This window comes from Mycolicibacter nonchromogenicus, assembly GCF_002101775.1.
Lineage (GTDB): Bacteria > Actinomycetota > Actinomycetes > Mycobacteriales > Mycobacteriaceae > Mycobacterium > Mycobacterium nonchromogenicum.
The window spans coordinates 56,443-99,138 of record NZ_LQPI01000022.1 but is presented as its reverse complement, the minus strand read 5'-3'; the positions used below and the strand labels follow the sequence as shown (position 1 = coordinate 99,138).

At 68.2% G+C, this 42,696-nt stretch carries 40 protein-coding genes and 1 pseudogene (1 of these 41 only partly in view); 13 read left to right on the top strand and 28 right to left on the bottom strand.

What is annotated here, in order from left to right; translation table 11 throughout:
• Positions 1-129: 129 nt before the first annotated feature.
• The 3 genes from AWC18_RS02395 to AWC18_RS02385 all read right to left on the bottom strand — a co-directional run bounded on the left by AWC18_RS02395 (position 130) and on the right by AWC18_RS02385 (position 1,866).
• Positions 130-657, bottom strand: a complete 528-nt coding sequence (locus AWC18_RS02395) for a hypothetical protein (protein WP_133054968.1) — start codon at positions 655-657, stop codon at positions 130-132.
• A 142-nt stretch (positions 658-799) separates the two neighbouring features.
• Entirely contained in the window at positions 800-1,600 is an 801-nt protein-coding gene (locus tag AWC18_RS02390; RefSeq protein ID WP_234784510.1) for a DUF5642 family protein, read from the bottom strand.
• Positions 1,552-1,866 (bottom strand): hypothetical protein, encoded by a 315-nt coding sequence (locus AWC18_RS02385; RefSeq protein ID WP_133054967.1) that lies wholly within the window; start codon positions 1,864-1,866, stop codon positions 1,552-1,554. The genes AWC18_RS02390 and AWC18_RS02385 overlap by 49 nt, the downstream gene beginning before the upstream one ends.
• Positions 1,867-2,224: 358 nt before the next feature.
• Between AWC18_RS02385 and AWC18_RS02380 the strand changes: the two genes are divergently transcribed.
• Together AWC18_RS02380 and AWC18_RS02375 are read left to right on the top strand one after the other, a co-directional pair.
• Complete coding sequence (locus tag AWC18_RS02380) at positions 2,225-2,713, top strand: hypothetical protein (protein ID WP_131810669.1); 489 nt, start codon at positions 2,225-2,227, stop codon at positions 2,711-2,713.
• A 103-nt stretch (positions 2,714-2,816) separates the two neighbouring features.
• Positions 2,817-3,119: a hypothetical protein gene (locus tag AWC18_RS02375; RefSeq protein ID WP_085137402.1), complete on the top strand. Its 303-nt coding sequence runs from the start codon at positions 2,817-2,819 to the stop codon at positions 3,117-3,119.
• Positions 3,120-3,158: 39 nt separating this feature from the next.
• On the opposite strand, the gene AWC18_RS02370 is transcribed toward AWC18_RS02375, so the two are convergent.
• Complete coding sequence (locus AWC18_RS02370) at positions 3,159-4,430, bottom strand: lipase family protein (RefSeq protein ID WP_085137418.1); 1,272 nt, start codon at positions 4,428-4,430, stop codon at positions 3,159-3,161.
• A gap of 595 nt (positions 4,431-5,025) precedes the next feature.
• Between AWC18_RS02370 and AWC18_RS02365 the strand changes: the two genes are divergently transcribed.
• Genes AWC18_RS02365 through AWC18_RS02350 form a run of 4 tightly spaced genes read left to right on the top strand, consistent with a single transcriptional unit; the run spans position 5,026 to position 9,731 of the window.
• Positions 5,026-6,240, top strand: coding sequence for an acyl-CoA dehydrogenase family protein (locus AWC18_RS02365; RefSeq protein ID WP_064998669.1), 1,215 nt, complete (start codon positions 5,026-5,028; stop codon positions 6,238-6,240).
• The gene (locus AWC18_RS02360; RefSeq protein WP_085137399.1) at positions 6,240-7,385 is read left to right on the top strand and encodes an LLM class flavin-dependent oxidoreductase; all 1,146 of its coding nucleotides are present in this window, start codon (positions 6,240-6,242) and stop codon (positions 7,383-7,385) included. The genes AWC18_RS02365 and AWC18_RS02360 overlap by 1 nt, the downstream gene beginning before the upstream one ends.
• A gap of 13 nt (positions 7,386-7,398) precedes the next feature.
• Complete coding sequence (sfnG, locus tag AWC18_RS02355; protein ID WP_064999154.1) at positions 7,399-8,529, top strand: dimethylsulfone monooxygenase SfnG; 1,131 nt, start codon at positions 7,399-7,401, stop codon at positions 8,527-8,529.
• Positions 8,526-9,731, top strand: a complete 1,206-nt coding sequence (locus tag AWC18_RS02350) for an acyl-CoA dehydrogenase family protein (RefSeq protein WP_085137397.1) — start codon at positions 8,526-8,528, stop codon at positions 9,729-9,731. Before sfnG ends, AWC18_RS02350 begins: the two co-directional genes overlap by 4 nt.
• Before the next feature lie 13 nt (positions 9,732-9,744).
• On the opposite strand, the gene AWC18_RS02345 is transcribed toward AWC18_RS02350, so the two are convergent.
• The gene (locus tag AWC18_RS02345) at positions 9,745-10,296 is read right to left on the bottom strand and encodes a DUF1802 family protein (protein ID WP_085137395.1); all 552 of its coding nucleotides are present in this window, start codon (positions 10,294-10,296) and stop codon (positions 9,745-9,747) included.
• A 33-nt stretch (positions 10,297-10,329) separates the two neighbouring features.
• Here AWC18_RS02345 and AWC18_RS02340 point away from each other — a divergent pair, with 33 nt between their 5' ends.
• Both AWC18_RS02340 and AWC18_RS02335 read left to right on the top strand, forming a co-directional pair.
• Positions 10,330-11,085: an enoyl-CoA hydratase gene (locus tag AWC18_RS02340; RefSeq protein WP_064999157.1), complete on the top strand. Its 756-nt coding sequence runs from the start codon at positions 10,330-10,332 to the stop codon at positions 11,083-11,085.
• The gene (locus AWC18_RS02335; RefSeq protein WP_131810683.1) at positions 11,082-11,483 is read left to right on the top strand and encodes a hypothetical protein; all 402 of its coding nucleotides are present in this window, start codon (positions 11,082-11,084) and stop codon (positions 11,481-11,483) included. The genes AWC18_RS02340 and AWC18_RS02335 overlap by 4 nt, the downstream gene beginning before the upstream one ends.
• Here AWC18_RS02335 and AWC18_RS02330 read toward each other — a convergent pair.
• The 8 genes from AWC18_RS02330 to rimP form a co-directional block, all read right to left on the bottom strand.
• Positions 11,480-12,019 (bottom strand): sugar O-acetyltransferase, encoded by a 540-nt coding sequence (locus AWC18_RS02330; RefSeq protein WP_064999159.1) that lies wholly within the window; start codon positions 12,017-12,019, stop codon positions 11,480-11,482. The two genes, AWC18_RS02335 and AWC18_RS02330, sit on opposite strands and share 4 nt — an antisense overlap.
• 32 nt (positions 12,020-12,051) lie before the next feature.
• A complete protein-coding gene (locus AWC18_RS02325; protein ID WP_064999168.1) occupies positions 12,052-13,392 on the bottom strand; it encodes an MATE family efflux transporter in 1,341 nt (446 codons plus the stop codon).
• Positions 13,385-14,377 carry a DHH family phosphoesterase gene (locus AWC18_RS02320; protein ID WP_420093296.1) on the bottom strand — a complete coding sequence of 331 codons (993 nt, stop codon included), beginning with the start codon at positions 14,375-14,377 and terminating at the stop codon, positions 13,385-13,387. The genes AWC18_RS02325 and AWC18_RS02320 overlap by 8 nt, the downstream gene beginning before the upstream one ends.
• Positions 14,358-14,837 carry a 30S ribosome-binding factor RbfA gene (gene rbfA / locus AWC18_RS02315; RefSeq protein ID WP_064999161.1) on the bottom strand — a complete coding sequence of 160 codons (480 nt, stop codon included), beginning with the start codon at positions 14,835-14,837 and terminating at the stop codon, positions 14,358-14,360. Before rbfA ends, AWC18_RS02320 begins: the two co-directional genes overlap by 20 nt.
• Positions 14,838-14,839: 2 nt before the next feature.
• On the bottom strand, positions 14,840-17,617 hold the full coding sequence (gene infB / locus AWC18_RS02310; protein ID WP_064999162.1) for a translation initiation factor IF-2: 2,778 nt from the start codon (positions 17,615-17,617) through the stop codon (positions 14,840-14,842).
• Positions 17,618-17,683: 66 nt separating this feature from the next.
• Positions 17,684-17,944, bottom strand: coding sequence for a YlxR family protein (locus AWC18_RS02305; protein ID WP_234784539.1), 261 nt, complete (start codon positions 17,942-17,944; stop codon positions 17,684-17,686).
• A 237-nt stretch (positions 17,945-18,181) separates the two neighbouring features.
• Entirely contained in the window at positions 18,182-19,225 is a 1,044-nt protein-coding gene (gene nusA, locus AWC18_RS02300) for a transcription termination factor NusA (RefSeq protein ID WP_085137389.1), read from the bottom strand.
• Positions 19,226-19,274: 49 nt separating this feature from the next.
• Positions 19,275-19,811: a ribosome maturation factor RimP gene (rimP, locus tag AWC18_RS02295; protein WP_085137386.1), complete on the bottom strand. Its 537-nt coding sequence runs from the start codon at positions 19,809-19,811 to the stop codon at positions 19,275-19,277.
• A 247-nt stretch (positions 19,812-20,058) separates the two neighbouring features.
• On the opposite strand from rimP, the gene AWC18_RS02290 reads away from it, so the two are divergent.
• Positions 20,059-20,514: a hypothetical protein gene (locus tag AWC18_RS02290; RefSeq protein WP_234806405.1), complete on the top strand. Its 456-nt coding sequence runs from the start codon at positions 20,059-20,061 to the stop codon at positions 20,512-20,514.
• Positions 20,511-20,969: a ferritin-like domain-containing protein gene (locus AWC18_RS02285; protein WP_064999167.1), complete on the top strand. Its 459-nt coding sequence runs from the start codon at positions 20,511-20,513 to the stop codon at positions 20,967-20,969. Before AWC18_RS02290 ends, AWC18_RS02285 begins: the two co-directional genes overlap by 4 nt.
• Before the next feature lie 27 nt (positions 20,970-20,996).
• Here the strand turns inward: AWC18_RS02285 and AWC18_RS02280 are convergent, their stop codons facing one another.
• The 4 genes and pseudogenes from AWC18_RS02280 to mqo all read right to left on the bottom strand — a co-directional run bounded on the left by AWC18_RS02280 (position 20,997) and on the right by mqo (position 27,141).
• Positions 20,997-22,742 (bottom strand): proline--tRNA ligase, encoded by a 1,746-nt coding sequence (locus AWC18_RS02280; protein ID WP_085137381.1) that lies wholly within the window; start codon positions 22,740-22,742, stop codon positions 20,997-20,999.
• Positions 22,743-22,841: 99 nt separating this feature from the next.
• Positions 22,842-24,302: pseudogene (locus AWC18_RS02275) on the bottom strand (MFS transporter); the annotation flags it as partial.
• Between the two features lie 153 nt (positions 24,303-24,455).
• Positions 24,456-25,673: a uroporphyrinogen-III C-methyltransferase gene (gene cobA / locus AWC18_RS02270; RefSeq protein ID WP_085137376.1), complete on the bottom strand. Its 1,218-nt coding sequence runs from the start codon at positions 25,671-25,673 to the stop codon at positions 24,456-24,458.
• Positions 25,674-25,695: 22 nt separating this feature from the next.
• Positions 25,696-27,141: a malate dehydrogenase (quinone) gene (gene mqo / locus AWC18_RS02265; RefSeq protein ID WP_085137416.1), complete on the bottom strand. Its 1,446-nt coding sequence runs from the start codon at positions 27,139-27,141 to the stop codon at positions 25,696-25,698.
• Positions 27,142-27,232: 91 nt separating this feature from the next.
• Between mqo and mtr the strand changes: the two genes are divergently transcribed.
• The 3 genes from mtr to AWC18_RS02250 all read left to right on the top strand — a co-directional run bounded on the left by mtr (position 27,233) and on the right by AWC18_RS02250 (position 31,856).
• Complete coding sequence (mtr, locus tag AWC18_RS02260) at positions 27,233-28,612, top strand: mycothione reductase (protein WP_085137373.1); 1,380 nt, start codon at positions 27,233-27,235, stop codon at positions 28,610-28,612.
• A 12-nt stretch (positions 28,613-28,624) separates the two neighbouring features.
• The gene (locus AWC18_RS02255; protein ID WP_085137371.1) at positions 28,625-30,421 is read left to right on the top strand and encodes an acyl-CoA dehydrogenase; all 1,797 of its coding nucleotides are present in this window, start codon (positions 28,625-28,627) and stop codon (positions 30,419-30,421) included.
• A gap of 169 nt (positions 30,422-30,590) precedes the next feature.
• Positions 30,591-31,856: a cytochrome P450 gene (locus AWC18_RS02250; RefSeq protein ID WP_064998991.1), complete on the top strand. Its 1,266-nt coding sequence runs from the start codon at positions 30,591-30,593 to the stop codon at positions 31,854-31,856.
• A gap of 80 nt (positions 31,857-31,936) precedes the next feature.
• Here AWC18_RS02250 and AWC18_RS02245 read toward each other — a convergent pair whose 3' ends face one another.
• The 11 genes from AWC18_RS02245 to AWC18_RS02195 all read right to left on the bottom strand — a co-directional run.
• A complete protein-coding gene (locus AWC18_RS02245; protein ID WP_085137369.1) occupies positions 31,937-32,713 on the bottom strand; it encodes a 3-oxoacyl-ACP reductase in 777 nt (258 codons plus the stop codon).
• Complete coding sequence (locus AWC18_RS02240; protein WP_085137367.1) at positions 32,710-34,074, bottom strand: aldehyde dehydrogenase family protein; 1,365 nt, start codon at positions 34,072-34,074, stop codon at positions 32,710-32,712. The genes AWC18_RS02245 and AWC18_RS02240 overlap by 4 nt, the downstream gene beginning before the upstream one ends.
• Entirely contained in the window at positions 34,071-34,817 is a 747-nt protein-coding gene (locus AWC18_RS02235; protein ID WP_234806404.1) for a gamma-glutamyl-gamma-aminobutyrate hydrolase family protein, read from the bottom strand. The genes AWC18_RS02240 and AWC18_RS02235 overlap by 4 nt, the downstream gene beginning before the upstream one ends.
• Positions 34,804-36,168 carry a glutamine synthetase family protein gene (locus AWC18_RS02230; protein ID WP_085137364.1) on the bottom strand — a complete coding sequence of 455 codons (1,365 nt, stop codon included), beginning with the start codon at positions 36,166-36,168 and terminating at the stop codon, positions 34,804-34,806. Before AWC18_RS02230 ends, AWC18_RS02235 begins: the two co-directional genes overlap by 14 nt.
• Before the next feature lie 93 nt (positions 36,169-36,261).
• Positions 36,262-36,825, bottom strand: coding sequence for an alpha/beta fold hydrolase (locus AWC18_RS02225; protein ID WP_085137362.1), 564 nt, complete (start codon positions 36,823-36,825; stop codon positions 36,262-36,264).
• Between the two features lie 81 nt (positions 36,826-36,906).
• Positions 36,907-37,764, bottom strand: a complete 858-nt coding sequence (gene map, locus AWC18_RS02220; RefSeq protein ID WP_064998996.1) for a type I methionyl aminopeptidase — start codon at positions 37,762-37,764, stop codon at positions 36,907-36,909.
• 22 nt (positions 37,765-37,786) lie between these two features.
• Positions 37,787-38,350, bottom strand: a complete 564-nt coding sequence (locus AWC18_RS02215; protein WP_064999040.1) for a DUF1707 SHOCT-like domain-containing protein — start codon at positions 38,348-38,350, stop codon at positions 37,787-37,789.
• 66 nt (positions 38,351-38,416) lie between these two features.
• Positions 38,417-40,237, bottom strand: coding sequence for a penicillin-binding transpeptidase domain-containing protein (locus AWC18_RS02210; RefSeq protein WP_085137360.1), 1,821 nt, complete (start codon positions 40,235-40,237; stop codon positions 38,417-38,419).
• Positions 40,238-40,356: 119 nt separating this feature from the next.
• On the bottom strand, positions 40,357-41,208 hold the full coding sequence (locus tag AWC18_RS02205; protein ID WP_064998998.1) for a GNAT family N-acetyltransferase: 852 nt from the start codon (positions 41,206-41,208) through the stop codon (positions 40,357-40,359).
• 55 nt (positions 41,209-41,263) lie between these two features.
• A complete protein-coding gene (gene ispG, locus AWC18_RS02200) occupies positions 41,264-42,415 on the bottom strand; it encodes a flavodoxin-dependent (E)-4-hydroxy-3-methylbut-2-enyl-diphosphate synthase (RefSeq protein ID WP_064998999.1) in 1,152 nt (383 codons plus the stop codon).
• A gap of 13 nt (positions 42,416-42,428) precedes the next feature.
• Positions 42,429-42,696: the 3' end of a M50 family metallopeptidase gene (locus AWC18_RS02195; RefSeq protein WP_085137358.1), read on the bottom strand. It continues 950 nt past the right edge of the window; only the last 268 of its 1,218 coding nucleotides appear in the window; the start codon falls outside the window, past its right edge; its stop codon occupies positions 42,429-42,431.

Genomic DNA, 42,696 nt, shown 5'->3' with positions numbered 1-42,696 from the left:
CGGGCCACCACCACGTGGACGTGTTGAATCCATGTACGCATTCTCCCCGGCCACAGCCGGGCTGGAAATCGTCATCTCCGAGTTGATCCGTATCTCGCCCTGCAAGCGGGTTGCTATGAACCACTGGACTCAACTCACCCTGACACGCAGGGCGGCAGCAGCGGGAAAACCGGGATAGGGATCGAACCCGAATGTTGCGGCGATTGCCTCCCATGCCTGACCGATTAACCCCGTCGCCCAGTCGTATAACAACCCGACTGGAGAAAACAACACAGCCACAAAAAAACCGCCGAAAAGTTGCCATTCGCCTGGGAGCAACCGGACGAAAGCGCCGTACCACGAGCCCATCGTTTGCTGCCACAAATACTGCCAGAAAGTGGTGGTCTCCGCTGCGCCACCGGGCAGACCGTCGGCGAGTTCCCCGGGGACCTCGTCGAGGCCGAGCAGCCCCCCGGGGTAGTCGGCTGCGACGTCGGTCAAGCTCGCCAGGTCCAAGAGGTCCGCGGTGGCGGTCAGCGCGACCGTGGCACGTTCGATATCAGGTCTCGGTACGGGATCAGGTCTCGGTACGGGCGTGACGACGATCAGACCGGCGCACACCACGGCGATTCCGGCGATTGCTGTCGAGGTAGCCCGGGTACGGGTTGCAGCAGTCATTGCATTGAGCTCCCTATCTGTGTCCGCGCACCGTGCGCGACTGACGATGTCCGGATGCTTGGCCAGCAAAGAACATCCTCAGTCGCGCACGGTGCGGCGGACTCAGTAGTGCACTACTGCAATGTCGGCCCACTCGGCCGGCTCACGGCTGCTGCTGCCCCTGAATCGCTGAGACGGACTTCACCAGCAGGTCTGACATCAGCCGCTGCGGATCCAACTCCTCAGCCGCGCTGCCCATGACGACCACCGACGTTCGGTCGTCGAGCGCCGCCGTGTACAGATAGTCGGGATCGGCCTCCGGGTCGGCGACACTCAGCTTCACCCCGGTTGTGGTGACGCCGGCGATGGCGGGCGCCGCCACGCGCTCCACCGAGCCGCTGGCCTCCGGCGAACCGGACAGCGAGACCCGGTCGCAGCCGGCCGGATCGGGCGCGGGAGCGATGGGCTCCGGTGATCGCAGCGCGACGACATACATGTTGCCCTGGTCGCCCTGCCCGATCACTCCGGCAGCTTCGGTTCCGACCTTCGGGTCGACATACGGCGGGATGACCACCGACCGGCACTGCGGCGGATCGACCACGGCGTTGGTGAACGCGGCTACCGCAGACCCGTCGATGTCGGACTGCCCCAAGGTCTTTGCCGGGTGCGCCTGCGCGGTGAAGTCCGCCGGAAAGTCATCGACGACCGCACCGACCCGAGAGATGTCGTAGCTTGGCTGCGCGACCGGCTGGGCCTGTTCGGCGGCGGGCGAGGAGGGCGCGGCCGATCCCGCCGGAGTCACTTCGGCACTCGAACCGCACCCGGCGAGGGTTGCCCCGACGCCGAGTGCGGCCAGCAGTGCCAGCCCGGTGCCAGCTGTGCCACGGTCCCGCCGCGGCTTAGCCGACATCTCGATCACCACCACCACCACCAGCGGTGCCAGAAGTGGTGATGGTGATGCCACCAGTGGCGATGCTGGGCCCACGTGGTCTGCGGCATGGGCGCCGTGTGCCACGTCGCGGCGAACACCGTGTCGGCACGGTCCCCGAACGCGACGGGGAGGTCGGCCCGCGTGCCGGCCATCTGGACCGCCGCAGGCGGTGGTGTCAAGGCCTGCTCCGGGGCGGCCTGAGCCGGTCCGGCGGCACCGACCAGCAGTGCGCCCGCCACTGTGCCGGCACCGAGCGCTCCGGCGGCCATACGTCGGCACGAATTCCGTGAAATCAACATGATTTCCTCCCTCGTCAAGATTCCCGAAATTATCTTGATATTTCGAAGGCTAGCACCGGCAAGGCCGCTCAACAACTGTCGAATCAACAATTTTTCGGACTCCCAGAGTTTCGACAGCGGCCCGCGGATGGAAGCAAGTTAGACCATCATTTTCCCAGGTCACAGGCCATCTACTGATCTACTGATTCACTGATTCACGGATTTCCGTATTTAATGCAATCATGATCGATCGATCCGGTCTAACATTTCTTTAATCTTGCATAAACAATAGCTCGGATAATTAGTGTCCGCCGGGTCCGCGTGCCTGCACCCACCCAGCGCGTTCCACGCAGCACCCGAGCGTGCGACTATGCGGGACGTGAAGCAGCTATACGAGCGCCATAGCGCGGCGGTGCCCCCCGACCGCCTCGACACCACGCTGCTCGCCGCGATCGAGGCCCATGCCGAACAGCACCAGCTCGGCGACGTACTCGCGAAAGTCACGGCGGCCTGCGAAACCCACAGCGTGCGGCGCCACCGCAACGGACTCATCGCCACCATCACCGGCACCGGCGACCCGGACCGCGAGCACCGCACCCTGGCACTGCTGACCCCGCACCACCTGGTGATCGCCGTGACCGGCGAACGGCGGGGAATCCATGTGCGATCGGCACGACTCGAGACGATCACCGTGCGCACGGACGTCGTCGGGACAATCGACTCCGGCATCAGCCTCGCGGCGCGGTGGTCAGGCGCAACCGCTGATCAGGGCAATGCCGAGTTCTACCTCGGGCTCGGCGACGACCCGATCGGGCACACGTTCACCACGCGCCTCCTCGCCGCTGTCACCAGCGCAAAGGCGCACTGAGCCACCGAGGGGCGATCGATTGTCGGGTTCGAACCCCAAGGTTGACGGGCTACTCTGGCAGGAACACCAGGGTGAGGTTCCACCGCAACCGAAGGTCGACACGATGAGAGCTGCCAGCGATCCCCTCGACAACCGCGGTTTCGCGTCCAATGGCTGGGCGCCGGCGCGCGAGCCCGGCATGAAGCCGACTGAGCCGATCCCGCTTCGTCAGACCCGGACCCGGCGCACCGTTGATCTGTCGCCGGCCCAGCATCGCGGTCTCGACCTGTGGCAGCGGGAAGCCGCCGACCGGGTCGGATGTGCGCGTATCACCGGTCAGGAAGTGATGACCGCACTGATCGACCAGCTGCTCTCCGACCCGGAACTGTCGGCACAGATCATTCGGACCCTGAGGTCGCGGCGCTAGCAGCCACCGCGACCCCAGGGTCCAAACTGTGCCGATCCGTCACTCAGCCAGGATCGCGCTGCAGTTCGAGTGGGTCGGCAACCCGTTGAAGCGATCGCTGACCCAGGCCATACTGCGCTCGCCATCGACGAACTGCGGCAACAGGATGTTGATGTCCATCTTGTTGAACAGCGGCGGCTGCTCATTGGTCCACAGTTCGACATCGGCACCCTGCGTGCACCAGTCGCGGGCCGTGTCATGGGCAGCGCTGTACGGCGCCAACGGGTCCCAGCGGTTGTGCGAGATGTACACCGGCCCCTTCGGCTTGATGTTGCCGACCCGCTGCGAGGCGAAGATCGTCTTGATGGGCTCGGAGGAGGCGATGGCGTTCAGGTCTTCCTTGAACCAGAACTCCAGGTGGCGGAAGGCGTAGTCGACGCCGCCCTGCACCAGGCAGGTGTGCCCGCTCCAGTCCAGCATCTGGGCTCCGCGAGGGGTCAGCACATCCCAGATGGCTTGTTCGGTCTCGGGATAGGACGCCTGAATGCCGCGCAACAGGTAGCCGGCGAGCACGGCTAGGAAGTTGCCGTCGACGGACGGGATCGCCTCGACCACGTTGGTCAGCGGCGCGTTGGCGTACGTGCCCACGATGTTGAGCTCCGGCGCGTAGGTCGGTGCCAGCTCGGCGGCCGACAACGACGCCTGCCCGCCGGATGCCCAGCCCCAGAAGGCAACCGGACCGTGCGGATCCAGCGACGTGCCGGGCAGCTTCTGGGCTGCACGCGCCGCGTCGAGCAGCGCCGTTCCGGCAGCAACTCGATTCAGGAACTGGGGCGAGTGCGGGCCATGCGTGCCCATCCCGACCCCATCGGTCACCACGATGGCGAAGCCGCGCGCCAACAGCGTGGCGATGAAGCCCTCTTCGTAGTTGAAGGTCAGGTCGAAGCCCTGGGAAAAGTGGATGCCCTGGTCGAGCAGTCGCGACGGGGCGCACTGCTCACCGACCCCGTACGGACCGGTCGCGTAGGCGATCAGGGGACGCGGACCGTTACCCGGCCAAGGCACATCGGGCTCGATGTAGGCCCCGGTGACCGCGACCGGCTGCGCCTGAGCATCCGTGCTGCGGTACATGATTCGCGTGCCGGTTCCGACGAAGGCGCCCAGCTGACCCGACGGCTCCAGCACCAGCCGCAGCGGTTCGGTCCGGATCAGATCTCCCGGCTTCCCGTCCGGCAGCGGTGCCGGCGGTGTGTAGAACGCCTCATATTTGATGTCGTCGGCATTGGCCACCGGGTCGTCCACCAGGGTGAACGAACCGGCAGCCAGGACCATCGCCACCACGGCCGCCACCGCCCGGCGCGGCGACCGCGCGCTGCAGTCGGTGCGCGTCCGCCACCGATGGACCACCCTGGACAAGTCATCACGACTAATCGAAACCCTCATTAACTCTTCCTCTTTGGGGACGCTGGGGACCGGCCACAGATCAAGACGCGCAACATCGCCGTGCGTCAGACGGTGATTCAGGAAGGAATGAAATGTCAGTCCCCCACTGGCATGCAACAGGCTTCGCAGGAGTCAACACAGGTCACAAAGCTGTGAACAGCGGCTAAGCGTTTGATAACAATTAGCTCCACGGCGATCCAAAATTAATGCCCTCGTTAGTTTTCATCCCGGGCTTGCCCTCCCACCGCCCGGCCGCCCGTCGCGGAGCGCACCTCCGGCGGGCCGGTTCGGGTGCCCTACCAGGCGGATATTTCCGATCAACGTGCTTTTTTAACGGGACCGGAGCCATCGGCACTGCTCAGCGACCGGTTGGGCCGGTGCGTCCTAATTCCGACCGTGTTGTCCGCCGACGAGCCAGCCGCGTTGTATCCGTGACAGCGCCAGACATCCGGTGTGCCACTTACGTCTCTCCTAGGAGTCCCCCATGACCGTCGTCACCGAGCGGCCGGCCGCCAGCGGCCAGACCCTCGCTCACGTGCTCGCCACCGCCGACCGGGTTGCAGAGGAGCTGCGCCAGACCGCGGCCGAGCGCGACAAGGCGAACGCGACCCCGCGCGCCGAGATCGAACTGCTGCGCGCCAACGACCTGCTTCAGATCCAGGAGCCGGTCGAATACGGCGGATCCGGGCTGAACTTCGCCCAGGCCTCTCTGGTCACCCGGCGGATCGCCCGAGGCGACACCTCGATCGCCCACCTGCTCGGCTACCACTACGCCCAGACCCGCGTCGCCCAGCTGTTCGGCACCCCCGCCCAGGCGGACGCGCAGTCACGCCGCAACGCCGCCGAGAAGTTGTTCTGGGGCGGCATCCAAAATCCGCGCGGCAGTTCCGGATTGGTCTTGACGCGCGACGGTGACGGCTTCCGGCTCAACGGCAGCCGGACCTTCGCCAGCGGCGCCAGCACCGGCGACCAGCTCTCTGTCACCGCACTGCTGGACGGATCACAGGTCTTCCTGTCGCTGGACGCCCGCGGCGGACGACAGGGCTTCACCTTCCTCGACGACTGGGACAACATCGGTCAACGTCTGACGGACTCCGGCGGTGTCCGCGTCGTCGATGCCCGCATCGAGCACCATGAGGTACTCGGTGAGGAGCCGTTCATCGGTGGCACCCTCACTCCGTACCAGACCCTGATCACCCCGCACTGGCAGCTGGCGTTCGTCAACTTCTACGTCGGCACCGTCGAGGGCGCCCTCACCGAGGCGCTGGAGTGGACCCGGGAGAAGGCCACCCCGTGGGAGTCCTCGGGCGTCGAGCGCGCCACCGACGATCCCTACATCCTGCAGACCGTCGGGCAGTTGGTCAGTCAGATTCGCGCCGCAGCACTGTTGGCCGACCGCGCCGGTGACGCACTGCAAGAGGCCGTCAACATCGGTCCCGCACTGACCGAGGACCAGCGCGCCGAGGCCGCGATCGCCGTGTACGAAGCGAAGTACCTGTCCACCGAGGTCGGCCTGCAGGCCGCCAGCCGGCTGTTCGAGATCCAGGGCGCCCGCGCCACCACCAGTGCCTACGGTTTCGACCGGCACTGGCGCAACCTGCGTACGCACACCCTGCACGACCCGGTCGCATACAAGGCGCGCGAGGTCGGTGACTGGGTGCTCAACCACCGGCACCCCGAGTTCTCGCTCTACCGCTGATGGCTATCACACTGCACTGGTTCCTGCCCACCAACGGCGACTCCCGCAGCGACCTGAGTCTGGGGAACGCCGTCGGTGCCGCAGGCAGCCGCGTGAATCCCTATGGCGCCGACCGCGCCCCGGACCTGGACTACCTGCGTCTGGTCGCGGGGGCGGCGGAGCAGTTGGGGTTCACCGGGGCGCTGACCCCGACCAGCAGCTGGTGCGAGGACGCGTGGGTGTTCACCGCCGCGCTGAGCCAACTCACCAAGCGGTTCAAGTTCCTGGTGGCCTTCCGTCCGGGTCTGCAGGCGCCGACGCTGGTAGCCCAGGCGGCCGCGACCTTCCAGCGGGTGTCGGGAGGCCGGCTACTGCTCAACGTCGTCACCGGCGGCGACGACGCTGAGCAGCGGCGCTTCGGCGACGACTTGGACAAGGACGCGCGCTACGCCCGCGCCGCCGATTTCCTCACGATCTTCCGGCAGCTGTGGACTGGGGATCCGGTCACGTTCCACGGCGATCACCTCTTCGTCGAGGATGCGACCATCGTGCCCGCCGAGACCTGGCCGGAGATCTATCTCGGCGGGTCCTCGGCCGCGGCTATCGATGTGGCGGCCAAGCACTCCGATGTCTACCTGACCTGGGGCGAACCACCTGCCCAGGTCGCCGAGAAGCTCGACGCGGTGCGCCGGCGGGTCAAGGACCTGGGTTCGGCCCGAGTGGCCTCCGGTGAGCTGCGGTTCGGCATCCGGCTGCATGTGATCAGCCGACCCACCGCGGAAGAGGCGTGGGCCCAAGCCGACAAGCTGCTGGCCGGACTCAGCCCCGAGCAGATCCAGCGGGCCCAGCAGATCCAACAGAAGTCCGGGTCGGAGGGCCAGCGACGGATGACCGCGCTGCACGGCGGTCGCACCGACCAACTCGAGGTGTCACCGAACCTTTGGGCCGGTGTCGGTCTGGTCCGTGGCGGCGCCGGAACCGCGCTGGTGGGCAGCCACGAGGAGGTCGCCGACCGCATCGAGGAGTACTACCAGCTGGGATTGGACGAATTCGTCCTGTCCGGCTATCCGCACCTGGAAGAGGCGTTCTCGTTCGGCGAGGGTGTGGTGCCGATTCTGGCCGAGCGGGGACTGCTCGACCACCCCGTTACCTCACTGACAACGTAAGGAAGACAAGGCAATGCCGACCAATGCCCCCACGCCGCTGAGTTTCGCCTACTGGGTTCCCAACGTCAGCGGTGGACTGGTCACCTCAACGATTGAGCAACGCACCGACTGGAGCTACGACTACAACGTGGCCCTGGCCCGGATCGCCGAGGAAGCCGGCTTTGAGTACGCCCTGACTCAGGTCCGATACACGGCGAGCTACAGCGCCGAATACCAGCACGAGTCAACCAGTTTCAGTCTGGCCCTGCTGCTGGCCACGCAGCGGCTCAAGGTGATCGCCGCGGTGCACCCGGGCATGTGGCAGCCGGGAGTGCTGGCGAAATGGCTGGCGACCGCGGACCATCTGTCCAACGGGCGGGTGGCGGTCAACATCGTCAGCGGCTGGCTCAAGGACGAGTTCACCAAGCTCGGCGAACCGTGGCTCGAGCACGACGAACGCTACCGGCGCAGTGCGGAATTCATCCAGGCGCTGCGGGAGATCTGGACCAACGATCACGCCGAGCTGGCCGGTGACTTCTACCGCATCCGGGACTTCAATCTGCAGCCCAAGCCGCTCTCCTGGGAGGGGCGACCCCACCCGGAGATCTTCCAGGGTGGTAACTCCACGGCGGCGCGCAACAACGGCGGACGCTATTCGGACTGGTACTTCTCCAACGGCAACGACTTCGACGGGGTCACCGCGCAGTTGGCCGACCTGCGCCGGGTCGCGGCCGATGCCGGTCGCGCCGAGCCGCCCCGCTTCGGCCTCAACGGCTTCGTCATCGTGCGCGACACCGAAGCGGAGGCCAAAGAGGTGCTGCGCGAGATCATCGCCAAGGCCGATGTTCCCGCGGTTGAGGGGTTCGGCGCTGCGGTGCGCCAGGCCGGCGCCTCGACCGCAGACCGGCGGGGCATGTGGGCGAACTCCACCTTCGAAGACTTGGTGCAGTACAACGACGGCTTCCGCACCCAGTTGATCGGCACCGCCGAACAGGTCGCCGAGCGCATCGTCGCCTACCGGAAGCTGGGCGTGAACCTGATCCTGGCCGGGTTCCTGCACTTCCAGGAAGAGGTCGAGGCATTCGGCCGTAACGTGCTGCCCCTGGTGCGCGAACTGGAAGCACACGCCGGGCTGGCGCCCGTCCCTGAGCCGGCACTGCCGTGACGGCAGGCACCGCGGTGCGACTTGACAGTCACGCCGAAGCCGTCGCGGCCGCAAAGTCCTTCGCCGACGCGGTACGCCCCGGCGCGGCCGACCGGGATCGTGCAGGGCGCGTTCCGCACGCCGAGCTCGCCGAGTTCGACCGATCGGGCCTGCCGGCGATCACGGTCCCCGTCGCCGACGGCGGGTCGGGTCTGGGGCCGGTGACGCTGGCCGAGGTGATCACGACGATCGCCGCCGCGGATTCGGCACTGGCGCAGATCCCGCAGGGCCACTACCTGGCGATCGACATCCTGCGTCTGCTGGGTACCGCCGACCAGCGCGCGACGCTGCTGGGCGCGGTGACCGAGGGCGGCCGCATCGCGCCGGTGCTCGCCGAGCGCGGCGGCACCCACGCCCTGGACCTCAAGACCCGTCTGGTCGCCGACGGACCGGGCTGGCGCCTGGAGGGCGTCAAGTACTACAGCACCGGCGCCATCACCGCGCGCTGGCTGGCCGCCAGCGCGCTCGATCCCGACGGCCGGCTGGTACTCGCCCTGGTCGAGCGTGACCGGGCAGGGGTCAGCATCGACGAGGACTGGGCGGCGATGGGACAGCGTTCCACCGTCAGCGGCACAACAACATTCGACGGGGTACGCGTCGATGCGGGCTTCGTCGTGCCGTACGGGACGGCGTTCGACGGGCCGCAGCTGCTCGGGGCGCGCGCGCAGCTGGTGCACGCCGCCATCGAAGCCGGGATCGCCCAGGGAGCCCTCGCCGATGCCGGAGAGTTCGTCCGCACCCGCAGCCGGCCGTTCTTCGAGGCGTACCGGGCCGAACGTGCACCGACCGCCGCGGAGGATCCCAACATCCGGTTGCGGTTCGGCCGGTTGGCAACCCGCACCCGTGCCGCCGTGCAGCTGCTGCGCTGGGCAGCTGACGTCCTCGATGAGTTGGGCCTGGTCCCGGCCGGTCCCGACACCGCCGCACACGGGTCGATCGCGGTCGCCCAGGCCAAGGCGTTCGCCAGCGACGTGGCCGTGGACGTGACCAACGAGCTGTTCGCGTTGACCGGGGCCAGCGGAACCGACCTCAAGCACGGATTGGACCGGCACTGGCGCAACGCGCGCACCCACAGCGTGCATGATCCGGTCGATTGGAAGTACCACCACATCGGAGCTTGGGAACTCGCCGCTGTTCGGCCGCCCAATCACGCGCAGATCTGAGCCGGCGGGCCGCTCAGCCGACGGTGTCGCGGACCCGGGCGGTCACCGCCTCGAGATCGTCGTCGGTGAATACCGGGGCGCCCAGTTCGGGGTCGGCGATCGGTAGCTGCACCCAGCTGGCACAGCCGGCGTAGTCGGGGCTGCGGGGCAGCCGCACCGGCGTCGACAGTGGGAACACCTGGATCACCAGCGCTGTCAGCCGGTGTTTGGGCCGGAAATCCAGCCGATCGGCGCGCACCGATTCAGTGGTCCAGATGTGCAGGTCCGCGATGTCATCCAGCGCCTCGGGCCGCTCGACGGGCAGCGCGGCAAGGACTTTGGCTGCGGCCCGAACCAGCACCTGATCAGCGGTGGAATCGGCGGCCGCCGGCGCGAGCAGGTCGCGGTGTTGTGGACGGACCCGCTCGGCGTGGCTGTGCACCGCGGTCGGGAACAGCAGGAACTCATCTGCGCTGACGGCGAACCGCTTCTCGTGAATGCCACCTTTGCGCAGCAGAATTCGTTGCCGGCCGGCCAGCAGCGCGGCAATGACAGCGCTCCACTCCTTCAACGCCATACCGTGCATTCCGTTCAGGGTAGTCGGGGCTACGGTGAACCGGTGAGCGATGACATTCTGCTGGTCCAGACACAGGACCGAATCCGCACCCTGACCCTCAACCGCCCGCAGGCCCGCAACGCGCTGTCCGGCGCGTTACGTGATGCCATCTTCAGCGCACTGGCCGATGCTGACGCCGACGACGACGTGGACGTGGTGATCCTGACCGGCGCCGATCCGGTGTTCTGCGCCGGGTTGGACCTCAAGGAGTTCGGCGAATCCACCGGCATACCAGACATTTCCCCGCAGTGGCCCCCGATGACCAAACCCGTGATCGGCGCCATCAACGGCGCAGCAGTCACCGGCGGGCTCGAGTTGGCGCTGTACTGCGACGTCCTGATCGCCTCCGAGCAGGCCCGGTTCGCCGACACCCATGCCCGCGTCGGGTTGCTGCCGTCCTGGGGCCTCAGTGTCCGGCTCCCCCAGAAGGTCGGCGTGGGCCTGGCCCGCCGGATGAGTCTGACCGGCGACTACCTGTCGGCGGCCGACGCGCTGCGGGCCGGGCTGGTGACCGAAGTGGTGCCCCACGCTGAGCTGCTGCCCGCCGCGCGCCGCACAGCGGCCACGATCGTCGGCAACAATCAGGCCGCGGTACGTGCGCTGCTGGCCTCCTATCACCGCATCGACGAGTCGCAGACCGCCACCGGACTTTGGATCGAGGCGATGGCGGCCAAGCAGTGGTTGAACACCGTGAGCGGCGCCGACGTCGCCGCCAACCGGGCGGCAGTACTGGAACGCGGACGCGCCCAGGTGAAGTGACACAGAACTACCCGCCTTCTCCCCCATGGCCCTATAGCCCCGGGCCGCCGCCGCGCCGGCGGCCCGGGGATGTCATCGCCGCGTCGCTGCTCGCGGTGCTGCTGCTGGGGGCCTGCGGGCTGGGTCTGCTCTTTTCGATGGTCGCCGGTATGGCGACCGACGGGTGCTCGGGCGCGCAAAGTTGCAACGACAACCTGATCTACGCGGCCTACCTGGTGGCGTGGGGCGGTATGGGCGCTGCCCTGCTCACCGCGTGCGTGGGCATGAGCCTCAGCGCACGCCGACGCAGCCGCATGGTGGTCTGGCCGGCATGGGGCTGGTTGATCTTCGTCACCACCTTCGTCATCGGCGCTCGCCTGCTCAATGCCGGCGTGGGCGGCGCAGGTCTCTTGGGCTAGCCGATCCGCCGAAGCACCCGGCATGGATTTCCGGCCGCGAGTACGCCGGCCGGCAGGTTCCGGGTCACCACGCTGCCGGCCCCCACAACCGTGTCGGCCCCGATCGACACGCCGGGGCACACGATCACACCCGCTGCCAGCCATACGTTGTCGCCCAGTGTGATCGGCGCGGCCGATTCCCAGCCGGACCGCCGCGCGTCGATGTCATCCACCGGGTGCAGCGCCGTCAGCAGCTGGGCACGGGGGCCGATCGACACGTGGTCCCCGACGGTGATGGGCGCACAGTCCAGAAAGACCGCGTCGTAGTTGACGAAACAATGGGCACCAATGTTGATGTATTTCCCGTAGTCGCAACAGAATCGGGGCAGAATCTCTGAATTGGCCCCGAACGATCCGAGCAGTTCCCCCAGCAGTTCGCAGCGGGCGTCGGTGTCGTCGGGCCCGGTCGCGTTGAACGCCGCCACCAGTTTCTGGCAATCCCGTCGGCCGGCCACCAAGTCCGGGTCGTCAGGCCGATAGGGTTCCCCGCGCAGCATCCGCTCTCGCTGACCGCTCACACCAGCCGATCCTACGGTCGTCCGGCCCGCACCCAGCGCCCAGACAGCGTCCGCCATCCGACCAACAGCAATCGCAGCACCAGAAAAAGTGTCAGCCCCGACCAAATTCCGGTGAGCCCCCAGCCGAAGGCCAACGACAACCACACCAGCGGCAGGAAGCCGACCAGCGCGCTGATCAACGTGGCGTTGCGCATGAACGCCGTGTCACCGGCGCCCAGCAACACCCCGTCGAGGGCGAAAACGATTCCGGCAACGGGCAACTGCGCCACCAGAAACCACCACGGCACCCCGACCGCGGCCAGCACCGCAGCATCGTTGGTGAACAGGCCCGGCAGCAGGCGCGCACCGAGTCCCAGTCCGGCTGCCAGCAGGGCGGCAGCGGCCACGGAGAACACCGTGACCCGGCCGGCCACCACCTTGGCGTGTCGGACGTCGGATGCGCCCAGCGCCGCACCCACCAGCGCCTGCGCGGCGATCGCCAGCGAATCAAGCACCAACGCCAGGAAGTTGAACAGCTGCAACACGATCTGGTGCGCGGCCAACGCCGCGGCCCCGAATCGCGCCGCGACCGCGGCGGCCGAGACGAAGCTGGCCTGAAACGCCAGCGAGCGGGCGATGAGATCGCGGCCCATGACCAGTTGCGCGCGCAGCACCGCACCGTCGAGCCTGAACGACACCTGCTCCGAATGCAGGGCACGCAGAAACAGCAGCGCGGCAAGCCACTGGCCCACACAGTTGGCCACCGCCGACCCGGCCAGGCCCAGACGCGGCATACCCAGCGCACCGAACACCAGCAGCGGGCACAACAGTGCCGAAAGCGCGAATCCCGCAACCACATAACGCGGCGGCCGCGCCGTGTCCTGGACCCCGCGCAGCCATCCGTTGCCCGCCAGCGACACCAGAATTGCCGGAGCGCCCAGGATGGCGATCCGCAGCCACGGCAAGGCGACTCGCGCGATGCCGTCTCGCCCGGCCACGGCCGAAACCAGCGGCTCCGCCACGGCCTGAACCACCAACACGATCAGTACGCCGAGGCCAAGGGCCAACCAGGTGGCCTGCACACCCTCGGCGACCGCCGCGCAGCGATCACCGGCACCGAAATGCCGCGCCGAGCGCGCCGTCGTACCGTAGGACAGGAAGGTGGCCTGCGAAGCGACCAGATTCAGAATCATCCCGCCGATCGCCAGACCGGCCAGGCCCAGGGCGCCGAGTCGTCCGACGACGGCGGTGTCGAACAACAGATACAGCGGTTCGGCGGCCAGCACCACCAGCGCCGGCAGGGCCAGCGCCGCGATCTGGGGGTACTTGCCGCTTGCGGGGGATGCTGTCCCGCCGGCGACCGGCTCAGCCAAGGCCGGCGACCAGCGCGGCAACCAGGTCCTCTGCCGTACCGGTGCCACTGTATCCGGCGGCCAGCCGATGTCCGCCGCCGCCGAAAGCCACGGCCACGGCGCTCAGGTCCACCGCCGACTTGGCGCGCATCGACACCGCCCAATATCCCGGCGCGGTCTCCTTGAACACCGCCGCCACCTCCGCCTGGTCGGTGGTGCGCACGATGTCGACGATGCTCTCCACCTCCTCCGGCCGCGCCGCGGTCCATTCGGCATGGTTGACCACCGCATAGACCAGTCCACGCCCGCCCGCCGCGTCCGGCAGCAGTCGCGCGCCCGCCAGCACCCGCGACAGCATCGTCAGCCAGCCGAACGGGTGGGTGTCCATCACGGTCCGGCTGACCGTTGCGTTGTCGACCCCGGCGTCCACGAGTCGCGCCGCCAACCGGTGCGCGCGGGGACTTGCCCACCGGAACGAGCCGGTGTCGGTGGCCAGCCCCGCATAAAGACAGTGCGCCACCTCGGCATCGATCGGCTCACCCCAGGCGTCGATCAGTTCTGCCACCATCATCGTGGTCGAATCCGCCGACGCATCAACGAAATTGGCGGTGCCGAACAGCTGATTCGACGCGTGATGGTCGATCACCAGCAGTTCGCGGCCGGCGACCAACTGCCCCAGCTCCCCGAGCCGGTCCGCGCTCGAGACGTCGACGCTCACCACCAGATCGACGTCGCGACGCATCACGTCGGGATCGACCAGCAGGTCGGCGCCGGGCAATGACTGCAATGACTGCGGCAACACCGCCGGCCGGGCGAAACTGACTTCGACCGCCTTGCCACGCCGTCGCAGGACCGACGCCAGTGCCAGACCCGCGCCGATGGTGTCGGCGTCGGGGTGGACATGACAGATCACCGCCAGCGTGCTCGCGCCGCCCAGCAGTTCCACGGCCCCGGCGGCGTCGACCCGCCGGCCCGTGGGCAGCGGGTCAGTCGCCCGGCTGCTCACCGTCACCGCTGTCGTCGGCGCCCGCGTGTCCGGGTGCCTCGCGATACGGGTTGGGGTCGCCGACCGGTTGCTTGCCCTCGCGTATCCGGGCCAGGTCGGCGTCGGCAGCTTGGGCTGCGGCCAGCAATTCCGACATCCGGTGGGCGGCGTCGGGCACGGTGTCGCGGACGAACGTCAGGGTTGGGGTGAATCGCACGCCGGTGCCGGCACCGACCTTCGACCGCAGCACCCCCTTGGCCCCCTCCAGCGCGGCGGCGGCGCCGCCGTAGTCGGGGTCCTCGTCCAGGGAGCGCCCCAGCACCGTGTAGTACAGGGTCGCGTCGTGCAGGTCAGCGGTCACCTTCGCGTCGGTGATCGTCACGCCGGCCAGCCGCGGATCCTTGATCTCGTACTCGATCGCCGAGGCGACGATCGTGGAGATCCGCTTGGCCAGCCGGCGTGCGCGTGCCGGGTCAGCCACGACTAGGTCCGCGCCTTCTCGACGAGCTCGTAGGTCTCGATGACGTCGCCTTCCTTGATGTCGCTGTAGGTCAGCGTCAGACCACACTCGTAGCCGTCGCGGACCTCGGTGACATCGTCCTTCTCCCGGCGCAGCGAAGAGACCGTGACGTTCTCGGCGACGACCACGTTGTCACGCAGCAGCCGTGCCTTGGCATTGCGGCGGATGAGACCCGAGGTGACCAAGCAGCCGGCGATGTTGCCGACCTTGGAGGACCGGAAGATGGCGCGAATCTCCGCGCGACCCAGCTCCTTCTCCTCGTAGATCGGCTTGAGCATGCCCTTGAGCGCGCTCTCGATCTCTTCGATGGCCTGGTAGATGACCGAGTAGTACCGGATCTCCACACCCTCGCGGTTGGCCAGCTCGGTGGCCTTGCCCTCCGCACGCACGTTGAACCCGATGATGATCGCGTCCGACGCCGACGCCAGGTTGACGTTGGTCTCGGTGATGCCACCGACACCGCGGTCGATGACGCGCAGCTGCACCTCGTCGTCGACCTGGATACCCATCAGGGCCTCTTCCAGCGCCTCGACGGTACCGGCGTTGTCGCCCTTGAGGATCAGGTTCAGCTGGCTGGTTTCCTTCAGCGCCGAGTCCAGGTCCTCCAGCGAGATCCGCTTGCGAGAGCGCGCCGCCAGCGCATTGCGCTTGCGCGCGCTGCGCTTGTCGGCGATCTGGCGAGCGATACGGTCCTCGTCGACCACCAGCAGGTTGTCGCCGGCGCCCGGCACCGAGGTGAACCCGATGACCTGGACGGGACGCGACGGCAACGCCTCTTCGACGTCTTCGCCGTGCTCGTCGACCATGCGCCGCACCCGGCCGTAGGCATCGCCGGCCACGATCGAGTCGCCGACGCGCAGCGTGCCGCGCTGGATCAGCACGGTGGCCACCGGACCGCGACCACGGTCCAGGTGAGCCTCGATCGCCACACCCTGAGCCTCCATGTCGGGGTTGGCCCGCAGGTCCAGAGCAGCGTCGGCGGTCAGCAGCACCGCCTCTTCCAGAGCCGCGATGTTGGTGCCCTGCTTGGCGGAGATGTCGACGAACATGGTGTCGCCGCCGAAGTCCTCGGCAACAAGTCCGTACTCGGTGAGCTGCCCCCGGATCTTGGCCGGGTCGGCGCCCTCCTTGTCGATCTTGTTGACCGCCACCACGATCGGCACATCAGCCGCCTGCGCATGGTTGATCGCCTCCACCGTCTGCGGCATCACACCGTCGTCGGCGGCCACCACCAGGATCGCGATGTCGGTGGCCTTGGCGCCACGGGCACGCATGGCGGTGAACGCCTCGTGACCCGGGGTGTCGATGAACGTGATCAGGCGCTCGGTGCCCTCGAAGTCGACCGACACCTGGTAGGCGCCGATGTGCTGGGTGATGCCACCGGCCTCGCCCTCGCGGACGTTGGCCTTGCGGATGGTGTCCAGCAGTCGGGTCTTGCCGTGGTCGACGTGACCCATGACGGTGACCACCGGCGGCCGGCTCTGCAGATCCTCTTCGCCGCCCTCGTCCTCGCCGTAGGTCAGATCGAAGGACTCCAGCAGCTCGCGGTCCTCGTCTTCGGGCGAGACGACCTGCACCACGAAGTTCATCTCGCTGCCGAGCAGCTCCAGCGTCTCGTCACCCACCGACTGGGTGGCGGTGACCATCTCGCCGAGGTTGAACAGCGCCTGCACCAGGGCAGCCGGGTTCGCGTCGATCTTCTCTGCGAAATCGCTCAGCGATGCGCCGCGAGCCAGCCGGATGGTCTCGCCGTTGCCGTGCGGCAACCGCACACCACCGACGACCGGCGCCTGCATGTTCTCGTACTCGGCGCGTTTCGCCCGCTTCGACTTGCGTCCCCGCTTGGGTGCACCGCCGGGCCGGCCGAACGCGCCGGCCGCGCCACCGCGCTGGCCGGGACGACCGCCGCCGCCGCCGGGACGACCCCGGAAACCTCCGGCGCCGGCGCCTGCGGGGGCACCTCCGCCACCGGGACCACCGGCCCCGCCGCCGCGGTAGTTACCGCCCGGACCGCCACCGGGACCGCCCGGACGACCGCCTGGAGCGCCTGGACGGCCGCCACCGCCGGGGCGAGGCGGACCGCCGGGACGCGGCGGACGGCCCTGCGCACCGAAGTTGCTGCTGCGTCCGGGCATGTTGCCCGGTGTCGCGCCGCCGCCGGGCCGCGGCATGCCGGGCCGGGGCGCTCCGCCCGGCCGGGGGGCCTGCGGGTGCGGACGCGGGATGGCGCGCTCAACGGGCTGCGCCGAGGAGAACGGGTTGTTGCCGACGCGCGGGGTGCGGGCGCCGGGCTTGGGGCCCGGTGTTGCCGGTCGCGGGCCGGGAGCGGGCGGAGCCGCCGGGGAGGGCGCCGCAGCTGCCGGTGCCGGGGCCGGGGCCTCGGCGGCGGGCGCGGCCGGAGCGGCAGACGCCGCTGGAGCCGCGGGCTTGGGGGCGGCGGGAGCGGCCGGCTTGGCAGCGGCGTCAGCCGCAGCAGCCGGTGCCGGCTTCGCCGGTCCCGGAGTCGCCGTCGGGGCCGGAGTGGCCGGAGTGGCCTTGGCGGGTGCCGGGGCCGCGGGCGCTTCGGCCTTCGGGGCGGGCTTGCCGCCACCGAAGGACTCGCGCAGCCGCCGCGCTACGGGGGCTTCCACGGTTGAGGACGCCGATTTGACGAATTCGCCCTGTTCGCTCAGGCGAGCGAGGACTTCCTTGCTTGTGACACCGAGTTCCTTGGCCAACTCGTGTACGCGGGCCTTTGCCACTACATCTCCTGTCTATGAGGCGACAGCGGTGGTGGGCCGCGCCTCGGGTTTAGCTATGACGCATGGTCATCGGGACTTCACGGTGTGCTCATGTTCTTCGCTACCTGTTCTGTTGACCGGGGCGGCGAGCCGATCTTCGAATCCTTCGAAGTACTCCTCCACCCCGGATACATCCGGAGAACCGCTGATCCGCAGCGCGCGCACGAATGCCCGTTTCCGAATCGCCGCGTGCAGGCACTCCGTTGCGGGGTGCAACCACGCACCCCGCCCCGGTTGGTTGCCCGCGTGGTCAATGATCACAGCACCGTGGCCGTTCTCAGTTGACACCGCGACCACCCGAAGCAATTCGATGGTCAACGCACGGTTCCGGCATCCGACACACGTGCGCACCGGTCCATCTGGGGAACGGTGCGACCGCGAGGCGGTTGTCGAAGTCTCGCGCTGGATCACGGCTCAGTCTACCCATACAACGGCGATCACCCGAACCAACCGAATACGAAGCCCGCGGGGCGGCCACCGGCGCGCTGGTCGGGTCGGCGTTCAGTGCTCGTGGCCGCGTTCCCCTCAGGCTTCGTGCGCCACGCCTTGACCGGCCGTGCGCTCGGCGCCATTGGCACCGGGCTCGGGGACGTCACTGCGGATATCGATGCGCCAGCCGGTCAGCCGAGCCGCCAGCCGGGCGTTCTGGCCTTCCTTGCCGATGGCCAGGGACAGCTGGAAGTCTGGGACCACCACTCGAGCGGCGCGAGCCGCCTGGTCGATCACGGTCACCGACATCACCTTGGCGGGCGACAGTGCGTTGCCCACGAAGCGCGCGGGGTCTTCGTCGTAGTCGATGATGTCGATCTTCTCGCCGGCCAGCTCGCTCATCACGTTGCGCACCCGCTGGCCCATCGGGCCGATGCAGGCGCCCTTGGCGTTGAGCCCGGGAACCTGCGAGGCCACCGCGATCTTGGATCGATGGCCGGCCTCACGGGCGACCGCGACGATCTCGACCGACCCGTCGGCGATCTCGGGCACCTCCAGGGCGAACAGCTTGCGCACCAGGTTCGGGTGCGTACGCGACAGCTCGATGCGCGGTTCGCGCAGACCCCTTGTCACGCCGATCACGTAGCAGCGCAGCCGGTCACCGTGCTCGTAGGCCTCACCGGGCGCCTGCTCTGCGGGGCGGATGACGCCGTCGAACCCCTTGGCCTCGGTGCCCAGCCGCACCACGACGACACCGCGGGCATTCTCGCGGGCATCGCGCTGGACGACTCCGGCGACGATGTCGCCCTCGCGTGCGGAGAACTCGCCGTAGGCCTTCTCGTTTTCGGCGTCCCGCAGTCGCTGCAGGATCACCTGGCGGGCCGTGGTCGCCGCGATACGCCCGAAACCCTCGGGGGTGTCGTCGTACTCGCTGATCACGTTGCCGTTCTCGTCGGTCTCACGGGCCAGCACCCGCACCACGCCGGTCTTGCGGTCGACGTCGATCACCGCATCGGCCTGATGCCCCTCGGTGTGGCGGTATGCGGTGAGCAACGCCGATTTGATCGTGTCCACGACCACGTCAACCGAGATGCCCTTGTCCGCCTCGATCGCGTGCAGCGCGGCCATGTCGATGTTCATTGGCGCCACTCCTTTCTGTCGCTACGTCCCGCCTCGTCGCCGGCGCGGTTCATGCTCCGCCCTCCGTCGTCGCGTCCGGGGACGGTATACCCGCCAACTGCAGTTCACGTTCGTTCGGCGGCGAGAATTCGACTTGTACCACCGCTCGGCTGATCTCGCTCAGCGGCAGACGGCGACGGTTCCAGTCCCGCCCGGCACGCACCACCAGCGCCAGCACGTCGTCGTCATCGACCACGCCCACGCGACCGGTCAGAGCCGATCCGTCGGTCAGGGTCAGCTCAACCTTGCGACCGTGCGCACGCCGGAAATGCTTCGCGGTGGTCAGCGGTCGGCCCACGCCGGGTGAGCTGACCTCCAGCACGTATTGGCTGTCGAATTCCAAGGTGTCGAGCAGTTCGGATGCCGAGCGCGCCAGCGCCGCGGCAGTGTCCAGATCCAGTGGGGTGTCGCCGTCGGCGATCACGGTGATCCGCGGCTGTGGGGCCTGATCGTCGACGATGACGTCTTCGATCTCGAATCCGGCGCGGGTGAACTCAGCATCGAGCAGCTCGATCACCTGTGTCTGGGAAGGTAGCCCGGTGGCCACGGCGAGCTCCTCGTCTTGAGTTGTCCTTCTCGGCGCGTTCCCACGCGCCAGCGGCGGCCGGGAACCAGCTATCAACGATACGCCGTGGGAAACACAGCCACAGCAAACCGGCAAAAGCGCGCGTCAGCCTACCGCGGCCCGCCGGCGGCCACGTCGCGTCCCTGCCGGGCGGTCGCAATGGCAGGATGTCAGGGTGCCAGGCCCCCTGTCCGCCATCGACCGACGGCGCGTGCTCACCGGCGCCGGGATGCTCGCCCTGCTGGCCGTCGCGGCGCCGGCCTGCGGCTCGGGTCCGACGGCGCCCGCCGTCGATGACCTGGAGGCGCAACGGGAGGCGGCCCAGCACGACAGTGCGCTGGCCGCAGCGGCCGCCGCGGCACTGACCGACCCGGAATCCAAGGCGCTGGCCGCGGCATTGGAGCAGGTGTCTTCGGAGCGAGCTGAGCATGCCCGGGCGCTGGCAGCCGAGATCGCCCGCGCCGCCGGGAAGACGCCGGCCTACGACGGCGAAACCACTAAGCCCAGCGCCGCGCCGGATGCGCCCGCTCCGACCGCCTCCCAGGTGATCAACGCGCTGCGGACCGCCGCCGACAGCGCCGGGAAGCTGGCGGTCACCTCGTCGGGTTACCGGGCCGGCCTGCTGGCCTCCATCGCCGCCGCCTGCACGGCCTCCTACGCAGTCGCCCTGGTGACGCAGGCATGACCTCGCCCGAACCCAGTCCGGCCGCCGGCCCCGACGCAGCCCTGATCGATGCCCTGGCCACCGAATACGGCGTCGTCTACGGCTACGGGCTCGTTTCGGCCTACTCGCTGCCGGAATTCAACCCGCTGGTGGTCACCAGCATCCGTCAGCACCGCCAGCGCCGGGACCGCATCATCGCGATACTGACCAGCCGCTCGGTGGCCGTCCCGCCTGCCGCGGCCGGGTATCAGGTGCCCATGCCGTTGACCACGTCCAACGATGCCCTGCGGCTGGCCGTCCGGATGGAGAACGACACCGCTGCGGCCTGGCGTGCGGTCGTCGAGCAGGCCGACGAGGACACCGACCGGGAATTCGCGGCGAACGCGCTGGGCCAGAGCGCCGTGCTGGCGGCGCACTGGAACCGTGCGCTGGGGAATTGGCCGATCACCCAAGCCTTCCCCGGCGGCGCGGACTAGATCCGAGGGCGGTGACCTGCCCCGCCGCTAGCGCCCCAACGCTGCCAGGATCTGGCCGGCCAAGTCCGCGCCGACGGCCAGCTCGCGGGTCTGCCCGGAGAACCGGTCGCGCAGTTCGACGACGCCGTCCGCCCAGCCGCGCCCGAGCACCACGACCCAGGGCACCCCGAGCAGTTCGGCGTCTTTGAACTTCACCCCCGGCGAGGCCTGCCGGTCGTCGAAGAGCACCTCCAGGCCAAGCCGGTCCAGTTCGCCGGCCAACTCGGTGGCCCCGGCACGAGCGGCCTGGTCCTTGTTGGCGACCACCACGTGGACGTCGAACGGAGCGATCTGCGACGGCCAACGCAGACCCAGCTCGTCATGCTGCTGCTCGGCTATGACCGCGACCAGCCGGGAGACGCCGACGCCGTAGGAACCCATGGTGAGCCGCACCGGACGGCCGTCCTCGCCGAGGACATCGACAGCGAACGCGTCGGTGTACTTGCGGCCGAGCTGGAAGATGTGAGCGATCTCGATGCCTCGGGCGCTGACCAGCGGGCCGGCACCGTCCGGCGAGGGGTCGCCGTCGCGGACCTCGGCCGCCTCGATGGTGCCGTCGGCGTGGAAGTCCCGCCCTGCGACCAGTCCCACGACGTGCTTGCCGGGGGCGTCGGCGCCGGTGATCCAGCTGGTGCCGTCCACCACACGCGGATCGACCAGGTATCTCACACCGTTGCCCTGGAGGGCCTTCGGGCCGATGTAGCCCTTCACGAGGAACGGGTGCTTGGCGAAATCCGCGTCGGTGAGCAGGGCGTACTCGGCGGGCTCGAGCGCCGCGCCGAGCCGCTTCTCGTCGATCTCGCGGTCACCCGGAACCCCGATGCCCAGCAGCTCCCACTCGCCGTCCGGCTGGCGGACCTTGAGCAGCACGTTCTTGAGGGTGTCGGCGGCGGTGACCGTGCGGTCCAGCGCGCCGTTGGCCCAGTCCACCAGGGTGGCGATTGTCGGAGTGTCGCCGGTGTCGTAAACCTGCGCCTCGGGCAGTCCGTCGATCGGCAGCGGCTCGGGCCGTGCGGTGGTCACGGCTTCGACGTTGGCGGCGTAGCCGGACTCGATGCAGCGGACGAATGTGTCCTCACCGACCGCGCTCTCGGCGAGGAACTCCTCGGAGGCCGATCCGCCCATGGCACCCGAGACCGCCGAGACGATCACGTACCGCACCCCGAGCCGGTCGAAGATCTTCTGATAGGCCACCCGGTGCGCGTCGTAGGCGGCGGCCAGGCCGGCGTCGTCGACGTCGAAGGAATAGGAGTCCTTCATCACGAACTCCCGGCCGCGCAGGATGCCGGCTCGCGGCCGCGCCTCGTCGCGGTACTTGGTCTGGATCTGATACAGCACCACCGGGAAGTCCTTGTAGGAGTTGTACTCCCCCTTGACCGTCAGGGTGAACAGTTCCTCGTGGGTGGGCCCCAGCAGGTAGTCGTTGTCCCGTCGGTCCTTGAGCCGGAACAGGCCGTCGCCGTATTCGGTCCAGCGGTTGGTGGTCTCATACGGTGCCCGCGGCAGCAGCGCGGGGAACAGGATCTCCTGGCCGCCGATGGCGTTCATCTCCTCGCGGACCACTCGCTCGATGTTGCGCAGCACCCGCAGGCCCAGCGGCAGCCAGCTGTACAGCCCGGGTGCGATAGGCCGGATGTAGCCGGCGCGGATCAGCAGCTTGTGGCTGGGGACTTCGGCATCGGCGGGGTCGTCGCGCAGGGTGCGCAGGAACAGTTCGGACATCCGGGTGATCACAGCGGGGAGCCTATCTTCAGCGGCGAGCAGACACGGAATCGCAACGGCAGCGCCGTGCGAGCAGCGATCGCGAGCCCGGGCGCGGGACCTCTGGCGGGGCTACAGGGTGCCGGCGCCGAAGGCGTCCTGGACGTCCTGGGCGTGCGCGACCTGCCGGGCGGTGTAGCCGATCAGCAGCGAAATCGCGCCGACCAAGACCGCCACCGCGGCGACCCACAGCAGACCGTAGGTGTAGCCGGCGTCCAGCGCGTCGATCTGGGAGCCGGTCATGTTGCTCACCGGGCCGGTGATGCCGCCGTTGTACAGCGTCCGGGAAGTGATGACGGCCTGGATGATCGCCAGCACGATCGGACCGCCCAGGTTCTGCAGCATCAGCGCGATCGCCGAGGCCGGGCCGATCTGGTCGAAGCCCACGCCGGTGATCGCCGAGAGGGTCAACGGCACCACGATCATCCCGATTCCGAGACCGCCGAGCACGATCAGCGTCACGAAGTTCGGGAAGTACGGCAGGTTCCGGTCCACGGTCGAGCCGTAGATCATGGCCCCCAGCACCACGACGCCGCCGGCGATCACCAGCACCCGCGGCGGGAACCGGCGGACCAACTGGGACGACGCCGCCAGGCCGATCCCCAGGCCGATGACGAACGGGATGAACCCCACCCCGGCGCGCAGCGCCGAGTAACCCATCAGATCCTGCACGTACAGGCCGATCGTCACGGTCACGGTGAACAGCACCCCGCCGGCGAGGAAGATCGCCGCGAAGGTCGCCACCCGGTTGCGCTCCTTGAACAGGGTGAACGGCACCACCGGGTTCTCGGCGGTGCGCTCGACGATGGCGAACGCCAGCATCGCCACGACCGCGACCGCCCCCGAGCCGATGGTGATGACCGAGATCCAGCCCTTCTCGGGACCGATCGTGAAGGCGAACACCGCTGCCGTGCAGCCCAGGGTCGCCAGCAGCGCCCCGGCAGCATCGAGCTTCATCCGCTCCCGGACGGTCTCGGTCAGCGCGGTGCGGGCCAGGTAGATCATCAGCAGGCCGATCGGCACGTTGACACCGAAGGCCAGCCGCCACGACAACTCCGTCAGCGCACCACCGACGACCAGGCCCATCACCGACCCGACGGCGGTCATCGCGCCGAATACCGCGGTGGCGGCGTTGCGGGCGGGACCCTTCGGGAAGGTTGTTGCGATCAGCGCCAATGCGGTCGGCGAGGCGATGGCCGAGCCGACACCCTGCAACAGTCGAGCGATGACCAATGTGGGGGCGTCCCAGGCCACGGCACACAGGACCGAGGCGATGGTGAACAGCGCGACACCGCTGATGAAGGTGCGCTTGCGGCCGATGGTGTCGCCGAGTCGGCCCCCGAGCAGCATCAGGCCGCCAAAGGTCAACACGTAGGCGCTGATCACCCAGCCACGACCCGCGTCGGACAGGCCCAGATTGTCTTGGATCTTAGGAAGGGCGACGATCGCGACAGTGCTGTCCATGGTGGCCAGCAGCTGCATGCCGCCGATGGCGATCACGGCATAGATAAAACGACGAGACGGGAGCCGGGACGACACGTACTTGCTGGTCCAGCTCACAAGATCGGAGCCGGTGCGCCCTCGGGGAACCTCCGCGGCCGCACCTTCGGACCACTGCGCGGTCACCCGTCCTGCATCATCGAGTGCAGTCATAACCGGCTACCCTACAGTAATATTAAGAGCTGTTTAAACCTCGAAACCTGCGACGGCGCCGATAATCACGATCGCGGGAGGTCGGATGCCCTCCGCACGGATCTTTTCGGGCGCGTCGGCCAGGGTGGCTCGCAGCGTCTGCTGGGCCGGTGTGGTGCCGTGCTGAACCACCAGAACGGGCGTATCCGCAGGTCGACCGCCTTTTTGCAGAACCGCGCAGAACTGTTCGATGCGTTCGATGGCCATCAGCAGCACGATCGTCCCGCGCAGTGCTGCCAGGGCATCCCAATTCACTAACGATTCGGGATCCTCGGGCGAAACATGCCCGCTGACCACCACGAACTCGTGATTCACGGCCCGATGGGTGACCGGAACTCCGGCCAGAGCCGGGACCGCTATGGCACTGGTCACACCCGGTACCACCGTCACCGGAATCCCGGCCTCGGCGCAGGCCAGCACCTCTTCATAACCACGGGCGAACACGAACGGGTCCCCGCCCTTGAGCCGCACCACGAACTTGCCGGCCCGGGCACGTTCGATCATCAACGCATTGATGGCCTCCTGCGCCATGGCCCGCCCGTAGGGAATCTTGGCGGCGTCGATGACCTCGACGTTCGGGGGCAGTTCGGCCAGCAGCTCAGGCGGGGCCAGCCGGTCGGCCACCACGACGTCGGCGTGCGAGAGCATGCGGCGGCCGCGGACCGTGATCAGTTCCGGATCGCCGGGGCCGCCGCCCACCAGCGCCACACCTCCGCGCACGACGTCGGAGGTCGACGCTGCCTCGCCGGTGATCAGACCGTTCTGCAGGGCGTTTCGGATCGCCGAGCGGATAGCCGCCGACCGACTGTGCTCGCCGCCGGCCAGGACGCCCACCGAGAGTCCGGAGTAACCGAAGGTCGCCGGGGTGACCGCAGATCCCTCGACGGCGAGATCGGCACGCACGCAGAAGATCTGGCGACGGTCCGCCTCGGCCACAACGGCGGCGTTGACGTCCGGATCATCGGCGGCCGCGATCGCGTACCAGGCATCGGCCAGGTCGCCGTCGCGGTAGGTACGCGAGACCAACGTGATGCCGGGCTTGCGCTCCCGCAGCGCTTCGACCGCCGGGGTGGCGCTGGGAGCGATCACCAGCACCTGCGCGCCGCTGTCCACCAACAGCGGAAGACGTCGTTGCGCGACACTCCCCCCGCCGACGACAACAACCTTGCGGCCGGCCAGCCGTAACCCGGCCAGGTAGGGGTTCTCGGTCACCCGATAACTCTAGTGGCGATCGTCAGCCAAGCTGCAACTGTCGGCTGCCCCACTCCCACACCTGCTCGAACAGCGCGGGTTCGTCAGACAGCCGCGTCCCCAGCGAGGGCACCATCTCCTTGAGCGTCGGCATCCATCCGGCGAACTTCCCCGCGAAACAACGTGCCAGCACCTCCAGCATGGCCGGCACCGCGGTCGAGGCACCGGGCGAGGCACCGAGCAGGCCCGCGATGCTGCCATCGCCGGCGCTGACGATCGTGGTGTCGAAATCGAGGGTTCCGCCGCGAATCACCTGCACCCGCTGACCCGCCCGAATCTGATGCCAGTCCGCCTGATCCGCACCCGGCAGGAACTCGCGCAGCGCCTCGACACGGGTGCCGTGCGTCTGCCGCAGTTGCCGAAGCAGGTAGCCGACCAGCTCACGCTCCCGGATGCCGGCGCCCAGCAACGACCTGACGTTGTCGAATCGGACCGATCTCGGCAGATCCGTGGCCCGGCCGTGCTTGAGAAATTTCGGCGACCAGCCGGCAAAGGGACCGAACAGCAGCCACGACTCACCGTTGACCATCCGGGCGTCCAGGTGCGGGGCGGTCGTCAACGGCGCACCCGGGACCGGGGCGCCGTACACCTTGGCACGGTGCGCGGCGGTGAGCTCGGCGGCTCCGCAGCGCAGGAACACCCCGCCGATCGGGAACCCGCCGAATCCGCGGACCTCGGGAATGCCCGCGCGCTGCAGCAGACCCAGGCTCGCTCCCCCCGCGCCGATGAAGACGAATTTGGCGTTGAGTCTTCGGGTTTCACCGGTTCTGCGGTGGGAGAGAGTCAACGTCCAACTGCCGTCGGACTCCCGGCGCAGTGAACGCACCTCGTGGCCGAACAGGACCGCGGTGCCGTGGCGCACGCCGTAGGCCAGCAGCTGGCCGGTCAGCGCACCGAAGTCGACGTCGGTGCCGTGCGCAGTCCAGTCCAGGGCCACCGGTACGCCCGGGTCGCGCCCGGTCGCCATCGCGGGCAGACGCGCGGCGAACTCACCGAAGTCGGTGATGAACTCGGTGCCGGCGAACAAGGGGTTGTCGGCCAGCGCGCGATGCCGCCGTCGCAGGTAGTCCACGCCGTCGGCGCCGCATACGAAGCTGACGTGCGGGATCGGCCGCACGAAGTCGCGCGGTTGCTCCAGCAGGCCGTTCTCCACGGCATACGCCCAGAACTGCCGGGTCACCTGGAACTGCTCGTTGACCCGCACCGCCTTGGCCGTGGCGATCGAGCCGTCGGGCTGCTGCGGGGTGTAGAACAGCTCGCACAGGCCGGCGTGGCCGGTGCCGGCGTTGTTCCACGGATCACTGCTCTCGCCCGCGGCGGAATCCAGCCGTTCCACGACGGTGATCGCCGCATCCGGCTCCAGCCGGCGCAGTATCGCCCCCAAAGTGGCGCTCATGATGCCTGCGCCGATCAGCGCTACGTCGGTCATCTCGGTCTTCACCGATGGGGACACGCCATCAGCGTAGGCGGCGCCGCGCCTGCGATCACCGCGGGCCCCACCCACCGTTTAGGCTGACGCAATGGAGAGCTACGACCTGGCCATCATCGGAACCGGTTCGGGCAACAGCATTCTCGACGAGCGCTACGCCGACAAGCGGGTGGCGATCTGCGAACAGGGCACTTTCGGCGGCACCTGCCTCAATGTGGGCTGCATCCCGACCAAGATGTTCGTCTACGCCGCCGAGGTGGCCAAGACGGTGACCGAGGCATCGCGCTACGGCGTGGACGCCCACATCGACGCCGTGCGCTGGGACGACATCGTCTCGCGGGTGTTCGGGCGGATCGACCCGATTGCCGCGGGCGGCGAGCAGTATCGCCGCAGCCTGCCCAACGTCGACGTCTACGGCGAGCACACCCGGTTCGGCCCGGTCGGCTCCGACGGCCGGTATCTGTTGGTGACCGCCGGCGGTGAACAGTTCAGCGCCGATCAGGTGGTGATCGCGGCCGGGTCGCGCTCGGCGATTCCACCGGCCATCGCCAACAGTGGCGCGCATTACTACACCAGCGACGACATCATGCGGATCGCTGACCTGCCCGAGCATCTGGTGATCGTCGGCGGCGGCTTCATCGCCGCCGAGTTCGCCCACGTGTTCTCCGCATTCGGTGTCCGGGTCACGGTGGTGATCCGCGGCTCCACATTGCTGCGGCACTGCGACGAGACCGTTGCAGAACGCTTCACCCGGATCGCCGCCGCCAAGTGGGAGCTGCGCGCGCACCGCAACGTGGTCGCAGCGCGCAACGACGGGGACGGTGTCGTCGTGGAGCTCGACGACGGCTCGGCCCTGCGGGCCGATGCGATGCTGGTGGCCACCGGACGGGTACCCAACGGCGACCTGCTGGACGCCGAGCAGGCCGGTGTGGCCGTCGCCGCCGGGCGGGTGACCGTCGACAAATACCAACGGACTTCGGCGCGTGGCGTTTTCGCGCTCGGCGACGTGTCCTCACCCTACGAGCTCAAACATGTCGCCAATCACGAAGCCAGGGTGGTACAACACAACCTGCTGTGCGACTGGGACGACGTGGACTCGATGCGGATCACCGACCACCGGTATGTGCCGGCCGCGGTCTTCACCGATCCGCAGATCGCCGCGGTCGGATTGACCGAAACGCAGGCACTGGCAAAGGGTCTCGACATCTCGGTGAAGATCCAGGACTACGGGGACGTCGCCTATGGCTGGGCCATGGAGGACACCACCGGGTTTGCCAAGCTGATCGCTGAGCGCGGCACCGGACGGCTGCTCGGGGCGCACATCATGGGTTACCAGGCGTCATCGATCATTCAACCGCTGATACAGGCGATGAGCTTCGGCCTCACCGCGCCGGAGATGGCCCGCGGGCAATACTGGATTCACCCGGCACTGCCTGAGGTCGTCGAGAACGCACTGCTTGGGCTCCAGTGAAAGGTTCGCCAGATGAAGTCCCTGCTGCTGTCGCGGAAAGACCTCGACTTCTTGCTGTTCGACTGGCTGCGTGTTGAAGACCTGATCAGCCGCGACCGGTTCGCCGAGCATTCCCGGGAGACCTTCTCCGACACCCTGGATCTGTGCGAGCAGCTGGCGACTCGCTATTTCGCCCCGCACAACAAGAAGAGCGACGCTCACGAGCCCACGTTCGACGGGACGAAGGTCACCGTCATTCCCGAGGTCAAGGAGGCACTGGCGGCGTGCGCCGAGGCTGAGCTGATGGGCATGGCCATGGATTACCGTCTCGGCGGTGCACAGCTGCCGGCGACCGTGGCCCAGGCCGGATTCGTCTGGCTGATGGCCGCCAACGTCAGCACCGCGGGCTATCCGATGTTGACCATGGCGAACCTGAACCTGCTCGCCAAATTCGGTACCGAAGAACAGATCGACGCCTTCGTCAAACCGATGATCGCCGGTCGTTTCACCGGAACCATGTGCCTGTCGGAGACTCAGGCCGGATCATCGCTGGCCGACATCACCACCCGCGCGGAGCCGCGCGCCGACGGCACCTTCCGCTTGTTCGGTTCGAAGATGTGGATCTCCGGTGGCGACCATGAGCTGAGCGACAACATCGTCCATCTGGTGCTGGCCAAGATCCCCGGCGGTCCGGCCGGCACCAAGGGGATCTCACTGTTCATCGTGCCGAAGTATCTGGTGAATTCCGATGGCACGCTGGGTGAGCGCAACGATGTCGTGCTGGCGGGTCTCAACCACAAGATGGGTTATCGCGGCATCACCAACACCGTGCTCAACTTCGGCGAGGGTGTGCACCAGCCGGCCGGCGAGCCGGGTGCCGTCGGCTATCTCGTGGGCGACGAGCACCGCGGCCTGAACTACATGTTCCACATGATGAACGAAGCCCGCCTCGGTGTGGGTATGGGTGCGATCGCGCTCGGCTACACCGGCTACCTGAAGTCACTGGAGTACGCCCGCAGCCGGCCGCAGGGGCGACCGGCCGGCAGCAAAGACCCCGCCGCGCCGCAGGTCGCGATCATCGAGCACGCCGACGTCAAGCGGATGCTGCTGGCGCAGAAGTCCTATGTCGAGGGAGCGCTCGCGCTGGCGCTGTACTGCGCGCGGCTCGTCGATCTGGCGAACACCGCCGAGTCCGATCAGGAGCGCGAGCATGCGACCGCACTGCTGGACATCCTGACCCCGATCGCCAAGAGTTGGCCGTCGCAGTGGTGCCTGGCCGCCAATGACCTGGCGATCCAGGTGCACGGCGGCTACGGATACACCCGCGAGTACGACGTGGAACAGCACTATCGCGATAACCGCCTCAACCCGATCCATGAAGGCACCCACGGCATCCAGAGCCTGGACTTGTTGGGCCGCAAGGTGGTGCAGCGCAACGGGGCCAGCCTGGCCGCACTGCACGCCGTGATGACCCAGAGCATTGCGGCGGGGCATGGGGCCGGGGGCGAATTGGCCGAAGCCGCGGCGCAGCTCGATGCGGTGGCCCAGCGGCTGGTGGCGGTGACCGCGGGGATGTTCGCCGCCGGCGACATCGATGCCGCGCTGGCCAACAGTGCGATCTACCTGGAGGCCTTCGGCCATGTGGTGATCGCCTGGATCTGGCTGGAGCAGATGTTGGCTGCCCAGGGGCGCAGCGGGGACTTCTTCGACGGGAAGCGCCAGGCGGCCCGCTACTTCTTCCGCTACGAGTTGCCGAAGACCGGACCACAACTCGACCTGCTGGAGAGCCTGGACCGCACGACTCTGGAGATGCGTCCGGACTGGTTCTGACCGGCGCCTGACGGGAGAGGCCAACCACTTTTTTCACTTGTGCCTCTGTGGTCGCACGCCGCCCCGGGGGCCAAAGTCCCCTGGTGCCCCGATGTGCACCCATGCCATCGTCTGGTCCAGACTGTGACATGACACCTGTCAAGTTTTCGATGACCGCGAGGAGTGCCAAGTGAGCGCGCCGACCACCCACCGCAACAGCAGCGAGCACGGCCGAGTACTCGCCGACCCCCAGGCCTACACCGATAATGAGCGCCTGCACAGCTCACTGGCCTGGCTGCGCGCCAACCAGCCGGTGTCGTGGGTGGACGCCCCGCCGTACCGGCCGTTCTGGGCAGTCACCAAGCACGCCGACATCATGGACATCGAGCGCGACAACGAACTCTGGATCAGTGAACCGCGTCCGATGCTGCTGCAGGCAAAGGTCGAGGACCGGGTCAAAGCCGACCAGGATGCCGGCATCGGACTGCGCACGCTGATCCACATGGACGACCCGCACCACCGGGACATCCGCAAGATCGGTGCGGACTGGTTCCGCCCCAAGGCCATGCGCGACCTCAAGGTCCGCGTCGACGAACTGGCCAAGCGCTACGTCGACCGGATGGCCGAGATCGGCCCGGAGTGCGACTTCGTCAGCGAGATCGCCATCAACTTCCCGCTGTACGTGATCCTGTCACTGCTGGGCCTGCCCGAGGAGGACTTCCCGCGCATGCTCAAGCTGACACAGGAGATGTTCGGTGGCGAGGACGCCGATCACCAGCGCGGCCAGGGCGGCGCAGAGGACATCATGGCCGTGCTGCTGGATTTCTTCAATTACTTCTCCGCCCTGACCGCCTCGCGGCGGGCCAACCCCACCGGGGACTTGGCCTCGGCCATCGCCAACGGCCGTATCAACGGCGAACTCATGTCCGACATGGACACGCTGTCCTACTACGTCATCGTCGCCAGCGCCGGCCACGACACCACCAAGGACGCCATCTCGGGCGGGCTGTGCGCGCTGGTCGAGTACCAGGATCAGCTCGAGCGTCTCAAGAACGACATGAGCCTGATACCGCTGGCCGTCGAGGAGATGATCCGCTGGTCCACGCCGGTCAAGCAGTTCATGCGTACCGCCACCCGCGACACCGAGGTGCGCGGCGTGCCGATCCCCAAGGGTGAGTCGGTGCTGCTGTCCTACGTCTCGGCCAACCGCGACGAGGACATCTTCGACAACCCATTCACGTTCGACATCGCCCGCGACCCCAACAAGCACCTGTCGTTCGGCTACGGCGTCCACTTCTGCCTGGGCGCGGCTCTGGCCCGCCTGGAGCTCAACAGTCTGTTCACCGAACTGGTGCCGCGCCTGGAGTCCATCGAGTTCGCCGGCACACCCGAACTGTCGGCGACCACGTTCGTCGGCGGTCTCAAGCGCCTTCCGGTGCGGTACTCGATGCGCTGAGATTGGGGCTTCCTGCCGTCGACGTGCAGGAAGCCCTCGACCGTGGCGCGCGAGAGCCCTAGCCGGACCTCGCCACGTGCTTACAGCGGCGTGACGTAGGCGGAGCTGATCCCGCCGTCGACCAGGAAGGTCGAGCCGGTGATGAAGGATGCGTCATCGCTGGCCAGGAATGCGACCGCGGCCGCGATCTCCTCCGGCTCGGCGAACCGGCCCACCGGTACGTGCACCAGCCGGCGCGCGGCGCGCTCGGGGTCGGCGGCGAACAGCTCCTGCAGCAGCGGGGTGTTCACCGGCCCGGGGCACAGCGCGTTGACCCGAATACCCTGGCGGGCGTACTGGACCCCGAGCTCTCGCGACATCGCCAGCACGCCGCCCTTCGAGGCGGTGTAGGAGATCTGGGAGGTGGCCGAACCCATCACCGCCACGAACGACGCGGTGTTGATGATCGATCCCCGGCCCGCGGGCGCCATGTGCCGCAGCGCCGCCCGGCAGCACAGGTACACCGACTTGAGGTTGACGTCCTGAACCCGTTGCCAGGCAGGCAGTTCGGTGGATTCGATCAGGTCGTCGTCGGGAGGCGAGATGCCGGCGTTGTTGAAGGCGATATCCACCGAGCCGAAAGTCTGCGCCGCGGTGTCGAACAACGCATCGACCTGGTCCTGATCGGAGACGTCGACCTGAACGAACAGGCCGTCGAGCTCATCGGCGGCCGCAGTGCCCGCCGCCTGGTCGAGGTCACCGACCACGATCTGGGCACCCTCGGCGCGCATCCGCCGCGCGGATGCAAAGCCGATTCCACCACCGGCACCGGTCACCACGGCCACCCGTCCGGCCAGGCGTTGGGTCAGATCGGTCACTGCGTCTCCTTCACTGCGATGAATACGTTCTTGGTCTCGGTGAATGCCAGCGGTGCGTCCGCACCCAGCTCCCGGCCCAACCCGGACTGTTTGAAGCCGCCGAACGGCGTAGTGAAACGCACCGAGGAGTGCGAATTCACCGACAGATTCCCGGCTTCCACCGCGCGTGAGACGCGCAGCGCCCGGGACAGGTCGTTGGTCCAGATCGAGCCCGACAACCCGTAGACGGTGTTGTTGGCCATGGCGATGGCGTCAGCCTCATCGTCGAACGGCAACATGGTCACCACCGGGCCGAAGATCTCCTCGGTGACGCATCGATCGGTGGCCGCGGGCGTCAGGACCGTCGGCGGGAACCAGAAGCCGGGGCCGGTGGGGGCCTGACCGCGGAAAGCGACCGGCGCGTCGTCGGGCACGTAGGAGGCCACCTTCTCCCAGTGCGGGCGCGACACCAGCGGGCCCATCTCGGTGTCGCGGGACGCCGGGTCGCCGACCACGACACCGGCGACCGCGGGCTCCAGCAATTCCATGAAGCGGTCATAGACGCTGCGCTGCACCAGGATCCGGCTACGCGCGCAGCAGTCCTGCCCGGCGTTGTCGAACACACCGTACGGCGCGGTGGCCGCCGCCTGCTCCAGGTCACAGTCGCCGAACACGATGTTGGCGCTCTTGCCACCGAGTTCCAGCGTGATCCGCTTGACCCCGGCGGCACCGGACTGCAGCACCCGGGTGCCGGTTGTGGTGGATCCGGTGAACACGATCTTGGCCACGTCCGGGTGGGTGACCAGGCGCTCCCCCACGTCCGCGCCACGGCCGGGCAGCACCTGCAGCAGATCGTGATCCAGGCCCGACTCCACCGCCAGCTCCGCCAGGCGCAGCGTGGTCAGCGGTGTCCATTCGGCGGGCTTGATCAACACCGCGTTTCCGGCGGCCAGGGCCGGCGCGAAACCCCACGCGGCGATCGGCATCGGGAAGTTCCACGGGGTGATGATCCCGACGACACCGAGCGGCTCGTGGAAGGTGACGTCGAGCCCGCCGGCGACCGGTATCTGCTTGCCGGATAACCGCTCCGGACTCGCGGCATAGAACTGCAGCACGTCACGGACATGTCCGGCTTCCCATTCGGCAGCCGATACCGGATGACCGGAGTTGGTGACCTCCAGCGCGGCCAGCTCATCGATGTGGGCGTCGACCACCGCGGCGAAGTCCCGCAACGCGGCGGCTCGCTCGGCCGGGGCGCGGGTGGCCCACCGCTTCTGGGCAGCCTGTGCGCGGCGCACCGCGTCGTCGACCGCTGCGGCTTCGACGTGCTCGACAGTGGCGAAGACCGCACCGGTGGCCGGGTTGATCAGTTCGTGGATCATCTGCTCACCTGAGCCTGCTCATACTTCACCGCCGCCTGCACAACCGCGGCGAACAGCCGCAGGTCGTCCGGGGATTCCTCGGGATGCCACTGAACCGCCAGCACGAAGTCCTCTCCAGGTAGTTCGATCGCCTCGATGACCCCGTCGTCATCGCGCGCACTGACCCGAAGTTTCGCACCCACCTCGGCGATCGCCTGATGGTGGTAGCACTGCACCTGGCAGGTCTCGCCGACGAGTTCGGCCAGCCGGCTGCCGGGCACGGTGCGCACCGGCATCGGGGTGAAGACACCGTTGCCCGCGCGGTGCCCGGTGTTACCGATGACGTCGGGCAGGTGCTGGTGAAGCGTTCCGCCGAGGGCCACGTTGAGCACCTGGGCGCCACGGCAGATGCCCAGCACCGGCATGCCGCGCCGTAACGCCTCGGTCAACAGGGCGAACTCCCAGGCGTCCCGGGTGGAGTCGGGCCGATCCGTCTCTTCGTGTGGCGTCTGCCCGTAGGCGATGGGGTCGACGTCGCGACCGCCGGTGACCACCAGGGCACTCAACCCGGCGAGCACACGTGCGGCGATCTCGGGCGTGACCGGCTGCGGCGGCAACAACACCGCGATGCCGCCGGCGGCGGTGATGCCCTGGATGTATTGGCCGGGAAGCAGACCCGCCCGAACATCCCAGACCCCGAACTTGGCTCGGTCGAGATAGGTGGTCAGTCCGACCACGGGGCGTGGGGGGTCAGAAACGTTCAAAGCCCCGGACCCTCTCCCAGTCGGTGACCGCGGTGTTGAACGCGTCCAATTCGACGCGGGCGCTGTTGAGGTAATGCTCGACGACCTCGTCACCGAACGCCTTGCGCGCCACCGCCGATTCGGCGAACTGTGCCATGGCCGCGCCCAGCGTCGTGGGCAGGTGCGGCAGCCCCGCCCGGTAGGCGTCACCCTCGAAGGGCTCGGGCAGCGAAAGGTCGTTGTCGATGCCGTGCAGCCCCGCCGCGATCAGCGCCGCCACCGCCAGATAGGGGTTCACATCGCCGCCGGGCACCCGGCACTCCACCCGCATCGAGTCGCCTCCGCCCAGAACCCGCAGCGCACAGGTGCGATTGTCCAGGCCCCACGCGATCGCCGTAGGCGCGAAGCTGCCCCCGACGAATCGCTTGTAGGAGTTGATGTTCGGCGCATAGAACAGGGTCAGGTCGGGCAGCGTGTCCAGCACCCCGGCCAAGAAGCCGCGGAACAGCGCCGACATACCGTGCGGTGCCGCCGGATCGGCGAACACCGGCGCTCCCTCGGTACTGCGCAATGACAGGTGCACGTGGCAGCTGTTGCCCTCGCGCTGGTCGAACTTGGCCATGAACGTCAGGCTCTTGCCGTGCTGGTCGGCGATCTCCTTGGCGCCACTCTTGTAGACGCTGTGGTTGTCGCAGGTGGTCAGCGCCTCTTCGTAGCGGAAGGTGATCTCCTGCTGGCCGTTGTTGCACTCTCCCTTGACGCCCTCACAGCGCAGGCCTGCTCCGGTCATACCCAGGCGGATGTCGCGCAGCAGCGGCTCCAGCCGAGTGCCGGCGACCAGGCCGTAGTCGGCGTTGTAGTCCGTGCCCGGTGTCAGCCCGCGATACCCGCTGGCCCACGCCTGACGGTAGCTGTCCTCGAAGACCAGGAACTCCAACTCCGTTGCGGCATAGGCCACCAGCCCGCGCTCGGTCAGTCGAGCGATCTGGCTTGCCAGAATCTGGCGGGGTGCCACCGCGACCGGGCCACCGTCCGGCCAGTGCGCGTCGGCCAGCACGTGCGCGGTGCCGGGCAGCCATGGAATGCGGCGCAGCGTGGCGAGGTCGGGTCTGAGCACCAGGTCGCCATAGCCGGTTCCCCAGTCCGCGATGGAGTAGCCCGGGACGGTGTTCATCTCCACGTCGACGGCCAGCAGGTAGCTGCAGGCTTCCATGCCGTGTCCGGCGACCTCGGCCAGGAAATGTTCGGCCGCGACCCGCTTACCGACCAACCGGCCCTGCATATCGGCGAATGCCACCACCACGGTGTCGATCTCGCCGGAGGCGACCAGTTCTTGCAGCTCTGCCTGGGAGAGCATCGCGGGCCGGGTCATTGTGCTCCTTCGCCGACGACGGTCGTCCCTGACATTTGAGTGCTGTCAGGCTACCCGCCCGCGCTCAGCCGACGATCTCCAGCTGACGAAAAGTCACCAGGTGCTGGCTCGCAACACGATCTCCATGGCGAACTGCGCGGTGAACTCACTCGCGCTGCGCCGGCCGGGCAGTGTCACCAGGCGGTGATCTCCGTAGACGAACCGTTGGCTGGCATTGGCCACCGACGCCGTGGCACGGGTACTGACCAGCACAGTGGTGTTGATCTCCACCGGAGGGCACCGCTCGTCGCGAACCGCACCGTTGAGGTCCGGCGCGCGGGGATGACCGCGGTCGAGCGCCACCAGGCCGGTGAAGCGATCCGGGCGCGTCGCGGCAAGCTCCCAGGCATTGTCAGCACCGGTGCGATCTCCCACCAGCACGCCGCACTGCACGCCCAGCGAATCGAGGATGCCGATCACCGACTTGGGCGTCAGACGCGGGTCGGCACCGATCACGATGGTGCGCAGTGACGCGGTGTGCAACCGCTGACAGACCGCGTCGTACGCGGTGAGCGGGTGCTGGGCCGCGGCGAGCACGACCACGACCGGCCCGTTCTGCGGGCCTGCCACATCGACCGGGATCGGGAACCCGTCGATGGTCATCATCGTGCCCGGCATCTGCGCAACGCTACAGGCCCTCGCGCGGCAGGGGGCGCTTTTGGCAGGCCCCTCAGCGGGCCAACAGACAACAGCCACCGGTCATGGCAGGGTCAGTATCTCGGCTCCATCGTCGGTGACCACCAGAGTGTGCTCGAACTGGGCGCTCCACTGCCCGTCACTGGTGACCACGGTCCAGTCGTCGTCCCAGATCTCGTAGTCCAGGCTGCCGAGGTTGATCATCGGTTCGATGGTGAACGTCATCCCCGGCTCGATGATGGTGTCGACTTCGGGTTGGTCGTAGTGCAGGATCACCAGGCCATTGTGGAAGGTGGTGCCGATCCCGTGACCGGTGAAATCCCGGACCACGTTGTAGCCGAACCGGTTCGCGTAGGACTCGATCACCCGACCGATCACCGACAGTGCGCGGCCCGGTTTCACCGCCTTGATGGCGCGCATGGTGGCCTCGTGGGTGCGCTCGACCAGCAGCCGGTGTTCTTCTGAGACGTCCCCGGCCAGGAAGGTGGCGTTGGTGTCGCCGTGCACGCCGTCGATGTAGGCGGTGACGTCGATGTTGACGATGTCGCCGTCGGCGATCACCGTCGAGTCCGGGATGCCGTGACAGATGACTTCGTTGAGCGACGTGCAGCACGACTTGGGAAAACCCTTGTAGCCCAACGTCGATGGATATGCCCCGTGGTCGATCATGTACTCGTGGGCGATGCGATCCAGCGCATCGGTGGTCACCCCGGGCGCCACAGCCTTGCCCGCCTCGGCCAGTGCACCCGCGGCAATTCGGCATGCCACCCGCATCTTCTCGATCACCTCGGGCGTCTGCACCCACGGTTCGGACCCCTCGGCAGCCGTGGCACGGCCGACGTATTCCGGACGCGGGATCATGCGGGGTACCGGCAGCGTCGGAGACAGCACGCCGGGGGAAAGCGGGGCACGAACAGGCATCACGCCAGCTTAACGGAGCTGGTCAGTGCCGCCAGCGCAGCTTGCGCCGAGGACCCCTGATGTCCACCGAGCCGCACACCACGCGGCCGGTCAGCACCAGGTGCGGAGTGCCTTCGGCGGGCGGGTCGGTGCGGCGATCGCGGGCGCTGCCGCCGTAGACCTCGACATCGTCGATCGAGGCACTGGCACCGTCGGGCAGGCGGATGTCGACCGAGCCGAATCGCATGTCGAGTTCGATCACCACGACCGGTCCGGCGAACCGGGCCTTGGTGAGGTCGAGGTCGACCGAGCCCAGGCGCCGCACCAATGCCAGCCGGGTCGGCACGATCCATTCCCCGTGACGTCTGAGCGACCCCGCCCAGCCGCGCAGCTCGACACGGTCGGCGGCCGAGGTCACGATGGCGCGCGGGCCGGGCAGATCACCGATCAGGGTGTCGAGCTCCGAGCGCATCCGCGCCTGCGACACCTGGGCCGCGCGCTCCTCGAACTCCCCGATGTCGATCAATCCGAGGGAGACGGCGTTGTGCAGGCGGCGCAGCGTGCCGTTGCGGTCCGCATCCGAGATCCGCAGGGCCATGTCGGCCATGTCGTCGCTGAGACCCGTCACGGCTTCTCAATTTACCGGCGTCGGCCGGGCCGTGCCGCACAGCGGTCAGAGCAGGAAGTTGTCCGGCAGCGAGTCGAACATCACCTTGGTCATCCGGACCGCGTACTGCGAGCTGCCGCCCCCGACGATCAGCGATGCGAAGGCCATGTCGCCGCGGTATCCGGCAAACCAGGAATGCGAGCCGCCGGCGAATTCGGCCTCCCCGGTCTTGCCATAGACCGGGCCGCAGCCGGCGATGTCCCGTGCGGTTCCGTCGGTGACGACCAGCCGCATCATCTCGCGCAGCCCGTCGAGTATCTCCGCGCTCACCGGGGGCACCGCCGGGCCGTTGACCGCCGTCGGCCGGCCTTCGATCAACTGGGGCACCGGGGTGCGTCCTGCGGCCACCGTGGCCGCGGCCAGGGCCACACCGAAGGGGCTGGCCAGCACCTTGCCCTGACCGAATCCGTCCTCGGTGCGCTCGGCCAGATCCACTGTCGGCGGAACCGAACCGGTGACGGTGGTGATGCCGTCAACCAGGTAGTCCACCCCAATCCCGTAGCGGCTGGCCGCCTGCGACAGCGCCCGCGGCGGCATCCGGCTGGCCAGCTCGGCGAAGGTGGTGTTGCACGAATTGGCGAAGGCCCGCGACATCGGCACCAGGCCCAAGTCGAACCCACCGTAGTTGGGGATGGTGCGCTGACCGATGTCGAGCTCACCGGGACAACCCACCATGGAGTTCGGCCGCACCATGTCCCGTTCGATCGCCGCACCCGCGGTGACCATCTTGAACGTCGAGCCGGGGGGATACAGGCCGCTGGTCGCCACCAGACCGTCCGCATCGGCGGCGGCGTTCTGTGCGACGGCGAGCAGTTCACCGGTCGACGGCTTGATCACGACGATCATCGCCTTGTCGCCGCGGGTGTTGACCGCGTTCTGGGCGGCGCGCTGCACCGTTCGGTCCACGCTGATGGTCAGCGAGGGGGCCGGGGCCGGATCGACCTCGTGCAGGACCGCCACGTCGACGCCGTTCTGGTTCTCGCTGACGACCCGCCAGCCCGCGGCACCTTCGAGCTGGGTTCCGACCGCCTTCTTGACCTCGCTGAGCAGCATCGGCGCGAAGTGGTCATCGGTGGGCAGCAGGTCGGCCTGCGGGGTGATCACGACTCCGGGCAGCGCGCCGATCGCTGCCTCGACCCGGTCGTGGTCGGCTTTGCGCAACGTGATCAGGTCGAGTGGCGTCGCCGAGGAGCTGGCCTGCTCGGCCAGTCGCTGCGGATCGCCCAGTGCCTCGTCGAAGCCCCGCAGGGTGTCGACCACCGCACCCGCGGTGCGCATCAGGTTTCGTCCGGCCCGGGTGGCGTCCAACTGGTAGCGGTACACGTAGCCCGGCACCAGCACGTCGGTGCCGCCCGCCTCGTTGACGGCGGCACGGCGCGGGGGGTCGGCGCGTAACGCGAAGGTCTGGTGCTCCCCCAACTTGGGGTGCAGGTCGGTCGCCGTCCAGCGGACCATCCAGCGGCCTTCGTTACGGACCATCTTGAGCTGGCCATCGTAGGACCAGGTCCGGTTCTTCGGCAGCGCCCAGGTGTAGCGATAGGCGACGCTGCCGGTGTCGTCGTTGTAGCGCGCGCCGAGCAGTTGGGCGTCCAGATGTTCGGCCTGCAAGCCCGCCCAGGCGGCGTTGAGGGCACTGCGGGCCGCGGACGGGTCGTCGCTGAGCTCGGCGGCGGCCGCGGTGTCGCCGGCGCCCAGTGCGGCGAAGAACAGCTCTGCGACAGGCCCTGGGCCGTCGGGGCGCGGTGTGCAGGCGGCCAGTCCGGCTGCGGTCAGCAGCACTGTCACCAGACCCGTGACGCGTGTGACGAATGAGCGTGCAGTTGTCATTGGGGCTGATGTTACGAAACGGACACGGTCGCCGGGCGGAGGCGCACCGCGCCGGCGGTCATAGTGTTCGCCGCACGAACTTTTGCCGCGCCGGTCGCGGGGATTTGGAGCCCCGCAGATCAGTCGAGCAGCACGGTCGCGAAGGTGCCGACCTGGGTGAAACCCACGCGCTCATAGGTGGACCGCGCCACCTCGTTGAAGTCGTTGACGTAGAGGCTGGCAATGCGCCCGGTGCCGACGAGCACCGCTGCCAGCATGGCGGTGCCGCCGGCTCCCAGCCCGTGTCCACGTCGGTCCGGATGTACCCACACACCCTGGATCTGCCCCACCGTCGGCGACTGGGAACCCACCTCGGCCTTGAACACGACCTCGCCCCGCTCGAATCGTGCCCAGGCGCGGCCCGCCGCGATCAGGTTGGCCACCCGGCGGCGGTAGGCGCGGCCGCCGTCGCCGGCCCGCGGATCCACCCCGACCTCACCGATGAACATGTCGACGGCGGCCACCAGATACGCGTCGAGCTCGTCGGGACGGACTTGGCGCACTTCGGTGTCCATCGGGCACGCGGGCATGGAGTGCAACGCCATCAACGGTTGACTCTCGCGCACGTCACGGGCCGGACCCCAGGAGTCGGCGAGACGCTGCCACATCGGGACCACCAATTCGGCTCGTCCCACCAACGACGAGCAACGCCGGATGGCACCCACCGCCTTATCGGCGAAGGCGGTGAGATCGGCTGCGGTGCCGCGCAGCGGGATCAGGTTCGCGCCCGCGTAGCACAGGGATTCCGCCACGCCGCCGCGCGTCCACAATTCGCCGCCGATCATCCGGGGATCGACCCCGTGATCGGCGACCCGGGCGGCGACCATGCACGAGCCGATCGGATCCTCTTCGAGCACCCGCCAGACCGCAGCGGCGTCGCGCGCCACAGACACCCGTCGCTGGTCGAGACGGAACTCGGATGGAGCCGACATAGTGACTCTTTCTGGCGAACTCAACCGTCGCGCGGGTACGGCGATCCGGCTGCGTTCAGCTTACGGCGACGGTGGGCGAACCGCCGGGAGATCCCTCCCCCATCTCGGCGGCCAGGCGCATGGCCTCCTCGATCAGCGTCTCGACGATCTGCGCCTCGGGAACGGTCTTGATCACCTCACCCTTGACGAAGATCTGGCCCTTGCCGTTGCCCGACGCCACACCCAGATCCGCCTCACGAGCCTCACCGGGGCCGTTGACCACACAGCCCATCACCGCGACCCGCAGCGGGACGTCGATCCCCTCCAGCCCGGCGGTGACCTCGTTGGCCAGCCGATAGACGTCCACCTGAGCCCGCCCGCACGACGGGCACGACACGATCTCCAGACCACGCGGCCGCAGGTTGAGCGACTCCAGAATCTGGTTGCCGACCTTGACTTCCTCCACCGGCGGCGCCGACAGCGACACCCGGATCGTGTCCCCGATGCCGCGCGACAACAGCGCGCCGAACGCCACGGCGGACTTGATGGTGCCCTGGAAGGCCGGGCCCGCCTCGGTGACACCCAGGTGCAGCGGGTAGTCGCATCGCTGCGCCAGCAGCTCGTAGGCGGCCACCATCACGACCGGGTCGTTGTGCTTGACGCTGATCTTGATGTCGCCGAAGCCGTGCTCCTCGAACAACGACGCCTCCCACAGCGCGGACTCCACCAACGCTTCCGGAGTCGCCTTGCCGTACTTGGCCAAGAACCGCTGGTCCAGCGAACCCGCGTTGACGCCGATCCGGATGGGGATGCCGGCGGCGCCGGCCGCCTTGGCCACCTCGCCGACCCGGCCGTCGAACTCCTTGATGTTGCCCGGGTTCACCCGGACCGCGGCGCAACCGGCGTCGATCGCGGCGAAGATGTACTTGGGCTGGAAGTGGATGTCGGCGATCACCGGGATCTGGCTGTGCCGGGCGATCTCGGCCAGCGCGTCAGCGTCCTCCTGGCGGGGGCAGGCCACCCGCACGATGTCGCAACCGGAGGCGGTCAACTCCGCGATCTGCTGCAACGTGGCGTTGACGTCGTGGGTCTTGGTGGTGCACATCGACTGCACCGGGATGGGATGGTCGCTGCCCACCCCGACCCCGCCGACCATCAGCTGGCGCGTCTTGCGACGCGGCGCCAGCGTGGGCGGAGGGGCAGCCGGCATTCCCAGGCCGACGCTCATGAGGGGGCTCCTATCAAAACAGCCGGATCGGATTGACCAAGTCGGCAGTCACGGTGAGCAGCATGTAACCGACAACCACCACCAACACTACGTAGGTGGCAGGCATCAGCTTGAGATAGTTCACCGGCGCCGCCGCGACCTTCCCGCGGGCCGACCTGACCATGTTGCGCAGCTTCTCGTACAGCGCGATCGCGATGTGCCCGCCGTCGAACGGCAGCAGCGGCACCAGGTTCAGCACGCCCAGGATGAAGTTCAGCTGGGCCAGGAAGAACCAGAACGCG

What these genes read in the sequence shown, in the direction of transcription:
- AWC18_RS02395 (WP_133054968.1), bottom strand. Translation starts at nt 657, where the DNA reads ATGACTGCTGCAACCCGTACCCGGGCTACCTCGACAGCAATCGCCGGA.
- AWC18_RS02385 (WP_133054967.1), bottom strand. Translation starts at nt 1,866, where the DNA reads ATGTTGATTTCACGGAATTCGTGCCGACGTATGGCCGCCGGAGCGCTC.
- AWC18_RS02375 (WP_085137402.1), top strand. Translation starts at nt 2,817, where the DNA reads ATGAGAGCTGCCAGCGATCCCCTCGACAACCGCGGTTTCGCGTCCAAT.
- AWC18_RS02370 (WP_085137418.1), bottom strand. Translation starts at nt 4,430, where the DNA reads ATGGTCCTGGCTGCCGGTTCGTTCACCCTGGTGGACGACCCGGTGGCC.
- AWC18_RS02365 (WP_064998669.1), top strand. Translation starts at nt 5,026, where the DNA reads ATGACCGTCGTCACCGAGCGGCCGGCCGCCAGCGGCCAGACCCTCGCT.
- AWC18_RS02360 (WP_085137399.1), top strand. Translation starts at nt 6,240, where the DNA reads ATGGCTATCACACTGCACTGGTTCCTGCCCACCAACGGCGACTCCCGC.
- sfnG (WP_064999154.1), top strand. Translation starts at nt 7,399, where the DNA reads ATGCCGACCAATGCCCCCACGCCGCTGAGTTTCGCCTACTGGGTTCCC.
- AWC18_RS02345 (WP_085137395.1), bottom strand. Translation starts at nt 10,296, where the DNA reads ATGCACGGTATGGCGTTGAAGGAGTGGAGCGCTGTCATTGCCGCGCTG.
- AWC18_RS02330 (WP_064999159.1), bottom strand. Translation starts at nt 12,019, where the DNA reads ATGCTGCGCGGGGAACCCTATCGGCCTGACGACCCGGACTTGGTGGCC.
- nusA (WP_085137389.1), bottom strand. Translation starts at nt 19,225, where the DNA reads ATGAACATCGACATGGCCGCGCTGCACGCGATCGAGGCGGACAAGGGC.
- AWC18_RS02290 (WP_234806405.1), top strand. Translation starts at nt 20,059, where the DNA reads ATGCTCGCCCTGCTGGCCGTCGCGGCGCCGGCCTGCGGCTCGGGTCCG.
- AWC18_RS02285 (WP_064999167.1), top strand. Translation starts at nt 20,511, where the DNA reads ATGACCTCGCCCGAACCCAGTCCGGCCGCCGGCCCCGACGCAGCCCTG.
- mqo (WP_085137416.1), bottom strand. Translation starts at nt 27,141, where the DNA reads ATGACCGACGTAGCGCTGATCGGCGCAGGCATCATGAGCGCCACTTTG.
- mtr (WP_085137373.1), top strand. Translation starts at nt 27,233, where the DNA reads ATGGAGAGCTACGACCTGGCCATCATCGGAACCGGTTCGGGCAACAGC.
- AWC18_RS02255 (WP_085137371.1), top strand. Translation starts at nt 28,625, where the DNA reads ATGAAGTCCCTGCTGCTGTCGCGGAAAGACCTCGACTTCTTGCTGTTC.
- AWC18_RS02240 (WP_085137367.1), bottom strand. Translation starts at nt 34,074, where the DNA reads ATGATCCACGAACTGATCAACCCGGCCACCGGTGCGGTCTTCGCCACT.
- AWC18_RS02230 (WP_085137364.1), bottom strand. Translation starts at nt 36,168, where the DNA reads ATGACCCGGCCCGCGATGCTCTCCCAGGCAGAGCTGCAAGAACTGGTC.
- AWC18_RS02225 (WP_085137362.1), bottom strand. Translation starts at nt 36,825, where the DNA reads ATGCCGGGCACGATGATGACCATCGACGGGTTCCCGATCCCGGTCGAT.
- map (WP_064998996.1), bottom strand. Translation starts at nt 37,764, where the DNA reads ATGCCTGTTCGTGCCCCGCTTTCCCCCGGCGTGCTGTCTCCGACGCTG.
- AWC18_RS02215 (WP_064999040.1), bottom strand. Translation starts at nt 38,350, where the DNA reads ATGGCCGACATGGCCCTGCGGATCTCGGATGCGGACCGCAACGGCACG.
- AWC18_RS02210 (WP_085137360.1), bottom strand. Translation starts at nt 40,237, where the DNA reads ATGACAACTGCACGCTCATTCGTCACACGCGTCACGGGTCTGGTGACA.
- AWC18_RS02205 (WP_064998998.1), bottom strand. Translation starts at nt 41,208, where the DNA reads ATGTCGGCTCCATCCGAGTTCCGTCTCGACCAGCGACGGGTGTCTGTG.
- ispG (WP_064998999.1), bottom strand. Translation starts at nt 42,415, where the DNA reads ATGAGCGTCGGCCTGGGAATGCCGGCTGCCCCTCCGCCCACGCTGGCG.